At 64.6% G+C, this 57671-nt stretch carries 45 protein-coding genes and 4 tRNA genes (2 of these 49 only partly in view); 13 read left to right on the forward strand and 36 right to left on the reverse strand.

Translation table 11 applies throughout. From position 1 onward, the window contains the following. On the forward strand, positions 1-219 hold the 3' end of the coding sequence (locus J3474_RS12485; protein WP_207094424.1) for a nitronate monooxygenase family protein. The gene continues 732 nt to the left of window position 1, outside the view; 219 of the gene's 951 nt are visible here — the last part of the coding sequence; its start codon lies off the left edge, out of view; it ends in the stop codon at positions 217-219. Between the two features lie 9 nt (positions 220-228). Here the strand turns inward: J3474_RS12485 and J3474_RS12490 are convergent, their stop codons facing one another. Together J3474_RS12490 and J3474_RS12495 are read right to left on the reverse strand one after the other, a co-directional pair. Then, positions 229-870: a hypothetical protein gene (locus J3474_RS12490; protein ID WP_242528386.1), complete on the reverse strand. Its 642-nt coding sequence runs from the start codon at positions 868-870 to the stop codon at positions 229-231. Positions 871-1060: 190 nt separating this feature from the next. Beyond that, complete coding sequence (locus J3474_RS12495; RefSeq protein WP_013833537.1) at positions 1061-1546, reverse strand: flavodoxin family protein; 486 nt, start codon at positions 1544-1546, stop codon at positions 1061-1063. 170 nt (positions 1547-1716) lie between these two features. Here J3474_RS12495 and recJ point away from each other — a divergent pair, with 170 nt between their 5' ends. The 6 genes from recJ (at position 1717) to J3474_RS12525 (ending at position 5748) form a co-directional block, all read left to right on the forward strand. After that, the gene (recJ, locus tag J3474_RS12500; RefSeq protein ID WP_207094425.1) at positions 1717-3504 is read left to right on the forward strand and encodes a single-stranded-DNA-specific exonuclease RecJ; all 1788 of its coding nucleotides are present in this window, start codon (positions 1717-1719) and stop codon (positions 3502-3504) included. 116 nt (positions 3505-3620) lie between these two features. Further along, positions 3621-3696, forward strand: a tRNA-Glu gene (locus J3474_RS12505). A 38-nt stretch (positions 3697-3734) separates the two neighbouring features. Next, positions 3735-3810: transfer RNA gene (locus J3474_RS12510), tRNA-Glu, on the forward strand. A gap of 41 nt (positions 3811-3851) precedes the next feature. Further along, positions 3852-3927, forward strand: a tRNA-Glu gene (locus tag J3474_RS12515). A gap of 125 nt (positions 3928-4052) precedes the next feature. Then, entirely contained in the window at positions 4053-4745 is a 693-nt protein-coding gene (locus J3474_RS12520; protein ID WP_207094426.1) for a TetR/AcrR family transcriptional regulator, read from the forward strand. Positions 4746-5010: 265 nt separating this feature from the next. After that, a complete protein-coding gene (locus tag J3474_RS12525; protein WP_207094781.1) occupies positions 5011-5748 on the forward strand; it encodes an SDR family NAD(P)-dependent oxidoreductase in 738 nt (245 codons plus the stop codon). A gap of 59 nt (positions 5749-5807) precedes the next feature. Here the strand turns inward: J3474_RS12525 and J3474_RS12530 are convergent, their stop codons facing one another. The 5 genes from J3474_RS12530 to J3474_RS12550 form a co-directional block, all read right to left on the reverse strand. Next, positions 5808-6005, reverse strand: coding sequence for a hypothetical protein (locus J3474_RS12530; RefSeq protein ID WP_007011081.1), 198 nt, complete (start codon positions 6003-6005; stop codon positions 5808-5810). A gap of 80 nt (positions 6006-6085) precedes the next feature. Beyond that, positions 6086-9724 (reverse strand): error-prone DNA polymerase, encoded by a 3639-nt coding sequence (locus J3474_RS12535; protein WP_207094427.1) that lies wholly within the window; start codon positions 9722-9724, stop codon positions 6086-6088. Between the two features lie 10 nt (positions 9725-9734). Then, complete coding sequence (locus tag J3474_RS12540) at positions 9735-11321, reverse strand: DUF6504 family protein (protein WP_207094428.1); 1587 nt, start codon at positions 11319-11321, stop codon at positions 9735-9737. After that, on the reverse strand, positions 11293-12045 hold the full coding sequence (locus J3474_RS12545; protein WP_242528387.1) for a hypothetical protein: 753 nt from the start codon (positions 12043-12045) through the stop codon (positions 11293-11295). Before J3474_RS12545 ends, J3474_RS12540 begins: the two co-directional genes overlap by 29 nt. A gap of 254 nt (positions 12046-12299) precedes the next feature. Beyond that, the gene (locus tag J3474_RS12550) at positions 12300-13847 is read right to left on the reverse strand and encodes an amino acid permease (protein ID WP_041558947.1); all 1548 of its coding nucleotides are present in this window, start codon (positions 13845-13847) and stop codon (positions 12300-12302) included. A 187-nt stretch (positions 13848-14034) separates the two neighbouring features. Between J3474_RS12550 and panB the strand changes: the two genes are divergently transcribed. Next, on the forward strand, positions 14035-14913 hold the full coding sequence (gene panB, locus J3474_RS12555) for a 3-methyl-2-oxobutanoate hydroxymethyltransferase (RefSeq protein ID WP_207094429.1): 879 nt from the start codon (positions 14035-14037) through the stop codon (positions 14911-14913). A 28-nt stretch (positions 14914-14941) separates the two neighbouring features. Here panB and J3474_RS12560 read toward each other — a convergent pair whose 3' ends face one another. From J3474_RS12560 to efp, 8 genes are all read right to left on the reverse strand, one after another. Continuing rightward, positions 14942-16798, reverse strand: a complete 1857-nt coding sequence (locus tag J3474_RS12560; RefSeq protein ID WP_242528388.1) for a tetratricopeptide repeat protein — start codon at positions 16796-16798, stop codon at positions 14942-14944. Continuing rightward, positions 16764-18140, reverse strand: a complete 1377-nt coding sequence (prsR, locus tag J3474_RS12565) for a PEP-CTERM-box response regulator transcription factor (RefSeq protein WP_038576613.1) — start codon at positions 18138-18140, stop codon at positions 16764-16766. Before prsR ends, J3474_RS12560 begins: the two co-directional genes overlap by 35 nt. After that, the gene (prsK, locus tag J3474_RS12570; RefSeq protein WP_207094430.1) at positions 18140-20263 is read right to left on the reverse strand and encodes an XrtA/PEP-CTERM system histidine kinase PrsK; all 2124 of its coding nucleotides are present in this window, start codon (positions 20261-20263) and stop codon (positions 18140-18142) included. The genes prsR and prsK overlap by 1 nt, the downstream gene beginning before the upstream one ends. Next, positions 20263-21648, reverse strand: a complete 1386-nt coding sequence (locus J3474_RS12575; RefSeq protein ID WP_007011090.1) for a TIGR03013 family XrtA/PEP-CTERM system glycosyltransferase — start codon at positions 21646-21648, stop codon at positions 20263-20265. The genes prsK and J3474_RS12575 overlap by 1 nt, the downstream gene beginning before the upstream one ends. Before the next feature lie 293 nt (positions 21649-21941). Next, positions 21942-23279: an amidohydrolase gene (locus tag J3474_RS12580; protein WP_207094431.1), complete on the reverse strand. Its 1338-nt coding sequence runs from the start codon at positions 23277-23279 to the stop codon at positions 21942-21944. Positions 23280-23379: 100 nt separating this feature from the next. Next, a tRNA-Leu gene (locus tag J3474_RS12585) sits at positions 23380-23463 on the reverse strand. 157 nt (positions 23464-23620) lie between these two features. Next, a complete protein-coding gene (locus tag J3474_RS12590; RefSeq protein ID WP_007011092.1) occupies positions 23621-24442 on the reverse strand; it encodes an inositol monophosphatase family protein in 822 nt (273 codons plus the stop codon). Between the two features lie 33 nt (positions 24443-24475). Next, positions 24476-25039 (reverse strand): elongation factor P, encoded by a 564-nt coding sequence (efp, locus tag J3474_RS12595; protein WP_013833341.1) that lies wholly within the window; start codon positions 25037-25039, stop codon positions 24476-24478. Positions 25040-25160: 121 nt separating this feature from the next. Here efp and J3474_RS12600 point away from each other — a divergent pair, with 121 nt between their 5' ends. Beyond that, the gene (locus J3474_RS12600) at positions 25161-25550 is read left to right on the forward strand and encodes a hypothetical protein (protein ID WP_041558946.1); all 390 of its coding nucleotides are present in this window, start codon (positions 25161-25163) and stop codon (positions 25548-25550) included. An 18-nt stretch (positions 25551-25568) separates the two neighbouring features. Here J3474_RS12600 and J3474_RS12605 read toward each other — a convergent pair whose 3' ends face one another. From J3474_RS12605 to J3474_RS12645, 9 genes are all read right to left on the reverse strand, one after another. Then, positions 25569-25883: a hypothetical protein gene (locus J3474_RS12605; protein ID WP_207094432.1), complete on the reverse strand. Its 315-nt coding sequence runs from the start codon at positions 25881-25883 to the stop codon at positions 25569-25571. Between the two features lie 4 nt (positions 25884-25887). Beyond that, positions 25888-26142, reverse strand: a complete 255-nt coding sequence (locus J3474_RS12610) for a MoaD/ThiS family protein (RefSeq protein ID WP_207094433.1) — start codon at positions 26140-26142, stop codon at positions 25888-25890. A 6-nt stretch (positions 26143-26148) separates the two neighbouring features. After that, positions 26149-28401 carry a xanthine dehydrogenase family protein molybdopterin-binding subunit gene (locus tag J3474_RS12615; protein WP_207094434.1) on the reverse strand — a complete coding sequence of 751 codons (2253 nt, stop codon included), beginning with the start codon at positions 28399-28401 and terminating at the stop codon, positions 26149-26151. Continuing rightward, positions 28398-28886, reverse strand: a complete 489-nt coding sequence (locus J3474_RS12620; protein ID WP_207094435.1) for a (2Fe-2S)-binding protein — start codon at positions 28884-28886, stop codon at positions 28398-28400. Before J3474_RS12620 ends, J3474_RS12615 begins: the two co-directional genes overlap by 4 nt. Further along, the gene (locus tag J3474_RS12625; protein ID WP_207094436.1) at positions 28883-29752 is read right to left on the reverse strand and encodes a xanthine dehydrogenase family protein subunit M; all 870 of its coding nucleotides are present in this window, start codon (positions 29750-29752) and stop codon (positions 28883-28885) included. Before J3474_RS12625 ends, J3474_RS12620 begins: the two co-directional genes overlap by 4 nt. Before the next feature lie 139 nt (positions 29753-29891). Next, the gene (locus J3474_RS12630) at positions 29892-30854 is read right to left on the reverse strand and encodes a sterol desaturase family protein (protein WP_207094437.1); all 963 of its coding nucleotides are present in this window, start codon (positions 30852-30854) and stop codon (positions 29892-29894) included. A gap of 236 nt (positions 30855-31090) precedes the next feature. Next, positions 31091-31570 (reverse strand): hypothetical protein, encoded by a 480-nt coding sequence (locus J3474_RS23030; RefSeq protein WP_242528389.1) that lies wholly within the window; start codon positions 31568-31570, stop codon positions 31091-31093. A 9-nt stretch (positions 31571-31579) separates the two neighbouring features. Next, on the reverse strand, positions 31580-34111 hold the full coding sequence (locus J3474_RS12640; protein WP_207094438.1) for a penicillin-binding protein 1A: 2532 nt from the start codon (positions 34109-34111) through the stop codon (positions 31580-31582). Positions 34112-34162: 51 nt separating this feature from the next. Beyond that, positions 34163-35032: an N-acetylmuramoyl-L-alanine amidase gene (locus tag J3474_RS12645; RefSeq protein WP_207094439.1), complete on the reverse strand. Its 870-nt coding sequence runs from the start codon at positions 35030-35032 to the stop codon at positions 34163-34165. A 597-nt stretch (positions 35033-35629) separates the two neighbouring features. Here J3474_RS12645 and J3474_RS12650 point away from each other — a divergent pair. Beyond that, positions 35630-38491 carry a ribonuclease E/G gene (locus tag J3474_RS12650; RefSeq protein ID WP_207094440.1) on the forward strand — a complete coding sequence of 954 codons (2862 nt, stop codon included), beginning with the start codon at positions 35630-35632 and terminating at the stop codon, positions 38489-38491. Between the two features lie 90 nt (positions 38492-38581). Here the strand turns inward: J3474_RS12650 and J3474_RS12655 are convergent, their stop codons facing one another. Further along, positions 38582-39298, reverse strand: a complete 717-nt coding sequence (locus tag J3474_RS12655) for an SDR family NAD(P)-dependent oxidoreductase (protein ID WP_207094441.1) — start codon at positions 39296-39298, stop codon at positions 38582-38584. Between the two features lie 435 nt (positions 39299-39733). On the opposite strand from J3474_RS12655, the gene J3474_RS12660 reads away from it, so the two are divergent. Genes J3474_RS12660 through zapE form a run of 3 tightly spaced genes read left to right on the forward strand, consistent with a single transcriptional unit; the run spans position 39734 to position 42107 of the window. Beyond that, complete coding sequence (locus J3474_RS12660; RefSeq protein WP_007011108.1) at positions 39734-40516, forward strand: succinate dehydrogenase iron-sulfur subunit; 783 nt, start codon at positions 39734-39736, stop codon at positions 40514-40516. 20 nt (positions 40517-40536) lie between these two features. Continuing rightward, positions 40537-40995, forward strand: a complete 459-nt coding sequence (locus J3474_RS12665) for a PaaI family thioesterase (protein WP_013833329.1) — start codon at positions 40537-40539, stop codon at positions 40993-40995. Further along, positions 40992-42107: a cell division protein ZapE gene (zapE, locus tag J3474_RS12670; RefSeq protein ID WP_007011110.1), complete on the forward strand. Its 1116-nt coding sequence runs from the start codon at positions 40992-40994 to the stop codon at positions 42105-42107. The genes J3474_RS12665 and zapE overlap by 4 nt, the downstream gene beginning before the upstream one ends. 419 nt (positions 42108-42526) lie before the next feature. On the opposite strand, the gene J3474_RS12675 is transcribed toward zapE, so the two are convergent. From J3474_RS12675 to J3474_RS12725, 11 genes are all read right to left on the reverse strand, one after another. Next, positions 42527-44827 carry an EAL domain-containing protein gene (locus J3474_RS12675; RefSeq protein WP_207094442.1) on the reverse strand — a complete coding sequence of 767 codons (2301 nt, stop codon included), beginning with the start codon at positions 44825-44827 and terminating at the stop codon, positions 42527-42529. A 229-nt stretch (positions 44828-45056) separates the two neighbouring features. Then, on the reverse strand, positions 45057-46952 hold the full coding sequence (locus tag J3474_RS12680) for an XrtA/PEP-CTERM system amidotransferase (RefSeq protein WP_207094443.1): 1896 nt from the start codon (positions 46950-46952) through the stop codon (positions 45057-45059). Between the two features lie 12 nt (positions 46953-46964). Continuing rightward, a complete protein-coding gene (gene xrtA, locus J3474_RS12685; protein WP_207094444.1) occupies positions 46965-48515 on the reverse strand; it encodes an exosortase A in 1551 nt (516 codons plus the stop codon). A 1-nt stretch (position 48516) separates the two neighbouring features. After that, positions 48517-49752: a TIGR03087 family PEP-CTERM/XrtA system glycosyltransferase gene (locus J3474_RS12690; RefSeq protein WP_207094445.1), complete on the reverse strand. Its 1236-nt coding sequence runs from the start codon at positions 49750-49752 to the stop codon at positions 48517-48519. Further along, complete coding sequence (locus J3474_RS12695) at positions 49752-50828, reverse strand: FemAB family XrtA/PEP-CTERM system-associated protein (RefSeq protein WP_207094446.1); 1077 nt, start codon at positions 50826-50828, stop codon at positions 49752-49754. The genes J3474_RS12690 and J3474_RS12695 overlap by 1 nt, the downstream gene beginning before the upstream one ends. Beyond that, entirely contained in the window at positions 50825-51697 is an 873-nt protein-coding gene (locus tag J3474_RS12700) for an XrtA system polysaccharide deacetylase (RefSeq protein ID WP_207094447.1), read from the reverse strand. Before J3474_RS12700 ends, J3474_RS12695 begins: the two co-directional genes overlap by 4 nt. 40 nt (positions 51698-51737) lie before the next feature. Further along, on the reverse strand, positions 51738-52979 hold the full coding sequence (locus J3474_RS12705; protein WP_207094448.1) for an XrtA/PEP-CTERM system-associated ATPase: 1242 nt from the start codon (positions 52977-52979) through the stop codon (positions 51738-51740). A 20-nt stretch (positions 52980-52999) separates the two neighbouring features. Beyond that, on the reverse strand, positions 53000-54754 hold the full coding sequence (locus J3474_RS12710; RefSeq protein ID WP_207094449.1) for a preprotein translocase subunit YajC: 1755 nt from the start codon (positions 54752-54754) through the stop codon (positions 53000-53002). Next, the gene (locus tag J3474_RS12715) at positions 54751-55800 is read right to left on the reverse strand and encodes an AAA family ATPase (RefSeq protein ID WP_207094450.1); all 1050 of its coding nucleotides are present in this window, start codon (positions 55798-55800) and stop codon (positions 54751-54753) included. The genes J3474_RS12710 and J3474_RS12715 overlap by 4 nt, the downstream gene beginning before the upstream one ends. Before the next feature lie 12 nt (positions 55801-55812). Further along, positions 55813-57333 (reverse strand): XrtA system polysaccharide chain length determinant, encoded by a 1521-nt coding sequence (locus tag J3474_RS12720; RefSeq protein WP_207094451.1) that lies wholly within the window; start codon positions 57331-57333, stop codon positions 55813-55815. An 18-nt stretch (positions 57334-57351) separates the two neighbouring features. Continuing rightward, positions 57352-57671, reverse strand: partial view of an XrtA/PEP-CTERM system exopolysaccharide export protein gene (locus J3474_RS12725; RefSeq protein WP_007011121.1) — the final stretch only. The gene runs 325 nt beyond the window's last position; 320 of the gene's 645 nt are visible here — the last part of the coding sequence; its start codon lies off the right edge, out of view; its stop codon occupies positions 57352-57354.

A 57671-nucleotide genomic window follows, 5' to 3' on the forward strand; every position in this document is an offset into this window, starting at 1 on the left:
GGCATGGATCCGGACAATCTTCCCGAGGGCGACAAGAGCCAGATGGATTTCGGATCGGGCGGAAAGATGGAAGCCAAGGCCTGGAAGGACATCTGGGGCGCAGGGCAAGGCATCGGCGCGATCAAGGCAATCGAACCGGTTGCCGACCGTGTCGCCAAGCTTCACGCCGGGTATGAGGCAGCAAAGGCCGATCTGCTGGCCCGCACCGGGCAGACCTGACGCGCGCGCCTAGCGCTTGCGCCAGACCCAGACCCGATCCTCGAATTGCGAGGGTTCGGCCAGCAGTGCGGCACCGGCAACGGTAAGTTCCATGGGAAGCAGCAGCCGCCCCTGTCGCACCAGCTGATCGACCACGCCGACAGCGAGGCGCATGGTGCTTGCCTCGTCTTCACCTTCCGCGCCGACGAGATGCATTTCCTGACCGGTAAAGTGGATCAGCCCTTCGCTGACGATGCTGCCGTCCGATTTGAACGACAGCGAGGTGAGACACTGCGCCGGAAAAGGCCCGCCGGCCAGCCAGTTGAGCGCCGAGCGCGAGAACGCGTGCGGTTCCGCCACGGTGCCCGCCATATCCCAGGAGATCGCCGCAACGGGCAAGTGAAGCGCCAGATTGGCGACGAGCCCCGCCAGTGCCCTGACGACCGGGAGCAAGGTCGCGCCCGCTGAAACATGCTCACCGGGCGCGATCCGAATGACCTGCCCATTGGGCGAATGGCGGCCATCGCCGTCCTGAAGCGCTTGACCTTCTGCAAAGCGCAGATCGAATGCCAGCCCTCCGGAAAGCACCTCTATCGCATTGCCGGGAACACGGGATCGATTGGCGACAACCGCGCCGATCCCCAGCATCGCCGGCGAATCAAAAAGGGACACCAGAGCGCAAGCAGTTGGTCGTGCGCCTTCGGCAAAGAGGAGCGACGCACCGGGATTGGAATTTTCGTGAGGGCTGTCCGGGGGTGACATGTGGTACTTTCAGAGACTTAGGCGTAAAATCGTCGATTTGCCTGCTTGCCCCCGACGCCGTCGAGCCGGTTGCCGAAACTTAATCCGGCAGGCCGCCACTTCAGAAAATGCCTATCGAAAGCCCTTCGCCCATCAACACGCCCAGTTCTCGGCATTCCTCCAGACGCCTGCTCGGGACCGTCTTTTGGGCGAGAATTTCCTGCGGCGTCTGCGCCTGCAGATTGACGATCATCGGTTCGGCCACCCGCTTGAGCCGCCAGCCCCTGGCTATGCGATCGATCTGCGCCTGTGCGCCCGCCCCATCCGATCCCGCCGCAATGACAGTGGCATAGGCCCTGCCCTCGATACGGCCGAGCACCGGATAATAACAGCGGTCGAACATCTCCTTCATCATGCCGGACATCGTCGCGAGATTTTCCGGACAGACGAAGACATAGGCACCTGCGACCAGCAGATCCTCTGGCACGACATCCGCCGCTGCAATCAGCCGCGCGCGGCTTCCGGCCCCCTCGGCCACTTGCGCCGCCATCGCCCGCGAGGCACCCGTCCGCGAATGCCAGATGACGGCGAGAACTGCCTCGCTCACGGCAACAAGTCCGGGCCCATGGGGCGGATTGCCAGATCGGGGGGAAGCGCTGCCATCCAGCGAATTTAGGCCCGCTCGGGGCCCGCTGTCACGCCCTGCCCTGTTGAAAGGGCATGAACCTGTGGGCTGAAGCCTTCCCGCTGGTGACGCGCTCGTATAATCGGGATGGCATGACTTCTCGATCTGCTTCACTCTTCGGCATCGACAAATCCCTCACCGGCAAGGCCTGGCGCTGGCGCGGCGGCAACATGGACCTCTCGGACGGCCCGGGCGGGCTGGAAAACGACATCGTCACCCAGCTCCTGCTTTCGCGCGGCGTCCCGCGTGAGGAGCTGGACCGCCATCGCACCCCCTCGCTGCGGGCTTTCCTGCCCGATCCGTCCGAATTCCGCGACATGGACGCCGCCGCCGAAAGGCTGGCACAGGCGATCATGACCGGCGAGGCCGTGACGGTCTATGGCGACTACGACGTCGACGGAGCGACGAGCGCAGCCCTGCTGATCCTGCTGATGCGCTCACTGGGGCACGATGCCCGCTACTACATTCCCGACCGCCTGCTTGAAGGCTACGGCCCATCGGGAGAGGCGCTCGTACGCATTGCCGGAGAAGGCTCCAGTCTGATCGTCACCGTCGACTGCGGCGCGATGGCGCATGAAGCGCTGGAAATGGCCCACGGCGCGGGTGTCGACGTGATCGTCGTCGACCATCACAAGTGCTCTCCGGAACTGCCGCGCGCCGCTGCGCTGGTCAATCCGAACCGTCTCGACGAAAGCGCCATCGGCGCCGATCACGGCCATCTTGCCGCCGTCGGTGTCGCCTTCCTGCTTGCCGTCGCCACTGTGCGCACCTTGCGCCGTCAGGGCTTCTTCGCCGAGCGCCGCGAACCAGACCTTTTCGCACTTCTCGACCTCGTGGCACTGGGCACCGTGGCCGATGTCGCCGCGCTCCACGGCCTCAACCGCGCCCTCGTCGCCCAAGGCCTGAAGGTCATGGCCCGGCGCGACAATATCGGCATGTCGGCGCTTATCGACGCAAGCCGTCTCAACCGCGCGCCAACGTGCAGCGACCTGGGCTTTGCCCTCGGCCCGCGCATCAATGCCGGGGGCCGCGTGGGCGAATCGACGCTGGGCGTTCGCCTGCTGACCACCACCGATCCCGACGAAGCGCGCGACATCGCTGCCCAGCTCTCACGCCTCAACGACGAGAGGCGCGCGATCGAGCAGGTGGTTCAGGAAGCGGCCGAAGCGCAGATCGATCGCCAGCACAACCGCGCGGTGCTCGTACTCGCCGGAGCCGGGTGGCACCCGGGGGTCATCGGCATCGTGGCCGGGCGGATCAAGGAAAAGACCGGCAAGCCCACCCTCGTCATCGCGCTCGACGCGGACGAGGCAGGCAACGGCAAGGGATCGGGGCGTTCAATCACCGGGGTCGACCTTGGCGCCGCGATCATTGCCGCGCGCGAGGCAGGCCTGCTCGTGGCGGGCGGCGGACATGCCATGGCGGCGGGGCTGACTATCGCGCCCGACAAGCTCGAAGCCTTGTCCGAATGGCTCGATTCGCGTCTTGCCACCGATGTGTCGCATGCCAGCGCGAACCAGGCGATGTTGCTCGACCTCGCACTCGCACCGGGCGGATTGACGCCTACGCTGGTCGAAACGCTGGAAAGCGCCGGTCCCTACGGCATGGGCTGGCCGGGGCCGCGCGTCGCAGTCGGCCCGGTGCGGATCGTCAAGGCCGACATCGTGGGCGCAGACCACGTCCGGCTGATCGTCGGCGGAACGGATGGGGGCCGTTTCAAGGCCATGGCCTTCCGTTCGGCCGAAACCGAGATGGGCCAGGCCCTCCTCCATGCCTCGCAGGGGCGCCGCCTCTGGCTTGCCGGACGGGCGAAGATCGACGACTGGGGCAGCCGCCCCCAAGCCGAATTGCATATCGACGATGCCGCATTTGCGGACTGAAACCAGCCTGCCTCAATAGCGTGCCACAAAGAGTGCAATTTATCTGCGATCAGGGGGTTGACCCCCCCGCAACCCACCGCTAGAGGGCCGGTCCTGCCTCCGGCGCAGCTCGGAATGGCCCCTTCGTCTAGCGGTCTAGGACGCGGCCCTTTCACGGCTGAAACACGGGTTCGAGTCCCGTAGGGGTCACCATCCGGTGCTGCGCCAGGCAGGCTTTCAAATGGCTATATGGCCCCTTCGTCTAGCGGTCTAGGACGCGGCCCTCTCACGGCTGAAACACGGGTTCGAGTCCCGTAGGGGTCACCAGCCGTAAGAGATGCCATACAGGCCATTCGAATGGCTTTCATGGCCCCTTCGTCTAGCGGTCTAGGACGCGGCCCTTTCACGGCTGAAACACGGGTTCGAGTCCCGTAGGGGTCACCATCTCTTCTGGCGTGCCCGGCGCCGTGACGGCCTTCCCCCCGCAAAAACCTCCATCTCGGCCAATGCAGCCCGCGATTTCGTTCGCGCGATTGATCTCACATGCGACATCCCTCTAAGGATGGCCGATGTCTGATCTGGCAGACGCAGCCCAAGCTGCGACTCAATTCCGCAGCCTGACGCCGCGACAGCGCGAACGACGCGCGCGTATCCTCGATGCGGCCTATGCCCTGCTCGCTCGCCACGGCTATGACGCGATGTCGACGAAGATGATCGCCAGCCATGCGGGGGTTGCCGAACGTACCCTGTTCAACATCTACAAGACCAAGGACGCCCTGATCGCCGCCGCCGCGCGCGAACGCAGCGAGGGTTTCATCGAGGAAGCCTGGAGCAAGGCGAGCGATCAGGGCATCGGCTTTTTCCTTTCCTTATGTGAAACGCTCTCGCGCCGGACGCTCGAAGCGCCCGAAGTGGCACGGGCATTGGCCCCGGTGCTCGTCCAACAGGCCGATCTCGTCGCCCTGCACGAAGTCTATCGCCGCTATGTCGGAAGAGCGCTGGAGGACCTCGTCGATCAGGATGCCCTGAACCTGGCGGTCATCGATGTTGTCAACGCACTCGTCATGATGCGCATGGTGAGCGCGGTCACGCTTTGGGCTGCGCAGGCCATCGCTGACGAAACACTCGAAGTCCACATGCGCCTCGGCGTCTGCGAGGTCCTGCTTCCCCATGTCCGTGGCCCGTTGCACGACTGGTCGCTGGAGGAAGCCAGACGATGCGTTGACGTTCTGGCGCAAAGGCCCGGCAGAACCGCACCCTAGCATTAATTGCAGTACGCTGCATTTTTATGCAGTGGCACTTTCCTGCGGTCCGCAAAGGACACCGAGGGGCGAACCAATCGAATAACAGGCCCCCTCCGGTAACCCACGGGAATGGAGCCTGTATGCCTGCATCGGCCAGATACTTCGTGCGCGCGGCACTTCCAGCCAGCGCGTTCACCACCGCATCCACCATCTCGCCGGCCCTGCATGGTTCAAGAGCGCCTGACAGGAGCTTTCCCGCGTGACCGATACCCAATCCAGGACAATGATCGTGACCGGCGCCGCCTCTGCCGCTGGCCTCGGCTTCGCGACGGCGCGCCTATTGGCTCGCGAGGGCCACATCGTCTATCTCGGCGATCTCGACGGAGACGCTGCGGCAGCGCGCAGCGAGCAACTGCGCGGCCAGGGCCTGAAGGCCACCGGACTGGCGCACGACGTGACGGACGAGAAGGCCTGGGCCGCCCTGATCGAGAGGGTCACGGCCGAAACCGGTCGCATCGACGGGCTGGTCAACAATGCCGGCATCGCCGTGCTGCGCTGGACAGCTGAACTGGACCCGGCGAGCTGGGATCGCCAGATCGACGTCAATCTCAAGAGCGTCTACCTCGGCTGCCGCGCCGTTCTGCCGGTCATGGAGGCGCAACACTCGGGCGCGATCGTCAATCTCTCCTCGGTGGCCGGACTTGTCGGCATTCCGGGGGCTTCGGCCTATGCCGCGAGCAAGGGCGGCGTGCGGCTCTATTCCAAGTCGATCGCGATGGAATTCGCCGACAAGGGCATCCGCGTGAACTCCGTTCACCCCGGCGTGATCTGGACCGACATGCAGAAGGTCGCGATCGAGGACAATCCCGAGCAGTACGACGCGATCAACGCCACGATCCCGATGAAGCGAATGGGCGAACCCGACGATATCGGCCACATGATCAGCTTCCTTCTTTCCGAGCGCGCCAAGTACATCACCGGCGGCGAATTCGTCGTCGATGGCGGCCTGACCGCTCAATGATCCGGCGGCGATGCAGCGCGCAAACGTACCTCGCCTGTACCATGCCGATCGGGCAGCGTTCAGTCCATCATCGCGAACAGTGCCCAGGACAACGCCGTAGCCGCGATGAACAGCGGCCAGGACCAGTAGAAGCTGTGGCCCTCGATGTAGGTGTGCTGGATCGACAGCATGCCGCCCTGCGACCCGTTCGAGCCGATGATCAAAGACACGACCCAGGTCAGCAGAAAGCCGGGAATAAGGCCCTTGAGGAATGTCATGGTGACTACCTGATTGATGTTCGACTGCAGCGGCAGTCTGACAGCGAATGGTTAAGATCACGCTTCGCCGCCGTTTTCCCTCAGTGGAAGTCCCGTGACTTCGGGATCACGCGTACATCGCGGGGATGCCCCCGGGGATAGCCGCAGTCGCGGTTCCCGGGCCCCGGCGGCTGCCACGGTTCTGCCGGCTCGAACGGCGCATCCTGCTCCTTCACCCCCAGTTGCTGCGCGCGGCCGGGCAGCGGATTGTTCACGTGATCGGCGCGGGCGATGGTGGCGGGCAGCAGGTCTTCGGAAAGGCGGTGGAGGTCGTGCGTCGCATCGGCAAGGTGCGCGGCGATCACGTGGATCACCTCGTCGTCGTATTCGACGCGCCCGCGCACTTCCATCAGCCGCGAGCCCATGATGACCTTGCGCTGGCGCTCCATGAGATCCGGCCAAACGACGACATTGGCGACGCCGGTCTCGTCCTCCAGCGTGATGAAGCACACCCCCTTGGCGCTGCCCGGCCGCTGGCGGATGAGCACGACGCCCGCGACCTGCACCATCGCGCGATACTTGCGCGCCCGCAGGTCCGCCGCCCGCACGAAGCCGCGTTCGGCCAGCGAGGCGCGCAGGAATGCCACGGGATGGGCCTTGAGCGACAGGCGCTGGGTCTGGTAGTCGGCCACCACTTCCTCGCTCAGCGGCATCTGCGGCAAGCGCGTGGCGGCTTTCTCGGCCCCCTCGTCGCGCGCGGCGGCGGCGGCGAAAAGCGGCAGGTCGGGCGCGGCGATCAGGCTGCGCGCATCCCACAGGGCCTGACGCCGCGACAGCGCCAGCGAGCCGAAGGCATCGGCCGAGGCAAGCCGTTCGACCAGCGCCGGGGATAGCCCCGCCCGCTCCCGCAAGGCTCCGACATCGGCGAAAGCCCCCTGCTCCTCCCGTGCCGCGACAAGGCGGGCAGCGGCGTGTTCGGGAAAGCCGTCGATCTGGCGCAAACCAAGGCGAAGCGCGATGTGCCGGTCCAACCGGCCCCGATCGTCGGCCCACCCCGCTGCGGCCAAATTCGCCTGCTGCTCACCAGGCCTCGCCCCCCTCTCCCCAGCGGGGTGGGCATCGCCCCCCACCACTTCCAGCGTGCAGTCCCAGTCCGAATGATTGACGTCGGCGGGCAGCACCCTGACGCCGTGCTCGCGCGCATCCCGCACGATCTGTGCCGGGGCATAGAAGCCCATCGGCTGCGAATTGAGCAAGGCGCAGGCGAAGGCCCCCGGGAAGTGGCACTTGAGCCAGCTCGACACGTAGACGAGGTGGGCGAAGCTCGCCGCGTGGCTTTCGGGGAAGCCATATTCGCCGAAGCCCTTGATCTGGTTGAAGCAACGCTCGGAGAAATCGGGATCGTAGCCGCGCGCGATCATCCGGCCGACCATCATGTCCTGCAGTTCCGAAACCATCCCGCGCGAACGGAACGTCGCCATCGCCTTCCTCAGCCGGTTCGCCTCGGCGCTGGTAAACTGCGCGGCATCGAGCGCGATCTTCATCGCCTGCTCCTGGAAGATCGGCACGCCCAGCGTACGCGCGAGGATCGAGGACAACTCGTCGGGCGGACCGTGCTCGGGCCCCGGCGCCGGGATCGCCACGGCCTCCTCGCCGCGGCGGCGCTTGAGGTAGGGATGGACCATGTCGCCCTGGATCGGTCCGGGCCGCACGATCGCCACCTGGATGACCAGATCGTAGAACTCGCGCGGCTTGAGGCGCGGCAGCATGTTCATCTGCGCCCGGCTTTCGACCTGGAACACGCCGAGCGAATCCCCCCGGCGCAGCATCGCGTAAGTCTCCGGATCCTCGCGCGGGACAGTGGCCAGGGTCAGCGGTCTTTCATGATGCTTTTCAAGAAGATCGAGGCACTTCCTGATACAGGTCAGCATCCCCAGAGCCAGGACGTCTACCTTGAGGATGCCCAATGCCTCGATGTCGTCCTTGTCCCATTCGATGAAACTGCGCTCGGGCATGGCGCCATTGCCGATCGGCACGGTTTCGGTCAGCGGTCCCTGCGTGAGGATGAAACCGCCGACGTGCTGCGAGAGATGCCGGGGCATGCCGATCATCTGCTCGGTCAACTTCAGAACGCGTCTGAGGTGCGGATCGGTCAGGTCCATGCCCGTCTCGCGGACATGCTTCTCGCCGATCTCCTTGCCGTAGCCGCCCCACACGGTGCGGGCGAGCGCGCTGGTCACGTCCTCGGACAGGCCCATGGCCTTGCCTACCTCGCGGATCGCCATGCGCGGGCGGTAGTGGATCACCGTCGCGCACAGCCCTGCCCGGTGGCGGCCATAGCGGCGGTAGATGTACTGGATCACTTCCTCGCGCCGCTCGTGCTCGAAATCGACGTCGATGTCGGGCGGCTCCTTGCGCTCCTCGGAAATGAAGCGGTCGAACAGGAGGGCATGCCTGGCCGGATCAACGGCAGTGATCTCCAAGCAGTAGCACACTGCCGAATTGGCTGCCGAGCCGCGTCCCTGACACAGGATTGGCGGGTTCTGATTTCGTGCGAAATCAACGATATCCTTGATAGTCAGGAAGTACCTTGCGAGGTTGAGCTTGCCGATCAGTGCCAGTTCGCGCGCCAGGGTCTCGCGCACGCCTTCGGGCACGCCCGAGGGATAGCGCCGCACCGCGCCCTCCCATGTCAGCCTGTCGAGATGCGCCTGCGGATCGAGGCCGCCGGGGCAGATCTCCTCGGGATATTCGTACTGCAGTTCCTCGAGGCTGAAAGTGCAGGCATCGGCCAGTTCGCGCGCCGCCGTGACGGCATGCGGCCAGCGATCGAACAGGCGCACCATCTCTTCGGGCGATTTCAGGTGGCGTTCGGCATTGGCTTCGAGCGCCCATCCCGCCCGGGCCACGGTCGTCCTGTGGCGAATGGCGGTCATGACGTCCTGCAACGGCCGCCGCTCGGGCATGTGATAGAGCACGTCGTTGGTGGCAAGGATAGACAGGCCATGGGCCTGCGCCATGACGTCAAGCGCCTCGATCCGGGCAATGTCGTCCCCTTTGTGAAAGCGGCAGGCCGCCAGGTGCCGCAGGCCCGGCAGGCGCGCGACCAGATGCGGCAGGAGAACGCAAAGCGGGCCGGTCATCTGCCGCCCGCCATCCCGGTCCGGGCCGAAACCGCACTTCTCCCGATCCTCATCTTCCTCCTCTGCGGGACGGGGAAAAGCGACCACATTGCTTTCCACCGCGATCGTGAGCTGCATGTCCAGATCGCGCGGCGGCACCAGCACGAGATGCACGCCCTGCGCATGGGCGGCGAGCATCTCCAGCGAGATCTCGCACACGCCCTTCTCCTGCCACTGGCCCGAGAGCGTGCCCATGCGCCCTGCGGAAATCAGCTGGCAGAGACGTCCATAACCGGCGCGGTCGGCGGGGTAGGCAAGGAACACCAGCCCTTCGACCGTCTCGATACGGCAACCGATGACGGGCCGCAGCCTGAGCGTATGCGCCTCGGTGTGCAGGCGCACGACGCCCGCCATCGAATTGACGTCGGCAATCCCGAGCGCATCGTAGCCCAGCCTGTAGGCCTCGCTGACCAGATCCGCCGCATCAGAAGCCCCGCGCAGGAACGAAAAGCAGCTTGCCACCCCCAGCTCGACGAAAGGCGCACGCCGGGGCGGCACGACGCTGCCCGGGTCGATCTCGATGCGATGGCGCTCTGGCGTCAGCGGGGCTTCGGGCATGGCGGCGGTCCTAGGCGCAGATGCCCTGGAGGAACCATGCCGGCGTGCCGCCGCGCCCGTCGCCGACCACGCCGCTGCGGTAGATCCAGTAGCGTCGTCCCTGTCCGTCCTCGATGCGGTAATAGTCGCGCAGGCGTGCCGTCCCGCGTTCACGCCACCATTCGGGCGCAATGCGTTCAGGACCTTCGGCGCGAGCGATCTCGTGGACCTGCCCCCGCCAGCGGAACCGCTTGGGCAAGCCGTCCGGGGTCTCGTAAATCACCGCGATCTGTTCGGGCCGATCCAGCATTTTCAATGGCCTGAAGTAGAAATCGAAAGCTCCCTGCGAAGAGGTTTCGCGCTCCAGCGGCCCCTGCCAGCGCTGTGCCCGTTCGGGCAAGTGACTGGCGCGCGGCACCGGGCGGCGCACGGCCTCCTCGCCGAGCCGCACCGAGAGCCGGTCGATACAGGCGGCAAGGCTGGTGCCATGGGCTTCTGCCGCCGCCTCGAAATCCTGCTGGGACAAGGCCAGCGGCTCGCACCAGGGCGCGCGCATGCGGACCAGTTCGATGCCGAAGCCTGCGTCGAGCCCTTCCAGCTTGCGCCCGTAGAGACCGGCGAGATGCTCGGCGTCGCGGCTTGGCGCGGCCAGTTCGAGACGGCGCACCAGGACTTCGCCGTCGACTTTCCACAGCCCGAGCTCAAGCCGGCGCGCGCCCAGCGCTTCCCCCTCAAGCTGGCGGGCCATGTCCTGCGCCAGGTCGGCAACGACACGGTCGAGCAGTTCGCGGTGGCGGATCGGCTCCATCAACCGTCGCTGCACCAGCGGCGCATGGACGACGGTGACCGGCAGCAGCGGTTCGGGCACACGGCCCAGCAACTGATCCATGCGCAGCAGCGGATTGGCGGCAGCCGAGCGGCGATTGCGGAACCGGCGCGAAAGTGCATCGCGCGCCACCCCGCCCAGGTCGCCAAGGCGCTTGAGGCCAAGACGGCGCAGCACCGTGAGCACGTCGTCGTCAAGCCGCAGCGCCGCGACCGGCAAGCCGGACAGGCGCGCGGCGGGATCGTCGTCGGGATGCAGGATCGCCCCGTCCGGACCATGATGCGCCAGCGCCCAGGCCGCCCCGGCGGTCGGCGCGAGAGCCAGGCGCACCGACAGCCGGCGCCGGGCGAAAGCGGCCCGGGCATCGGCCAGCAGTGCCGCCTCGCCGCCGAACAGATGGGCGACGCCGGTAACGTCGACGAGGAGCCCGTCGGGCGGATCGAGCGCGCTCCACGGCCCCCAGCGCATGGCCCAGGCGGCCAGGTTTTCAAGAAAGGCGAGATCGCCCGCCGGGTCCGAAGGCGCGACGGCGAGTTGCGGGCAGAGCGTGCGGGCATCGGCCAGCATCGCGCCCGGCTGGGCCCCGCCGTTCAATCCCGCATCGTTGACCGCGGCAAGGCGCGGCCCATGCGCGGTCTCCGCGATCAACGCCAGCGGCTGTGCATCGGCGCCCTCGCCCGCCGCCAGCCCCTCGGCCAGCCGCCAGCGGTCGAGCGCAAGCTGCCTCAGCCAGATGGCGAGGATCCGGCGGGGCGGGGCGGCATTACCCGCGAGCTTGGACCGGCTGGGCATGGTGGGACGAAAAGCGGGATGGAGCGATGGTCGCGATGCCCCCTGCCCGTTCGGCCACCAACCGGCCGTCATCCCGCAGCACCCAGGTTCCCGGGGGATGGCGACGGGCGCGGAACAGTTCGGCCTGCCAGCTCGGCACGCCGGGCGCCTGCGGGTTCCAGCGCGGTGACGGCGAGGCGCAGGACTGCGCGCGCCAGCGCATGCGGGCGGAGGACAGGTCGGCCCTTGCATCGAGACGGACCAGCCAGAGCGGCACGCCATGACGCTCGGCAGCAAGGCTGAGACGGCGCGAGGCGGTGAAGTCGAGCGCGCGGGGATTGCCGGTCACTTCGCCGAGAACGAAAGCGAAGTCGCGGCAGCGCAGCCCTTCCTCCAGCGCGAAGAGCGCATCTTCTGCGCTGCGGGCGGCGACATGGACGAGGCGATGGCGCAAGGCGCGCGGCAGGCCGGGAAGATAGGGCCGGCCACTGCGCCGGAGCGCCTCGCGGTCCTGCACCCAGAGCCACATGCGATCCTCCTGCGCCTGGGCAGACGCCCCATCGGCGGACCGGGCGGCCATGCGGTCGAGCGCAAGGGCCAGGGCCAGGGCGGCACCGGCGCCTTCATTGCCCGCGGCGAACAGCTCGCCATGGGGGACTTCCCCGGAGACCAGGCCGGGACGCCATGCATCGACCTGCCTTGCAGTGAGGCTGGCGGCAGTGGGAATGGAACTGATTTCGACCATCGAATCGCACCGGGAGCAAATAATGTTCTTATTATGTTCTCATTTGCCGGAGCTGGCAATGGTGCGGGTGTGGACAGCACTGGGGACAAGCCGGGGGATGACTGGGGTAAAACCGGGGCAAAAGCCCAGCACAACCCGGGATAACTTCCCGGCACAGCGAGCGGCAAGCGCGAGGACGGAACGCATTCGCCTCCTCGCGCGAAAAGAAAAGGGGAGCCAAAGCCCCCCTTTCCCTCAATCCGCGATCAGACGCATTACACCGGCGGAACCGGCTGCGGCGGCGCGTCGGGATCTTCCTCGTGCACCTCGATCCTGCCGAGGCCCACGTGGCTCTTGCGATAGCCGTAGGAGAAATAGACCACGAGGCCGATGCCGCCCCAGACCGGCAGCACCATCTTCGCCTCGAACGGCAGGTTGAAGAACAGGCCAAGGCAGCCCAGCACCGCGATCGGCGCGACCACCCACACCAGCGGGGTGCGGAACGGACGATGCCGGTCAGGCTGGGTCTTGCGCAGGATCATCACCGCCAGAGCGACCATGAAGAACGCGAAGAGCGTGCCGGAGTTCGAAATGTCGGCCAGCTGACCGACCGGCAGAAAGGCCGCGAAGAAGGCCACCGCAACACCGGTGATCATCGTCACGATATGCGGGGTCTTCCAGCGCGGATGGATCGACGCGAGCTTCTCGGGCAGCAGGCCGTCGCGGGCCATGACGAAGAAGATGCGGGTCTGGCCGAAGAGCATGATCAGGATGACCGAGGGCAGCGCCAGGAAGGCGGCCACGCCGATAAGGTCACCGATGCGTTCCCAGCCGATCGAGCGCAGGACATGCGCCAGCGCCTCGCGCGAGCAGACCAGCGGCTCGATCGTGCTGGCGGCAATCGCCTGGCACTGCGAGGCCAGCTCGGGCGTGCCGGGTGCAAGGATCTCGCCATTGGGACCGTTGACCGGCTGCGCGCCCAGCGCACCGATCGCACCGGCGGCCACCAGCAGGTAGAACACCGTACAGATGCCCAGGCTGCCGATCAGGCCGATCGGCACGTTGCGCTGCGGGTTCTTGGTTTCCTCGGCCGCGGTCGAGACCGCATCGAAACCGACGTAGGCGAAGAAAATCGAGGCAGCTGCACCGACCGCGCCCAGACCTGCGCCGTGGCCGTTGCCGAACCAGCCGTTGGGCATGAACGGTTCGAAATTGGCGCCCTTCATCACCGGGATCGTCAGGACGATGAAAACCGTCAGCGCCGTCACCTTGATGCCGACGAGGATCGCATTGACCCGCGCGCTTTCGGTCGTGCCGATCATCAGCAGCAGCGTCACCAGCAGCGCAATGACAAGCGCCGGCAGGTTGACGATGCCGCCGGCATAGGGACCGACGATCAGCGCATTGGGCAGCTCGATTCCCCAACTGTGCAGCAGGCCCACGAAATAGCCCGACCAGCCGACCGAGACAGCGCTGGCGGCGACGGCATATTCGAGAATGAGCGCCCAGCCCACCATCCAGGCCAGCAGTTCGCCCATCACCGCATAAGTATACGTATAAGCCGAGCCCGAAACCGGCACCATAGAGGCGATCTCGGAATAGCAGAGCGCCGCCACGCCGCACACGACGGCAGCGATGACGAAAGCCCACATCATCCCGGGCCCCGCTTTCTGCGCGGCCTCCGACGTAAGCACGAAGATACCGGTGCCGATGATGGCGCCGACACCCAGAAGTGTAAGCTGGATGGCACCCAGCGAACGATGTAATGATTTTTTCTCAGCCGTCGCCAGAATGGCGTCTAACGGCTTTACGCGACCGAACATTGCGGTGAACCCCCGGAATTTCCATGGATGGCGCGAAGCTAGCGACATGCTATCGCTTGGCAAGAGCGAAGCGTCTTGGACCTGTTGATTTGTCACGTTACAGTCAAGTCACGGGTCCACGTTGACCGGTCCTTCGCTCATGCAAGTCTCTTTGCCAGACTCGCGTCCGGAGGCTAGAAGCCCTTGCATGTCCACGACCTTCCAGATCGACACCGCGACCAGTCGCGCCACGCCAACCCCCGCGCCGATGAAACGGCTGACGATCCCGGCGATCCGCCGCCGCAAGAAAGACGGCGTGACCGAAGAGCCGATCGTGATGTTGACCGCCTATACCGCACGCCAGGCGCAATTGCTTGACGCTCACTGCGACCTGCTGTTGGTCGGCGACAGCCTCGGCCAGGTCATTTACGGATTGCCCTCCAGCGTGCCGGTGACACTCGACATGATGGCCGCCCACGGTGCCGCGGTCGTGCGCGGCAGCTATCATGCCGCCGTGATCGTCGACATGCCTTTCGGCACTTACGAACAGTCGCCCCAGCAGGCCTTCGAAAGCGCATCGCGCCTGCTCAAGGAAACCGGCTGTGCAGGCGTGAAGCTCGAAGGCGGCGAAGCCATGGCCGAGACGGTCGAATTCCTCTCCAATCGCGGCATCCCGGTGATGGGCCACATCGGGCTGACCCCGCAGGCGGTGAACGTGCTGGGCGGCTACAACGCCCGCGGACGCAGCGACGCGGAAGCTGCGAAGATCGTGAACGACGCCAAGGCGCTCGACAATGCGGGCGCGTTCGCCATCGTCATCGAAGGCGTGGTCGAACCCATTGCCATCGAGGCTACCAAGGCGATCAGCTGTCCCAGCATCGGCATCGGCGGTTCGGCCGAGTGCGACGGGCAGGTCCTCGTCACCGAGGACATGTGCGGCATGTTCGAACGCGTCCCCCGCTTCGTGAAGCGTTATGCCGACATCGCGGGTCTGATCTCGGGCGCTGCCGAGCAATACGCGCAGGAAGTGCGCGCCCGCACGTTCCCCGGAATCGAGCAGACCTACCAGCCCAAGAAGCCCGCCTGACGCGGATTCCTTACCGGCCAGCTCTCCCCTAACCCTCGTCCGGCGTCGACAGCTTGCGCCGCGCGGCGGCTATGAGCGGCGTGTTGCCAAGCATTGCCTGCGCCTTGTCAAGCAGGGCCGTTGCCGTCCCTGCATTGCGCCCGCTCACCGCATAGCTGTAGGCAAGAGCCTGCGTGGCGACGGGGCTGGAGCGCTGCAGGCGATAGGCCGTGCGGGCATCGGCCTGGGCAGCCTCGACATCCCCGGTGTCCGCCTCGATCAAAGCAAGATCGCACAACAGCTGGACGTCGCGCGCGCCGCCATTGTCTCGCAGCCACCTGAGGATGGCGAGCGCCCTTCCGGTATCGCCCTGCGACACGGCCAATCGCGCGGCGGCGCGCAGGGCTTCGCGGTTGGTTGGACTTTCCCGCAGGTAACCTTCCACAAGCTGCTGCGCGCCGCGCATGTCGTGCGCCATCACATAGGCCTCGAAGCGCCGGGCGAAGAGATTAGGGAACATGCGAATCTGCGCCGCTGCCGTATAGCGCGCCTGTGCTGCCTGCGGCCTGCCGAGCGCAAGCTGGACGTCGCCGGCAAGCGAGAGGTTGTCGAAAAAGCCCGGATCGCGGCGCTGCGCCGCTTCGGCCTGCGCTTCGGCCGCCGGCGCTTCCCCGCGGGCCAGCATCGCGCCAATGCCATTGCCCCCTGGAAGCACACGCAGCGCCGCTGTCTGCGGCCTTGCCGCAAGGTCCAGCAGTTCTCCGGCGCGCTGGCGATCCCCCAGAGCCTCGTAAGCGCGCGCGACTACGGTCAGAAGGTAAGGCGAGGCATCGGCGCGGCCGATCTGGTCACGAAAGCGCAAGGTCACGTAGCGGTATTCGCCGCTCAGGTAGATCGACCGGGCGAGCAGTTCCTGTGCCTGCCGATCGTCGGGCCGCATTCGCAGGACCTGTTCGAAAAGTTCCGAGGCCGCCGCCGGATTGCCCACGCCAAGCTCGCTCACCCCGCGCAGCAACAATACGCCCGGCTGCCAGTCCAGCTGATTACCGGTATGCGCAAGCAGACTGCGCGCCAGCTCGTATTTTCCGGCACGCGCTGCCAGGACTGCCTGAAGGTAATACGCGCGCGGGTGCCCCGGGCTGAGCTTGAGCACATGCCGGGTCAGGACGAGGCAATCGCTCGCCCGTCCAAGATCTCCCAGCGTAGCTGCATTTTCGAGCAGCACCGGCACATCGTCCGGCGCCTGCTGGAGCGCCTTCTCGAACCAAGGGAGCGCTGCAAGCAGGCCATGACGGTCGCGGGCAAGCTGGCCGCGAAACTCAAGCGCCCGGACATTGGCGGGATCGAGCTGCAGGGCATGTTCTGCCGCACTTATGGCCAGCCGGTGTTGACCGCTGGCATATCGCAGGCGACCGATCTCGACCCACAGCCCGGCATCGTCGGGCAAGATGGCAAGGGCCCTTTCGAAGGCCTTGCCTGCAGCCGCGTAATCGCCATCCCCCCATTCCAGCCGGGCGAGCGCACGCCACCCCTCGGCAGCGCTTTGCGGCGTGAACGTGCCCGGGGCGAGCCATTCGCGTGCCTTCTGCCGGTTTCCCTGCGCAAGGTAGGCTTCGCCCATGTAGGCCGCGACTTCCATGCGACTCGCGCCGCGATCCAGCGCAGCGCGCAGCTTCGCCTCGCCGTCGATCCCGTCGCCGCGGGCAAGAGCGCCACGCGCCTCCTCGATCAGCGCAGCAGCCGGACTGTCCTCCCCCCATCCCGGCGTCGCCGTGAGGGCAAGCGGCAAGGCGAGCAGGAGCGGCAGCAGCAGCGCAAGCACCGCCCGCTGCCAGCCTCCTGTCCCGCGCCGCTTCGCCGCGAGGAACGGTTCAGGCCTGGAGATCGTACTGCTTGAGCAGGTCATAGAGCGTCGGGCGGCTGATCCCGAGCATCTTGGCGGTGCTGGAGATATTCCCTTCGCTGCGGGCAAGCGCATGGCGGATCACCTTGCGATCGGCCTGCTCGCGCGCGGACTTGAGGTTAAGCGCGTTTATCACTTCCTCGTCCGGTTCGTTGAGGTCGAGATCAGCTGCCGAAACGAGTTTCTCATCGGCCATGATGACAGCGCGCTTCACGCGGTTTTCCAGCTCGCGCACATTGCCCGGCCAGCTCCATGAATCGATCGCGGCCAGCGCGTCGGAGGCAAAGCCGCGCACGCGCGGGTTCATCTCCTTGGCATAGCGATTGAGGAAGGCCTTCCCAAGCAGCGTCGCATCGCCGGGCCGCTCCGCAAGGCTCGGGATCTTCACGACGATCTCCGCAAGGCGGTAATAGAGATCCTCGCGGAAACGCCCATCGGTGATCATCGTCTCCAGGTCCTGGTGCGTAGCGCAGACGATGCGGGTGTCGACCGGGATCGACTCGCGCGAGCCGACCCGCTCGACCACGCGCTCCTGCAGGAAGCGCAGCAGCTTGACCTGCAGCTGGAGCGGAATGTCGCCGACCTCGTCAAGAAACAGCGTGCCCCCGCCGGCCTGCTCGATCTTGCCCGGCGTGGTCTTGACCGCCCCGGTGAAGGCCCCCTTCTCGTGCCCGAACAGCTCGCTCTCGAGCAGGTTTTCGGGAATCGCCGCACAGTTGATCGCCACGAACTCACCCTTGGCGCGATCGCTGGCATCGTGCAGCCCGCGCGCGAGCAGTTCCTTGCCGGTGCCGCTCGCCCCCAGCAGCATGACCGAGACATTGGTATTGGCCACGCGCTCGATCGTGCGGGCGACGCGGATCATTTCCGGTGCGCCGGTGATCATCCGGCCCAATACTTTCTCGTCCTTCTCGACTTTCGCCGCGAGACGGCGGTTTTCCTCCTCCAGCCGGTGAAGCTGCAGGGCGCGGCGCACGATCAGGCCCAGCGCATCGATGTCCACCGGCTTCTGGTAGAAGTCGTAGGCTCCGCGCGCGATCGCCTGCAGCGCGGATTCGCGGGCATTGTGGCCGCTGGCGACAATCACCTTGGTATCGGGCTTGAGCGCCATGATCTCATCGAGGACGGCAAAACCCTCGCTCACCCCGTCAGGGTCCGGCGGCAGGCCGAGGTCGAGCGTGACGACATCGGGCATTTCCGAGCGCAGCAGCGCCAGGGCCGACTGGCGGTCTCCGGCGATCAGCACGTCGAAGTCCTCATAGGCCCATTTCAGCTGGGCCTGGAGGCCTGCATCGTCCTCCACGATCAGGAGCTTGGGAAGCACCTTGCTACGGGCGTCGGTCATCAGGCTACCCTTTGGTCCTTTTTGGCGATGTTGTCATAGATGTCCTGGGCTGCGGCGAGCGGCACGCGCACCACGAAGCGCGAGCCGAGGCCTTCGCGCGATTCCACTTCGAGACGGCCGCGCATCGCGCGCACCAGTTCGCGGGCTTCGAAGGCGCCAATGCCGAAGCCGCCGTTCTTGGTCGATACGAAGGGCTTGAACAGCCGGTTGCGGACGAACTCCGCGCTCATGCCGCAGCCGGCATCGAGCACTTCGAAACGGGCATTGAGGCCGTCCGCACTTACCGCGAGGAAAACCGGGCTGTCGGGGCCACTGGCATCGAGACCGTTCTGGATGAGGTGGACGAGAACCTGCTCGAGAGAATGACGATTGCCGTTCACGATCAGGTCGTGCCTTTCCGCGACGACCACCTGCGGATCGTCTTTGAAGCGCTGGGCGACGGCATCGATCACGTCGAGTACCGGAACCTGTTCCAGCTTCTCCACCGCACCGTTGCCGTAGCGCGAAAGGCGGGCGATCAGGGCGTTCAGCTTCTCGGAGGAATTGCGCAGGGTGACGAGCATGTCGTCGCGGAATTCCTTCTTGTGGGCATGAAGCTCGGCATTGCGCGCCAGAAGGCTGAACTGGCTGGCAAGGTTCTTGATGTCGTGCATCACGAAGGCGATGCGGCGGTGGAAGTCCTCGAAGCGGCTGGATTCCGCGAGCGCTTCCTGGCTCGAATTCTCGGCAAGATAACTGGCAACCTGCTGGCCGATAACACGCAGGAGGTCGAAGTCTTCCCAGTCGAACTTGCGCACGATCTGCGGCCGCGCCAGCACGACCATGCCGACGAGGCGCTCGTAGTGGACCAGCGGCACCAGCGCCCAGGCACGGCGATCCTCGAGCAGCCACTGCGGCACGATGATGCCCGGGCTGGTGGAATCGTCATCGGCACGAATGTCGTCGAGATCGGTGATGTAGCCCGTGCGTTCGAAGACCTCGAGCGCGCGCAACGGCATTGCCTCTGCGGGCACTTCGATCTCCGCCCAGTTCCATCGCGAGGCCAGCGTCAATTCGCCTTGCTCGCCCGGCGCAAGCAGGAGACCGGCAGGACTGTCGGTTACATCGGCAATCGACTGGACGACGCGCTCACCCAGCGGCTTGGCTTCAAGACCGCTGCTGCCGATGGTGCGGGTAAAGCGCAGCCATTCCTCGCGATAATCGTAGCGGTGCTGGAAGAAATGCTTGGTCAGGGTAACCTTGAACCAGCCGCGCACGCGGCGCGACGGCAGGACGACCAGCGCAAAGGCACTCGCCAGTGTCAGGAAGGTCAGTTCGATCAGGCGTGCAAAATCGCCTCCGGCATAGGACAGCCACTGCGCCACCGACACCATCGCCACGAGATAGACGCCGATGACGAGCAATGAGAAAGTCTGGAAAGTGACCGCACGCGAAGGCTTGAGGCGCAGTTCGTCACGGTTGCGCGCGATGGCCAGCAAAAAGGCCCCGGCAATCGCCAGCGCGGCCACTCCGCGGAAGGCCGCAATCTCAAGCGGCCAATCCCCGCCGAGGTAGGCGATCGTGTAGAGGTTGAGGTCGAAGGCCCAGAGAAAGGCGAGGCCGGATGCCGGCCAGCGCAGTCCCGGCCGGGTCTCCCGCGAAGCACCGGCGTAGAGATTGTGCACGAGCACCAGTCCGCCGACCGTCACCAGAAGGCGGAACAGGACATTGGATTCGAACGCGACGCGAAGGAAAGCACCCTCGAACGAGGCCCGCGTCAGCGCCGCATCCACACCAAGGTGCAGAAGTTCGACGAAGGCCAGCGCCAGGATCACCGGACGGATCGGTGCAAGACTGGCGTGACGCCCGTCACTGGCGAAGAAACGGTAGATGACGAAAAGCCAGCCCAGGTTACGGGCACTTTCAGCCAGCGAAGGCAGGAGGACAAGGCGTCCGGTCATCGCCGAGGCGATTGCGAGGCACCACGCCGCCGTCAGGAACAGGGCGACGACGACCGGGCCGCCGACATTGCCGAAGCGCTCACGCCTCGGCCACAGCCAGATCGCCAGGCTCGCCACCGCGATGGCGCCCGAAAGGTCGAGCCCGATGCCCAGAAGCGGCCAGAACCAGTCGCCACCCGTCATCAGCGCGCTCCTTCATGCCAGAGGACGACGCGCAGGGTCTGGAGAATGATCAGCAGGTCGAGGAACGGCGTGTAGTTCTTCGCGTAGTAGAGATCGTATTCCAGTTTGTTGCGCGAATCCTCGATCGAGGCGCCATAGGGATAATTTATCTGAGCCCAGCCGGTGATGCCGGGCTTCACCATGTGGCGCTCGGCATAGAAGGGGAGCTGCTCCTCGAGATCGGCGACGAATTCGGGCCGTTCGGGGCGCGGGCCCACGAAGCTCATCTCGCCCTTGAGGACGGTCCAGGCCTGCGGCAGTTCGTCGATGCGGGTCAGGCGGATGAACTTGCCCACGCGGGTGACGCGCGGATCGTCCTTGGAGGCCCACTGGGCGCCCGCCGCCTCGGCATCCGTGCGCATCGAGCGCAGTTTGATGACGTTGAACGACTGGCCGAACAGGCCGACGCGCGACTGGCGGTAAAAGGCAGGTCCCTTGCTGTCGATCTTCACGATTATCGCGAAGAGCACGATCACCGGCGCTGTCAGCGTCAGCAGCAGGGCGCTTGCGCCGATGTCGAACAGGCGCTTGGCCGCACTGGAGATCATCCGGCCCGAAGAGAAGCCGTCCGAAAAGATCAGCCAGCTCGGATTGACCGTATCGAGATCGACGCGCCCGGTCTCGCGCTCGAGGAAACTGGAGAACTCGTTGACGTGAACGCCCGCCGTCTTGATCCGCAGCAGGTCCTTGAGCGGCAGGGCATTACGCCTTTCCTCCAGCGCCAGCACGACTTCGCTCACCCCCAGGTTCTCGACGTAGCGGGTGAGATTGTGGATGGCGCCGCGGGCGATGGCTTCCTCGACGACGGGATGCGCCTCGCTCATGGCAATGTAGCCGACGATGACAAAGCCGCTCTCCGGACGCTCGCCCAGTTGGCGCAGGCGCTGGGCGCGGGCCCCTGCCCCGAGGACGAGAACGCGGCGTCGAAAGGCCGAAGTACCGAGGATACCGCTCAGAAGCAGGCGGTTGAGAATCAGCAGCAGGATCGCAATGCCCATCGAATAGGCCAATGTCGAACGCCAGAAATGCTGTCCGGCCGCCAGAAAATCGACGAAGGACAGCGCGATCACGCCCAGCGAGATCGCCACCAGCAGGCGCGCGGCAGCAAAGCGCATCGAGCGCAGGGCATCGGTGCCGTAGACTCCCACCGAGATCATCGAAAGCACGAGGACTGCAGCGAATGCGCCGTGCGGCAGCAGGCGATCGCCGAAGTCTCCGGCGTCCATACCGATCTGTCCTGCGCGCACACGCCACGAAATTTCATTCGCGCTGACGAGCAGCGCGACATCGACGAGCCAAAGCAGCACGACGGAATGCGGGATGTAATGTTTAAAAAGACGAATCATCGTCGCATCGAACCACTCTCAAAGGCCGAACGGGGGGCTTCGAGAGCCTTGACTAAGGCAAAGGCGTAAAATGTCGGTAAAACTGACAGTGGCCGACAATCGAATGCACGTCGGCGGCGCCGAGTTTCTTGCAATTTCTCGATTTAGCGCCGCGCAGTGTCGGCGACGATTACAGTGGCCCTTCCTCGCAGCCCCTCGCCCTGACTTGCCAGCGCCTGCTCCTGCGTCCGGAAACATCGGGCCGCGGCGGCGAAACCTTGGTTAACCGGCGCGGGCCCCGTGCCCGGCGCGCCCTACCTGGCCATCAACCGCAAGGCCGTGAGTGTCAGGGCCTGCGAACCTGCACCCACCACCTTGTCCGCCTCCGGCGCCCAGAACGGGCTGTGCAGCGAGGGAAGCGGCGCTCCGCCGGACTTGGCGGCAGCGATCTTTTCCGGCGATGAACCTCCGACCCAGAAGATGACCGACTTGATATGGTCTTCATCGGCCCGGCGGAACTCACCGAAGTCTTCCCCGCCCATCACAGGCGGGGTGAGCAGCGCCCGGTCCTTGCCCATCTTGTCCTGCAGGTAGGAGATCGCCTGCTCGGTGAACTCGGGCGAATTGTAGGTGGATCGGGTGTAGTTCCGCTTTACCGAAACCACCGGCATCAGGTCTTCGGGGATGCCGGAAGCAATCGCTTCGCCCTCGACGATGCGCTTGATGCCGGAAAGCAGCTTCTGGCGGGTCTCGTCCGAGAAACTGCGCACGGTGAGTTCCAGCTTGGCCTGGTCGGAAATGATGTTGTGCTTGGTGCCGGCATGGAACGAACCGACCGTGACAACCACCGGGTCGAGCGGGTCGCTTTCCCGGCTCGCCAATGTCTGAAGCTTCATCACGATGGCACTGGCCAGCACGATGGGATCCCTGGTGGTATGCGGATAGGCACCGTGACCGCCCACGCCCTTTACCAGGATGTCGACCGAATCGACATTGGCAAGCGCCCAGCCCTTGGCTGCACCGACCACGCCCGAAGGCAGTTCGGGCGTATCGTGGAACGCCAGTGTGTAGTCGGGCTTCGCAAAGCGCGTGTAGAGCCCGTCTTCCAGCATCGCCGTGGCGCCGGTGCCGACTTCCTCGGCCGGTTGCCCGATCATGACCAGCGTGCCCGACCACTCGCCCTTGCGCGCTGCCATGAGCCGTGCGGTTTCGATCCAGGCGGTCATGTGCGTATCGTGGCCGCAGGCATGCATGATGCCGCTCTCCACCCCTGCGGTAGAGACACCGCGCTCCTTCGAGGCGAAAGGCAGTCCGGTCTGCTCGGTCACCGGAAGGCCGTCCATGTCGGCGCGAATCAGGACCGTCGGCCCCTCGCCGTTCTTCAGGACGGCGACGATACCCGTCTTGCCAACTTTCTCCGTCACCTCGAAACCGGCCTTGCGCGCCGCATCGGCCATGACCTTGGCGCTGCGCACTTCCTGGTAGCTGAGTTCGGGATGGGCATGGAGATCGCGGTAGATCGCCATGAGGCCGGGCATGTCCCGCGCGATCGAATCGGAAACAGGCTCCGCGGCGGCCGGCGTTACGCAAGTAGCCAGGGCGACGGAAACGAGGGGGCCGAGCGTTGCGGCCGTAAGCAGCGATTTCCTCATGAAGACAAGGCTATGGCTTGCCTGCCAAAGTCGCAAGGGTCTTGGTTGGAAGAGCCATCCGGCCGCAGTTGCGCGGTCGCCGCGCTGCATACGGCAGCGGTGGTGCCCCTGGCCCGACTCGAACGGGCACGTCTTGCGACAAACGATTTTGAGTCGTTCGCGTCTACCATTCCGCCACAGGGGCACGGGATGAGCCGGCGACGCTTAGCCGCAGGTCTTGCAGCATTCAAGTACGCAGGTGCCTTGCGCCTTAACTAATTGCGAAAAAGGGCAAGCAGCATGGCGGCCGTCACTTGCACGGCCTGCCCGCTGCTTGCCCCTTGATCGATGTCCGGGACGGATCAGGCCTTGAGCGAGGTCACCAGGATCTTGTGCAGGCGCGTGTGCAACGCATCGTTGCCGGCCAGGACCTCACTGTCGCAGATCGGCAGCGAACGGCCCTTGTAGTCGGAAACGAAGCCGCCCGCCTCGCGTACGAGCAGGCAGCCGGCCGCCGTGTCCCACGGGCTGAGATCGGATTCCCAGAACCCCTCGTAGCGGCCCGCGGCTACCCACGCGAGGTCGAGCGCGGCCGAACCGAAGCGGCGGATGCCCGCAACCTGCGGGGCAAGGCCGTGGTAGATCTTGGTCCACTCTCCGGCATCGCCCTTGTTGGCGAAGGGAATGCCCGTGGCGATCAGGCTCTCGTCGAGGTGACGACGCGAGGATACCCGCAAGCGGCGGTCGTGCAGCCAGGCGCCGCGCGACTTTTCCGCCCAGAAGCTCTCGTCGGTGATCGGCTGGTAGACGATACCGGCGGTCACTTCGCCCCAGCCCCGGCCGTCAAGGCGCGGTTCCTGCACCGCGATCGAAACCGCGAAGTGCGGCATGCCGTGCAGGAAGTTCGTGGTGCCGTCGAGCGGGTCGACGATGAAGCGCGGCTTGGTCGGGTCGCCCTCGATCTCGCCGGCTTCCTCGAACAGGAAACCCCAGTCCGGGCGCGCGGCCTTGAGCTCGTCCCAGATGGTGCGCTCGGCGGCCTGGTCGGCCTTGGACACGAAGTCCGAAGGCCCCTTGCGGCTCACCTGCAGGTGCTCGATTTCGCCGAAGTCACGGCGCAGGCGGGCGCCCGCCTTGCGGGCCGCCTTTTCCATGACGCGGATGAGACCGGAAATTGCGGCCATGTTTCTAACTACCTTGTACTTGCCGGGAAGGAATCAGTCCGCCTTGCGGACGTAGGCCTTCTCGTAGACGTCGACGACGATGCGGGTGCCGCTTTCGATGTGCGGCGGAACCATGACGCGCACGCCATTGTCGAGAACCGCCGGCTTGTAGCTCGACGAAGCGGTCTGGCCCTTCACCACGGCGTCGGCCTCGACGATGGTGGCCTCGACCTGCTCGGGAAGCTGCACGGAGATCGGGCGCTCTTCCCAAAGCTCGAGAAGAACCTGCATGCCGTCCTGCAGGAACGCCGCGGCATCGCCGAGCAGGTCTGCGGGGAGCTGGATCTGCTCGTAGCTCTCGATGTCCATGAACACCAGCTGGTCGCCTTCGGCGTAGAGGAACTGGAAGTCCTTGGTGTCGAGGCGAACCTTCTCGACCGTGTCGGCGCTGCGGAAACGCACGTTGGTCTTGCGGCCATCGATGAGGTTCTTCATCTCGACCTGCATGAAGGCACCGCCCTTGCCCGGCTGGGTGTGCTGCGTCTTCGCAACTTTCCAGATGCCGTTTTCGTATTCGAGAATGTTGCCGGGACGAATGTCGACGCCGCTGATCTTCATGGGTTGATGCCTTCGATGGGAAAGAGCCTGGTTCCGGCCCACGCGTGGCCGGGAAAGGATGCGCCCTTAGCGAAGCTCGGTCCTTGTGGCAATTGCTTCGCGCCGATGCTAGCCGGTTGCCATGAAACACGCACCCGGAATCGTCGCCGGCCTGATGGCCGCCTGCACCCTTGCTGCATGTGCGAGCGCCGAGACCCCTCCGCCCCCGGTGCCGGGCGGCCCGGTGGGCACGCTCACGCTTGGCAACTACACCTGCGAACTGCCCGGCGATGCCAGCGGCCCCAGGGGCAAGGAACTGCCCGACTATGCCTTCCGGGTGGTCAACGCCTCCAATTACAAGGCAGGCGGCGTGCGCGGCAGCTACCTCTATACCGGCGACCGGGTGGTAATGACCGGCGGCAAGTTCAAGGGGCTGAAGTTTCGCCGGGTCTCGACCGGATTCCTGCGCCAGGTCGACGATGCCGGCAAGGAAATGGAAATGCGCTGCGTCCTGACCTCGCGCGCATTCTGATCCGGCAGCGAACGGAAGTCACGAAGCCGTCAGCGTCGCCTCGTCCCAGACGAGGAAATCGACCGCCTGCGACACCAGTTCCAGGACGACACCGTCCGCGTTGGTGAACTGCGCGGGCCCGGCGGGAGACAGGCGAGCCTTGTCGCCCAGCAGGCCGAGCAGTTCGTCGCGGCGCTCCTGCGAAAGGGCGGCGCTGCGCGCCAGGATCACGCCGTGGTTGCCGAACAGATCCCTCAAGTGAAACGCCTCGGACGGGCCGAAGGCCCGGGACAAATCGCTCAGGATCTCGACGCCGAAGGGCTCCATCCGGGTAAACTGCAAGGTCACGCCCATGATCCTACCCTCCCCCGACGCGCGGCAACACGATCACTTCGCGCACATCGGCAAGTAGGCGGGTCCAGTCGGTTTCGAGCACACCATCGACTGCAAGATGCGCCCGCACCCGGGCGATCTTCGCAAATCCGGGCCCTTGCGCGTCAAGCTTCTCGATAAGCTCGAAAAGGTTCCCCGCATCGATCGACAGCCGCTCGACGCCGAAGAACTCCTTGTCGAAGGGCGGCATGATCACGATACGCAAGGGCGAGGCGCTCACTCGCGCTCAACTCTCGGCATGAAGTGCGGCATGGACCTTGTCCGGCGACATCGGCAGCGAACGCATCCGCTTGCCGGTGGCGGCGTGCACCGCATTGGCGACGGCGGCCAGGGGCGGAACGATCGGCACTTCGCCCACACCCTTAACACCGTAGGGGTGCACGGGATTGGGCACTTCGACCATAACCGTATCGATCATCGGCATGTCCGACGCGACCGGCATGCGATAGTCGAGGAATCCCGGATTCTCGAGCTTGCCTTCCCCGTTGTAGATGTAAGTCTCGTTCAGTGCCCAACCGATGCCCTGGGCAACGCCGCCCTGGATCTGGCCTTCGACATAATCGGCATGGATCGCGCGGCCGACATCCTGCACGGCGGTGTAGCGAACGATGGAGACGTGGCCCGTCTCCTGATCGACTTCGACGTCGCAGATGTGGAAGCCGAACCCCGGCAACCAGCCTTGCGCGCTCAGCGCCGAGGTCGCCGTGATCGGGCCACCCGAATGTATCGAACTGCCCGCGATTTCCCCCGCGCTCATTTTCGAACCGAGCTTTTCACCCGAGGTGCACACGGCATTGCCCTCACGCCATTCGACATCTTCGGCGGGGACCTGCCATGTGCGCGCGGCGCGTTCGCACAGGAGGCGCTTCACTTCCCTGGCGGCTTCGACCGTGGCCATGCCGGTCGCGAACGTCGTTCGGCTGCCACCGGTGACGAATGACAGGCCGATCGACGCGGTATCGGCCACGACGCAGCGAACCTGCTCGTATGGCACCTCAAGCACTTCGGCGGCCATGATAGCCATTGAGGCGCGGCTGCCGCCGATATCCGGGCTGCCGGTCGCGACAGTAAAGGTCCCATCCTCGGCAACGCTGAGATTGACAGTGGAGGGACCGCCGTAATTGCCCCAATAACCGCCGGCGATACCGCGCCCCTGGTTGGGGCCGAGCGGTGCGGACAAATGCGGATGTGCCTTTGCCGCTTCAAGGCATTGAACCCAGCCGATCTCGCCCCAGGGCAGTCCCGATGTCTGCAGGTCGCCGGGCATGGCCGCGTTCTTCATGCGCAGTTCGAGCGGATCCATGCCGAGCTTGATCGCCAGTTCGTCAATCGCGCTTTCGACCGCGAAGTTGACCTGTGGCGCACCCGGCGCGCGATAGGCCTTTGCCGCCGGGCGGTTGCACAACACCTCGATCCCCGAGACACGGGTATTGGCGATACGGTAATGTCCGATGGCGCTGGAAACGCCGGCCCCGGCATCGTTCGCAGCGAAGGCTCCGGAATGATACTTGAACGTCACCTCGGCGGCGACAAGCGTGCCGTCCGCATCTGCACCGAGGCGCACGTCGATGATGGCGCCCGGCGCGGGACCGGTGGCGCGAAAGACGTCTTCGCGGCTCATGCCAAGGCGCACCGGCCGACCCGACTTGCGTGATAGGATCATCGCCACCGGTTCAAGGTATACCGTGGTCTTGCCACCGAAACCGCCGCCGATCTCAAGCGGCGTAACGCGAATGTCCGACTGCGGGATCGCCAGCACCGATGCCGTAAGCGAACGGACCATGAAGTGGCCCTGGCTCGAACACCAGATCTGGGCTTGCCCGTCCCCGTTCCACGAAGCGACGCAGGCGTGCGGTTCGATGTAGCCCTGATGGACCGGCTCCATCGTGTAGCGCCCCTCGACGACGGCTGCAGCGCCTGACAGCGCGGCTTCGACGTCGCCCCGGCCCATGGTCACGTCCATCGCAATGTTCGATGGCTCCGATCGTCCGCTGGCCGGTTCCCGGATCAGCGGGGCATCGTCGGCCAGCGCCTCATCCAGCCCGAGGACATGCGGCAGGACCTCGTAGTCAACCGCGATCAGCGCCGCTGCCTCACGCGCGATTTCCGGTGTGATCGCCGCCACCGCCGCGACGGCATGGCCTTCGTAGAGGACTTTGTCGAAGGCGAGGCAGTTGTGCGAGATATCGACGATGTCGGACGCCCCCTCGCCCACGTGCATGACAAGCGATTCCAGCGTCGGCAGGTCCTTGCCCGTTGCCACGGCCTTGACGCCGCTCAACTTTTCGGCGGCGCGCGTATCGATCGACACGATGCGCGCATGGGGATGCGGGCTGCGCAGGATCGCGCCCCAGAGCATGCCCGGCGCCTTGAAGTCGGTCCCGTAAAGCGCCTTTCCGGTGACCTTGTCGACCCCGTCCGGGCGAACCGGGCGAGTGCCGATATGGCGGAAAGTCTCGATCTTATCGGGCGCGTTCATGCGGGCGTCCTTTCCTGGCGCAGTTCGGCCGCAGCATCCATCACCGCGCGCACGATCTTGTCGTAGCCGGTGCAGCGGCACAGGTTGCCCGCCAGCCAGTAGCGCACTTCGGTTTCGGTCGGATTCGGATTGCGATCGAGCAGCGACTTGGCCGCCACGATGAATCCGGGCGTGCAGAAACCGCACTGGAGTGCGGCATGCTCGAGGAATTTCTGCTGCACGGGATGCAGCACCGAACCTTCGGCCACGCCCTCGATCGTGGCGACGGTGCGCCCTTCGACCTCGGCTGCGAGGACAAGGCAGGAGCAGACCATTTCGCCGTCGAGCTGGACCGTGCAGGCCCCGCAGTCACCCGAACCGCACCCTTCCTTGGAGCCGGTCAGGTGAAGCGTATCGCGAAGGACGTCGAGCAGCGAGGCGCCCGGATCACAGAGAAATTGCGTGGCATCGCCGTTGATCGTGGTATTGACGTGAGTTCTGTTCATGCCTTCGCTCCTGCGCGCTGGGCGGCAATCCGCACGGTGCGTTTGGCGAGAACACCGGCCATCGCCTTGCGATAGGCCACGGTCCCGCGCTTGTCGTCGATCGGGGCACAGGCCGCCTTTACGGCCTCGACCATCGCCGACAGCGCCTCCTCGTCGAGCTTCGTGCCGACCAGCGCCGCACCGGCAGCCTCGACCAGCACTACGGTCGGCGCGACCGCGCCCAGCGCAATGCGCGCTGCAGTACAGGTGCCCTCGTCATCGATTCGAAGGTTTGCGCCGACCCCGACGACGGCAATGTCCATCTCCGTGCGCGGGATCGAGCGCAGATAGGCGTCGCCCTCAAGCGCGCCGCGAACGGGGAGGCGAAACTCGACCACGAATTCGCCGGAAGCCAGCGAAGTCCTGCCCGGAGACACGGGAATGTCCTGCACGGCGACTTCGCGCATGCCCGCAGGTCCGGCGACCACGCAGATCGCTTCGGCTGCGACAAGGGCCGGGACGCTGTCTGCAGCAGGAGAGGCATTGCACAGATTGCCCGCCATCGTCGCGCGGTTGCGGACCTGGACCGAGCCGATCAGGTTCGCTGCCTCGACGACGCCCGGCCAGGCGGCGCACAGGTCGGCATTATCCTTGAGCGCAGTGCATGGCGTTGCCGCACCGATCACGAATACCTCGCCCTCGCGCCGTACGCCGGAGAGGCTCGCAATCCGCTTGATGTCGACAACCGCGCTTGGAGCGATCCGGCCCGAGCGCATCTGGACGATGAGATCCGTTCCGCCGCCAAGCGGCCGTGCAGTAGGATCGCCGGACAGGAGTGCGACGACGCCCTCCACGGTATCGGGCGCGTGAAAGGCTGGTGACGGCATCGAACTCCCCTGCCGGTGGATCAATTCGCGCACAAAGTCGTGACCGCAAAGGCATTAGTCAACCGAGGGGCAAGAATATTGGCCTCGTCAGGACTTGGGGACGTGCTCTCTCGTCATAAAGCGAGGAGGAGATGCACGCTCAGTGTGAAACCAGTCGGCCCGTGCGCAACCCGGCGAGGATCGACCGCACCATGCTCACGACAGGATCGAACAGTATCCCCTTCAGCGAGGTGAACTGCCTGTCATCGGCATCGGCGCCGATCCCGTAGACCAGCACCTCTCCCTTGCCCGGCCGGTAAGCGGTGCCGAATATCCAGTCGAGCAAGGCCAGGTTCGTGGCGAAGTTGCGGTCCCAGTGGTGGGCCAGCTTGCTGTGATGGACCTGATGCATGTGCGGGCTGATGAAGATCCGGTCGAACGGGCCGAGGCCGATCGGCAAGTGCGAATGGCGCAAGGGATCAAGCGTCACCATGGTGATGACCTTGTTGAACAATCCCGAGTAGGCAAAGATCAGGACGACGTCCTCATCGGTCAGAAAGCAGATGACGGCCAGCGGGATCGCGATGAGGATCGCGCGCATGTTCTCCGTGAAGAGGACTTCCACCGGGCTCCCGCGCTGCGAAGTGATCGGGATCAGCGACGATGCCGAGTGATGAACCTTGTGCAGCTCCCAGAGGAAGGGCACCTTGTGGTGCAGATAGTGCAGCACGTAATCGACCAGTTCCTTCCACACGAACAGAAATACCAGAAGGAGCCCGGTGAGCGCGACTCCGGCATGAATGCGCATGTGCGCGCTCCTTTCCGGTCCCGCCATGTAATCGAGGAACTGCGTGATGATGATGGCCGAAACGACGAGCGGAATGTACCGCTGCGACACGGCCAGCAGTTTGGAAATCGTCCAGAGCACGCAGTCGTGGGCCGTGCTGCGCGACAGATAGAACTCGGGAGGGAAGCAGGTTCGCAGAAGTCCGCGGAGCGAGAAGCGATCCTGCCCGTGCAAGACGGCCGATGCGCAAATGGCCGTGCCGAAGACAAGTACAGTTACATAGGAGATCAGCAGAAAGGGCGTCTGGTCAACGATAAGCAAAGCCTGTTCGATCATGATACCGGCACCCTCGGGATCTGCGATTCTTGCTTTGACATCGCGCGCCAGACCGCCACAGCCGTGCCCGCGACTTGGCCAAATCTAATGAAGTCGACAGCAGGGCTCCATTCGCGCGATTGGTGGAGCCTGCAAGACTTATGGATTACCCCGAAGGGTGACAGGGGCCCTCCAGCGCGCCCTGTCGGTCATCGATAAATGAGGCCAAGCGAGATTCCCCGCCCGGCATGCTTGCTTCAAGCGCGACGATCAGGCCAGAACCCTTGTCGCTGCGCGGTCCGTTGCCGACCGTGGCATTGACGCTGGCGTCGGCAGGAATGTCCGGGAGGTCCTTGTTCTGCGAGGCAGACAAGTTTCATCGCGCTTAGAAAGCACGCGGCCAAACCCGATGCGAAGAGCTGTTCAGGATTTTTGCCGTCGCCGTCACCGCCCAATTCCCTGGGCGTTCCCAATTTCACCGAGAAGCTGCCGTCGTCGGTTTCAGCCTTGCCGTCGTGCGCGACGAGCGCGTCATGCGCGTGTCGCTGACCGATCAGAGCATGACGATCCTCCAAGAGGCGCGCTGCGTGCCTTTGGAAGTGAGGGAAGCCACAGGCACCCCGCCCGAACAGCTTCAACAGCTCAACGAACAGCTCAAGGCCCTGCGCAGCAAACTCGTTGCGAAACCGGGCTGATCCACGCCCGGGCGGCAGCGCGCCGAACGGGCGCGCGGCCATTACCGCAGCCTAATACACCCCGCCCTGCTCTTCGGCGAAGTCGCGAGCCTCGCTGGTGGCCGCGGCAGCATCAGCACGGGCCTGACGGGCCTCGCGGATTTCCGATACCAGCGCATCGCGGCGGCGGGTGAATTCGTCCTCGGCGGTGTACTGCCGCGGTTCGGTGTCGGGCTTGAAGGCTTCCCAGATCACCGAAGCCTTGGGCTCGTTGGTCGGCTCTACGCCCATGACCTTCTTGCCGGTCACACGATCGATGCGAACCATGCGGATGCCAGCGGGCGCGACAAAGGGCTGGTCGCTCCAGCGCGAGCGCGTGTCGAGCACAACGTCCTTGAAGATCGGCGCTGCAATCCGGCCACCCTGGGCGTAACCGCCCAGCGAACGGGGATTGTCGTAACCGACATAGACGCCGCCCACGTAGTCCTGATTGCCGCCCATGAACCACACGTCGGTCGGGCCGTTGGTGGTGCCGGTCTTGCCGAAGAGCGGCAGGTTGAGGTCGCGCAGGCGCACGGCGGTGCCACGGATGACGACGCCCTCGAGCATGTGGATCACCTGGTATGCGGTGTCCGCGTCGAGCACCTGCTTGCCCTTGCGCTTGATGCGCGGCATCGGCTTGCCGTCCCATTCGGCCATGTTGCACGTATCGCAGCGGCGCTTGTCCGCGTTCCAGATCACCTTGCCATTGCGGTCCTGCACGTAGTCGATGACAGTCGAAGGGAACTGCACGCCATTGTTGGCTAGCGCCGAATAGGCATTGGCCATGCGCGCCACCGTCGTCTCGCCCGCGCCAAGCGCGAAGGAAAGATACGGCTTGTAGTCGCCGATCCCGACATTGTGGAATGTGCGGATGACGCGCGGCATGCCGGTATCGTTCGCGATGCGCACGGTCATGAGGTTGCGCGACTGCTCAAGGCCCCAACGCATCGTGTGGCTGCCCGAACCGCCCTCGTTGCCGAAGTTGCGGAAGCACTTGTCGCCCAGCCCCGCGCCCTGGAAGACGCAGAACGTACCGTCGAGCACCTGGGTTGCCGGGGTCATCCCGTATTGCAGCGCGGTCGCATAGACGAAGGGCTTGATCGTCGAGCCCGGCTGGCGCTCGGCCTGGGTGGCGCGGTTGAACGAACCAAGCCCGGAATCGAAGCCGCCCTGCATGGCAAGAACGCGCCCGGACCAGGGCTGCTCCATGACCATGCCGCCTGAAACCTCGGGGATGGTACGTACGGCGTAAGCACCTGAAGATACGGGTTCAGCCGCGACGAAATCGCCGACCTTGGCCTTGTCAGGAATATTGGTCAGGGCGAAGGTGTTGCCATCGGAAAAACCGATCTGGCCATTGCCGTCGTCCAAGCCGAGAATGACGCCGACTTTCCAGTTCTTGTAGTCGATCGTCTTGTTCGACACGATGAGCTGGGTCTGCCAGCTGTCCATGTCCTTGATGTGGGCGATCGGGCCGGTCCAGCCGCGGTTGCCGTGATAGCTCAGCAGACCCTTGCGCAGCGCGGCGCGCACCGAATCCTGCAGCTGGGTGTCGAGCGAGGTGCGCACCCACAGGCCGCCGGCGTAGACGCTGTTGGGGCCGTCCTCGGCCTTCTCGCCATAGCGATCGATCAGGCGGCGGCGAACTTCCTCGATGAAGTAGCCATTGCCCGGGTCGTAATTGGTTCCGCGCTGGGTAACCAGGCCAAGCGGCTCGGCCTTGGCCTTCTCTGCGTCTTCCTTGCTTGCCCAGCCATTGCGGACCATCTGGTCCAGCACCCAGTTGCGCCGCTCAAGCGCGCGCTCGGCATGCTTCTTGCGGCCGTAGACTTCCGGCGCGCGCGGCAGGATCGCAAGGAAAGCCGACTGGCTGAGCGTCAGTTCATCGACGTCCTTGTCGAAATAAGCGCGCGAGGCGGCCTGCACGCCGAACGAACGACGGCCCAGCGGGATCTCGTTGAGATAGAGCTCGAGGATCTGCTGCTTGGTCAGCACGCCTTCGATGCGGCGGGCCAGCACCATTTCCTTCAGCTTGCGGGTGACCGAGTACTCGTCGCCAATCAGAATGTTCTTGGCGACCTGCTGGGTGATGGTCGAGCCGCCCTTGGCGCGCTCACCGCTGCCGTACTTGGCGATGTAGTCGACCACCGCGCCCGCAAAGCCGCCGAAATCGACGCCGCCATGGGTCCAGAACGTGCGGTCCTCCGCCGAGAGGAAGGCGTTCACCAACGGACGCGGAAAATCGACGAAGCGCAGCTGTACGCGCCGTTCGCGCGCGTAACTGTAGACGATCTCGCCATCGAGGCCGCGCACCATGGTCGGCAGCGGCGGCTGGTACTCGAGCAGCTTGTTCGCGTCCGGCAGGTCGCGCGTCAGGAAAATCCAGAAACCGATCAGACCGATCAGGCCGACGACGCACAAATAGGCGAAGCGGCGCACCCAGTTGCTGGTGCGCCATAGCTGGCGGACTACGGAGAGCCCTCCCGACGCTTCCCTGCGGATCCGGAAAGTGAAGTCTTCAGGCGGCTGCTGGCTGCCCTGCTCGTTCGTCTCGTCGGTCATTGCGCCAGCCCTCTAGCATGAGCCTTCGGCGATATGCCAGATATCACGCGCCTAGAGCGCCGCTTTCCTGGCGAAAAAGGCACGGATCGCCCGTGACGTGGCGCCGGCGATCGTGCGCTGCCCCTGTTTCGAGCCGAGGAACTGCGCATCGTCCACATTGTTGATGTATCCGGTTTCGAGCAGGATCGAGGGAATGTCGGGCGCCTTGAGCACGGCCAGCGCAGCGGTTTCGACATGGTCGCGATGCAGGCCGACATGAGCCTCCTGCAATTCGCGCAGCAGGAGTCCGGCAATTTCGCTCGAACTGGCCTGGGTATCGCGCTGCGACAGGTCGAGGAGGATCTTGCCGACATCGGAATCGATCCCGGATAGCGGCACGCCGTTCACCTTTATCGAGGTACTGTCGGTCGCGGCAAAGCGGCGGGCTGCCTCGCCGGAGCCCTTTTCAGACAAGACGTAGACGCTCGCCCCGCGCGCGGTGTCGTTTTCGGCGCTGTCGGCATGGATCGAAACGAACAGGTCAGCACCCAGGCGCCGGGCAATATCGGGCCGGTCGGCAAGGGCGATAAAACGGTCGTTGTCTCGCGTAAGCGCCACGCGCACGCCGCCGCCTTCCAGAAGACGGTCCCGCACGGCCAGCGCGATCTGCAGGGCGACACTCTTTTCCTTGAGCGCCCCCTGCCCCGCGCCCGGATCGAAGCCGCCATGTCCGGCATCGATCACCACCAGCGGACGGCTGGCATCGGGCGGTCCTTCGACCCTGGGCAGGTCGACCGGGGTATCGATGGCGGGCATGTCGAAGCGGATTACATGGTGCCGGGCGCCGAAGGGGCGCTCCAGTTCGCGGTGGATCACATAAGCCGCCAGCGCCAGCGAGAGCGGCACGGACAGGAACACAATCAGGCGAACGACCCGCGACATGGCCGAGTGACTAAGTGCCGGGCCGCGCCTCGACAATCCTTTGCCTGCGCACTTCCCACGGAATTCGGAAAGAAATCCGTAACCATGCCAGTGTCAGATATCTGTCAGGCAAGTAACTTGCCGTGCAAGGCCATGAATGCTAGGCCAAACCGACCCGGGGCGAGAATGCTTCGGTCCTTGCAATCCGGACAAGCGCCACGAAATGGTGCCGGACAGGACCGACAGCGACGAAGCTCCGGCCGTCAAAGCCGGAAATTGTTCCGGATCCTAACAGGTTGACGCGAGACATGAGAAGCCAATTGCCGCCTTGCCAGCCGACGCCCCCGAGGGCGTGGGCGGTCTGGTCGCAATTCAACGCGTGTACGATTTCGCCACGCGGCCTTCCTCTCGCAGACACGCTCACCGCTTTCGAAGCGGATGTAACGATAGCCGCAAACGGGGCGCTGGATTGCCCCGACTTCATTCTTACCCACGCCCGGAAACCGAAGAGCCACGCCGAGATCGGCCACGCCTTCGGCAACGCATCGGGCTATTTCGAACAGAATCGCGCCACCTCGGCTGATCCGGCCGGGACGAGGCGCGCTTGGAGATCACATAATGGCAACGCGCATGCTCATCGATGCGCGCCACCCGGAAGAAACGCGGGTGGCCGTACTCAAGGGAAATCGCATTGAAGAGTTCGATTTCGAATCGACCGAACGCAAGCAGATAAAAGGCAACATCTACCTCGCGAAGGTGACCCGTGTGGAACCTTCGCTGCAGGCTGCCTTCGTCGACTTCGGAGGAAACCGTCACGGCTTCCTCGCCTTCAGCGAAATTCATCCCGACTACTACCAGATTCCGAAGGAAGACCGCGAAGCGCTTCTGGCCGAAGAAGCGGCCCATGCCGAAGAAGAAGCCGCCCTGCGCGCCCGTGACGGCGACGATGAGGACGACGATGAAAACGGCAACGACGGCGAAGACTTCGACGACGGCGGCCTGACCGAAGTCGACACATCCGAAAAGGACGAAGTCGCCACCATCGAGGATGGCAACGTCGAGAACGGCTTCGACCACGGCAGCGAGGAAGAAGGCGAAACGTCGGAAGACGAGCACGGCGGTTCGCGCCGTCGCGGTCGCCGCCGCCAGGGCAAGGGCCGTTCGAAGGAAGCCGACGAACTGCGCGCCAAGCGCATCGCCCTGCGCCGCCGCTACAAGATCCAGGACGTCATCCACCGGCGCCAGGTCCTGCTGGTGCAGGTCGTCAAGGAAGAGCGCGGCAACAAGGGCGCGGCGCTGACCACGTACCTCAGCCTTGCTGGCCGTTACTGCGTGCTCATGCCGAACTCGAGCCACGGCGGCGGCATCAGCCGCAAGATCAGCTCGGCCTCGGACCGCAAGCGCCTCAAGTCGATCATTGCAGAGCTTGAGCTGCCGCGTTCGATGGGCTGCATCGTGCGCACCGCCGGCCTCCAGCGCACCAAGACCGAGATCAAGCGCGACTTCGACTATCTCGCCCGTCTCTGGGACGAACTGCGCGAAAAGACGCTCGGCTCGGCCGCTCCCTCGCTGATCCATTCGGACAGCGACCTCGTGAAGCGCGCGATCCGCGACATCTACAATCGCGAGATCGAGGAAGTCGTGGTCGAGGGCGAGGAAGGCTACCGCGCCGCCAAGGACTTCATGAAACTGCTCATGCCCAGCCATGCGCGGCGGGTGAAGCCCTATTCCGACCCGGTTCCGCTGTTCCAGCGCTATGGCGCCGAAGACCAGCTTACCGCGATGTACGACCCTGTCGTGCAGCTTCGCTCGGGCGGCTACATCGTCATCAACCCGACCGAAGCGCTCGTTTCGATCGACATCAACTCGGGCCGCGCCACCAAGGAGCACGGTATCGAGCAGACGGCGGTCGCCACCAATCTCGAAGCGGCCCAGGAAATCGCCCGTCAGCTGCGCCTGCGCGACATGGCCGGACTTGTCGTGATCGACTTCATCGACATGGAGTACGGCTCCAACGTCCGCAAGGTCGAGAAGGCGATGAAAGACGCGCTCAAGAACGACCGGGCACGCATCCAGGTCGGTCGCATCTCCAGCTTCGGCCTGATGGAAATGAGCCGCCAGCGCCTGCGCACCGGCGTTCTGGAAGCGACCACCCGCTCCTGCCCGCATTGCGACGGTACCGGCCTCGTGCGTACCGCCAGCTCGGCAGGTCTCTCGGCGCTGCGCCTGATCGAGGACGAAGCGGCCAAGGGCAAGGGCGTGGTCGTCTCGCTCTTCGCGTCGACCGAAGCGGCAGTCTACCTGCTCAATGCCAAGCGCACCGACCTGGCCGACATCGAGGCTCGCTACGGCGTGGCAGTCGAAGTCATTCCGGAAGGTGAGAACGAAGGCGCCAAGATGCGCGTCATCTCGTCGGGTCCGCGCAACGAATTCGTGCCCCGCTTCGAGCCGATTGCCGTCGAGGTCGAGGATGACGACATCCCTGAGGATGACGAGGACGAGATCGAGCGCGAGGACGCCGAAGCCCGCTCCGAGGGCGAAGGCCGCCGCAAGCGTCGCCGTCGCCGTCGCGGTCGCAATCGCGACCGTCGTGACGAGCAGTCAGGCGACGAAAGCGCCGAAACCGAAGCCTCCGAGAGCGCCGAAAACGACAACGAGGGCGAAGAAACCTTCGCCGGCGGTGACGATGAGGAAGGCGATGCGCCCCGCAAGCGCCGCCGCCGTGGCGGTCGCCGCAGGCGCGGACGGCGCGGCGACGAGGCAGGCGAGCAGACCGAGGGTGAAGCCGGCGACGACAGCCAGGGTTCGCACGAGGACGCAGACGTTGCCGAAGCTCCTGCCGAAGCCGAAGCTCCGATCGAGGCCACTCCGGTAGCCGAGGCCGAGCCTGAGGTTGAGGAGGCTCCCAAGCCGAAGAAGCGCACGCGCCGCAAGAAGGCCGAGCCCAAGCCCGAAGCAGCCGAAGCCGCAGTTGAGGAAGCGCCTGAAGCAGTCGCTGCCGAAGCTCCGGCCGAGGAAACTCCGGTTGCCGAGGAAGCGCCGGCCAAGCCCAAGCGCACCCGCCGCAAGAAGGCCGAGCCCAAGCTCGAAGCCGAAGCCGAAGCGGCCGAGGCTCCCGCTGAGGATGCCCCTGCTGCTGAGGAAGCGCCGGCCAAGCCCAAGCGCACCCGCCGCAAGAAGGCCGAGCCCAAGCTCGAAGCCGAAGCCGAAGCGGCCGAGGCTCCCGCAGAGGACGCCCCTGCCGCCGAGGAAGCGCCGGCAAAGCCCAAGCGCACGCGCCGCAAGAAGGCCGAGCCCAAGCCCGCCGAGGAAGCAGAGCCGGTCGCAGTTGAGGCCGCTGCGCCTGAAGCGGCGCCCGTCGAAGCCGCCCCTGTTGGCGAGGAAGTGACTGCGGACGCATCGTCAGGTGACGAAGCAGCCAATGACGAGAGCGCCGAGCGCCCGCGTCGAGGCTGGTGGCAGCGCACGTTCGGCGAATAAGCCCAACCGACAGAAAAAGCCCCGCAGCGCCATTGCGTGCTGCGGGGCTTTTTCTTTTTTGCGGGTCCGTGGACCGACCCAGCTATGCCATCAGAACGGGATCGACTGACCGTCCCACGCAAAAAACCCGCCGCTATCGGCAGGTCCGAGTCCATCGATGACGGTCAGCAGACTTTGCGCAGCCTGCGCGGCATCGGTTACCTGGCCATCGGGCAGATTACGCTGATAGGGACGTGAAAGCGGCGTATCCACGGTGCCGGGATGGAGCGAAACGATCACGCTTTGGCGGTGGGTGCGCCCCAGTTCGATAGCGAAATTGCGGATCAGCATGTTCAGTGCCGCCTTCGAGGCCCGATAGCTGTGCCATCCGCCCAGGCGATTGTCCGCAATCGAACCCACTCTCGCTGAAATGGCCGCAAAGACACTGCGCTTGTCCCTTGGGAGCAGCGGCAGCACATGGCGCGCAACCATGGCCGGGGCAATCGTATTGAGCGCGAAGAGCTGCGCCATCCTTGCCTGGTCCAGTTTTCGATAAGACCGTTCGGGCCCTGCCCCGTCGGCAAAGTCGAGCGCCCCGCTGGCAACGATCACGAGGTCAGGCGGCCCTTCCCGCTCCATCCGGTGTGCAGCCTCGGCAATTGCGCCTTCGTCGGTCACATCACAGGCAAGAGGGACGTTCTTGCCGCCAAGCGCCAGGGACTTTCGACTGGCGGCATAGACCCGCTCGACATCGCTACGCGCGGCGAGCGCTTCGACGAGCGCCGAACCGATTCCGCCGCCGGCACCGAAGATACAGGCGCATGTCATCTGAATCGCTCCTTGCTCATTCCTGCGCAAACCGCCTGATCATGCCATCGTCTACGCCGCGGGTTCGCTGCGGTTCCCGGCATGGAAGCGGACCGGCCAAGGTTCGGCATCCCGTCCTCAAAGCATGGCGAAAGGCCCTCATCAGCAGGGAAACTGCCGCGATTCGCGTAAATAAGCCATCATCCTGATGACAAATAGGATGGGCGACCTCACGCTCCGGGATGCCCCAAACCCGCCCATGCACGCGAGATCATGAACATTTAATATTTTATTTCAATAGTTTAGTGAAAAATAAGTACCGGCCATTACCGCCTTCAGGCCACCTACCCAAACAGCAGGACCTGTCATTCTGGCCCCTTGCCCCGGGCTGCTGAATCGCTAGAGGGGTCTGCAGAAGCGGTTCATGCCGCAATGCGAGATCACGGGGATTCTTTCATGGCGACCTTCACCCTCCCGGCCAACAGCAAGATCAAGAAGCAGGGCAACGTCCACAAGGCGGAAGGCGCCACGCGCGTGAAGAAATTCACCGTCTATCGCTACGATCCGGATTCGGGCGAAAACCCGCGTTACGACACGTTCGAAATCGATCTCGACAACTGCGGCCCGATGGTCCTCGACGCGCTCATCAAGATGAAGAGCGAACAGGATCCTTCGCTGACCTTCCGCCGCTCTTGCCGCGAAGGCATCTGCGGTTCGTGCGCGATGAACATGAACGGCTCGAACGGTCTTGCCTGCACCACGGCAATCGAGGACCTCAAGGGCGACATCCGCATCACTCCGTTGCCGCACATGGAAGTGATCAAGGACCTCGTTCCCGACTTCACCCACTTCTACGCACAGTACGCCTCGATCCGGCCCTGGCTGCAGACCGTCTCGACCACGCCTTCGGGCAAGGAGCGCCTGCAGAGCCCCGAGCAGCGTGAAAAGCTGGACGGCCTCTACGAGTGCATCCTGTGCGCCTGCTGCTCGACGTCGTGCCCGAGCTACTGGTGGAACTCCGACAAGTTTCTCGGCCCGGCAATCCTGCTCCAGGCCTATCGCTGGCTCGCCGACAGCCGCGACGAGATGACCGGCGAGCGTCTGGACGAACTGGAAGATCCCTTCCGCCTCTACCGCTGCCACACGATCATGAACTGCGCCAACGTGTGCCCCAAGGGCCTCTCGCCGGCGCGCGCCATCGCCGAAATCAAAAAGATGCAGGCGGAGCGCCAGGTCTGATCCTCGCGGTCTGAGCCGAGGTGGAACCTACCAGCGCATTCATCCACGAGCCCGATCCGGAAAATCCGGGCTGGCATACGTGGGACATGGCCGACCAGGATCGCTTCAACCCTGTCGTGATGGGCAAGATGCTTTTGCGACAGGAAGGCGACCGGGCGGCGCGGCTGCGCATGCTCAACACCACGACCAGGCATGCAAACCTGCACGGCGCGCTCCACGGCGCCGTGATCCTCGGGCTGATCGATATTTCCCTGTTCGCAACCGTTCACCAGGTGGTCGGCGGCAATGCCGCTGCCTCCGTAACGCTGGACCTGTCCACGCAGTTCGTGGGCAGCGGACGCCTCGGTGCCCCGCTGGATGCGATCTGCGAAGTCATGAAGGAAACCGGCCGCCTGTTCTTCCTTCGCGGAAATCTTGAACAGGAAGGCGAACTGATCGCTTCCTACATGGGCACCTTACGGAAACCGTCTGCGCGATGACCGGCATGCTGAACCGTTACGAGGCGCTCGTCGCCACGGGCGAACTCCGTGTCGACCCGGAGCAGGCAGCGGCTGCCGAACGCCTCGATCGCCTCCAGCGAGAGATGTACAAGGCACGCTCGTCCACGGGCCTGATCGGACGCCTGCTCGGCAAGAAGCCCCTGCCCCCGCGCGGTGTGTATATGTGGGGCGGCGTCGGCCGCGGAAAGTCGATGCTGATGGACCTGTTCCACCAGACGCTCGACATTACCGAGAAAAAGCGCGTCCACTTCCATGCCTTCATGCTCGATGTGCACGCCCTGCTGCGCGACGAACGAAAGAATGAAACCGGCGATCCGATCCCGCCGGTCGCAGCCCAGATCGCACGCAACGTCCAGTGCCTCGCCTTCGACGAGATGGTCGTCAACAATTCCGCCGACGCCATGATCATGAGCCGCCTGTTTACGCATCTGATCGTGAACGAAGGCGTGACGATCGTCACCACGTCCAACCGGGCCCCATCTCAGCTCTACAAGGACGGCCTGAACCGCGAACACTTCCTGCCCTTCATCGATCTGATCGAGCAGGAACTGGACGTGATGACGTTGAATGGCCCCACCGACTATCGGCTGGCCCGTCTGGGCGGCATGCCGACCTGGCACATGCCGCTCGGTGAACCGACTACGCAGCAGGCACGCGAGGCCTTCTATCGCCTGACGGACTATCCGCCCGAAGATGCCGAGCACGTGCCTTCGACCGAGATCGACGTCGGCGGCGGTCGCACTCTTTTCGTGCCCAAGAGCCTGAAGGGTGTCGGCGTGTTCAGTTTCAAGCGGCTGTGCAGCGAAGCACGCGGCGCGTCCGACTATCTTGCCATTGCCCGCGCCTATCACACGGTGATCGTCGTCGGCATCCCGAAAATGGGGCCGGACCGTCGCAACGAAGCCGCACGGTTCGTGACGCTGATCGATGCGCTGTATGAAAACAAGGTCAAGCTGATCGTCGCTGCCGACGCCGCTCCCGAGGAGCTTTACGAAGCCGGCTCCGGCCGCTTCGAATTCGAGCGCACGGTCAGCCGTCTTAACGAAATGCAGAGCGCAGATTATCTTGCGCTCGGCCATGGCGAAAGCTGAATTCGTTAACGAATTCGACCGTTCGACCTCTTCAATTCGTTAATGATTCCCGAATCGGGACGCAAGTGAGTCGCAAGGATCGGGTCATCAGCCAGGTCCTGCGAGCATCGCGCGAGACGCGCCCAACCAGAGCCCAAATATCAAAAGCGCCCTGAGCCAACGCGGCCAGAGCGCTTCATCACGGATTTAAATATATCCGTTAAATACCTGATTCAGAGCGATAAATGCTTAGAAAGCGGTATTGAAAGACGCCGCGACCTGCCGAGACATTTACTCCCGAAGAGGTCGCTGACTGTCCGATTTTTAGCGACCGAGGCCGCCCCAAAGCCAGCTGTACATTGTATTTCCCCATGTGAACCGCCGCGTTTTTGCGGCTGCCCATATGGATAACAATGAGTTAAGATGTCAGCAAGACTTTTTTAACCATTCATTCGGGCCTGCTTCCTTTCGATATTATCGATCAGATCAGGAAATGGCACCGGACGACTGACGTAGTAGCCCTGGATGGTGTCGCATCCCATGCCCTTGAGAATCTCGAGCGCGGTCCCGGTTTCCACCCCTTCAGCAACGACAATGCGATCGAGTGAATGCGCCATTTCGATAATGGACTGGACGAGCAGGTAGTCCTCCTTGTTCGCTTCCATGGCCTGGATGAAGACCTTGTCGATCTTAACCTCTACGGCCGGGAGGTAGCGCAAGTAGTCGATCGTCGCATTGCCCGTGCCGAAATCATCGATCGACAAGCGCAGCCCGGACTGGACCAGGCGCTGGAGCATCTGGAACGTTCGCGAACTGCGATCGAGACGATCGGTCTCGGTGATTTCCAGGACCAGCTTCTCCGGCGGCAGACCGTGCGCGGCGAGAATCTCGGAGATCATTCCCGGAAGGCCCGGATTGCGCAGCAATTGCGCCGAAATGTTGACCGACATAGAGAAGTCGTAGCCCAGCCGCGCGAGGTTGACGGCAGAACGCACCGCTTCGTTGACGACGAAGCGGGTTATGCGTTCGATCCGGTGGAATTCCTCGGCAATGCGGATGAATTTGTCCGGGCTGATCGGACCTCGTTCCGGGTGCGTCCAGCGCACGAGAGCCTCGGCACCCGCAATGCGATTGGACTTCACGTCAAGCTTGGGCTGATAGGCGACCCAGACTTCGCCATTGTCGATAGCACGATCGAGCTGGGTCAGAAGCGACAGCTCCCACTGCGCCTCATGACGGCGGCTATCGTGCTGATAGACGAGTTCGTCATTGCGAACCGCCTCCTCTGCCGACTGCATCGCGCTTGCCACGCGGCTGGAGACCGTCCGGTCGAACTCGGAATCTATGCCGCAGTTGAAGGAGAGGTCGATATCCATGCCGCTGACCTGGATGCCGTTCTGAACGATGCGATGCAGGCCTTCTAGGTTTTCGAAAAGATCGAAAGTGCTGCGGATGTTCGACAGCCACAGGAACATGCCGCTTTCATGATAGACGGTCACGTCGTGATCGCTGATGCGGATACGCCGCACGATTTCATGCGCGACTTGCGCCTCCACGTGCTCGGCAAAGCTGCCGATGATGGCTCCGTAATTGCGGATCTTCAGAGCAACCAGGATCTTGGTCGACATCGCGTCGAAATTGCGCAGTGCCTGCACACTCGGGAGCCCCGAGCCCGCATTGGTCTCTCCCGCGACCTCCACGCGATCGAGGTTACGCATACGAAAGACCGCCACGGCGGCAGTGGCCAGGGCGGGGAAAATCGCGACCTGCACACTGATGTAGTTGAGAACGAAAGGAGCTGCGATAAGAACCGCGGTCAGCCCGCTGAAGCGGTAAACGTCGAAAACCCGGCCTCTTCCCAAACCGGAAATAATGATCACGCCCACAAGCAGAAATGGCGGAATCCAGCCCAGCTGCACCGGCAATCCGCGCTTCAAAGTCTCTGCAGCGATTGCATGCGCATATCCGCCAGGGGCATAGCCCTGCCCCGGTAACGGATGAATATCATTATAACTTATCGCACCGGGGGCAATGATTACATCTTTGCCGCTGACCAAACTGACGTCTAGTTTCCCACGCATCACATCAATGTAGCTTGCCGTCGGTATCGTTTTATAATTAATAGAATAATCTGGTTGGAACACACCCTCAGGATAGTCCTTCAATCCTGCAATCGCTACCGACATGCTTGGAATCTGCCCCATCGGACTATCCGATGAGAACGGTATGCTCATATTCAAATTGAATGGATGAAAAAGGGCCAGCAAAGAGACAACCTGTGCCTCCTTCCGAAACTGGGGTACCGGCAGCGATGCAGCGTAATTCCCGCCAACGCCATTACTACTTGGCATGGCTCCCAGAAAAACCCTGTTCGGATATCTCTTGAGAACTTCGACAAATTCATCGTTGCCCTTGTTCTCAGAAAAGTAGCTCAAAGCTCGGTCGAAGAATATGCGTTTTGCGCCAGCCTTGAACAATGCTTCGACAACAACCGCATCATTCGAACGCGACACGTCCATCACGCCAAGTTCATCAAGCGTATTAGTATCCTGCAGAACCATCGCTATTTCACCCTTGGACGGGTGAATCCTGAGGTAGTTCCTAAGGTTCGACAAAACATCCTCGACCGGCAGGCCGACACCCGAAACGCCGCACAGAACGCCGGTCAGCGTCGCCCAGAAGACGATGCGGAAGCGGGCATTGCTCCAGAACTTGCGGAAACGGGCCTTGAGATCGGTCATTTCGGCCTCACCCTTGGTGCCGACGCATCAACGGACGGCAGATACGCGTCAGCGCTGCGGGAATCGTCCGCTTTTTCCGCCCGAGAATCGTAGACCTTGACCTTCATACACGTCCTTCGATGACGCTTCTCAGGGATGGCCTAGAGTAAATGTCCTAAGATTGGGTGTAGTTAATTCCCGGCTTTTACACAGGCAGGAATACACCGTTTCGTCCGGCACGCAGGCGGGTTCAGGCAATACCCAACTTGGTAAATGCCTTCTCAAGCATCAGCAACTGCCAGAGCAGCCGGGAATTGTCCGAAGTTCCCGCCAGATGCGCATCGACCAGGCCCGACAGGCGACGGCTGTCGAACCAGCCGGTTCGCGCCAGCTGGGCACTGGAACAGGCATCCCGGGCAACCTGGGCGAGCGGACCGCGAAACCACTGGGCAATCGGCGTCACGAAGCCCTGCTTGGGGCGATAAAGGATGTCGTCCGGCAGGAAGCGCCGCATCGTGCGCTTCATCAGCCACTTGCCCTGCCCGCTGCGCACGCGCATCGATTCGGGCAGGCTGGCGGCGAATTCGATCAATCGGTGATCGAGCAAGGGCTCGCGCGCTTCAAGGCTGACCGCCATGCTCGTACGGTCGACCTTGGTCAGGATATCCCCCGGAAGCCACGCCTTGAGGTCCGCATATTGCGCGCGGTCCAGCCCCGAGCGCGCGGGCGCGCCGCGCATCAGTTCCAGCAGCGGTGTCTCGGCCCGGTAGTCCCCGCGAAGTCGCAGGTATTCCGGGGAATAGAGGCTTTCGCGCAGTTCCGGCGAAGTGAAGCCGATCGCACGCGCATAGCCCTCGGCGGAATCACCCGCGAGCGAAAGCAGCGTCGTCTTTGCCCGCAGGGGCCGCGGCGCCCAGTCAGCCTTGGGATAGATCGCACCCAGCGCTCCGAACACCGGACCGCGCACCGATTGCGGCAGAAGCGCGCGAACGCGATCCTCGCCGTGCTGGAAAAGGTGCCGGCGATAACCGGCAAGCGCTTCGTCCGCGCCGTCACCGGACAGAGCGACTGTCACGCTTTCGCGTGCAAGCTGGCACACCCGCCAAGTCGGCAGCGCCGAGGCATCGGCGAATGGCTCGTCGAACATGCCCGCCAGCGTATCGATCATCCCGAAGTCGTCCGGGGAGACCTGCCGAGCCTGGTGATCGGTGCCGTAACGCTCCGCGACCTGGCTGGCATATGCTGTCTCGTCGAGCGCGGCGACGTCGAAACCGATGGAACAGGTGCGCACGGCCTGCGAAGATGCCTCCGCCATCAGAGCCACCACGCTCGAGCTGTCGACGCCGCCTGAAAGGAATGCCCCGAGCGGGACGTCGGCCACCATGCGCGAAGTCACCGCCTGCCGCATCAGGTGCAGCAATTCGGCCTCGAGGTCCTCAACCTTCCCCTTGCTCCGCTCGGCGAAGGAGACGTCCCAGTACTGCCGGGGCGCAGGCAACGGCTTGCCGTGCTGCAGAAGCAGCGAATGGCCCGCGGGAAGCTTCATGACCCCTTTGAGCATCGAGCGACTGTCCGGCACGTAGCCCCAGGCCAGGTAATCCTCCACGGCCAAGGGATCGACATCCCGCCGCAGCAGGGGATGCGCCAGCAGCGCCTTGAGTTCCGAACCGAAGACGAGGCTGCCGTCGCTCAATGGCGCCATGAACAGGGGCTTCACGCCCAGTCGGTCCCGGGCCAGGAAAAGCGTGCGAGCCTCGCAGTCGTAGATCGCGAAAGCGAACATGCCGTGCAGGCGGCTGACGCATTCGGGGCCCCAGCGCTGCCATGCAGCAAGAATGACCTCGCTGTCGCCGTCGGTATGGAACATCGCGCCGGTCTTGCGCAGTTCCTGGCGCAGCTCGCGGTAGTTGTAGATCTCGCCGTTGAAGACCAGCATCGCGCGGCCATCGCTGGAAGCCATTGGCTGTGGAGAGCCGGCAAGATCGATGATCGACAGGCGTCGATGCCCCAGCCCTACGCCCGGCGCCGTCCAAACCCCGTGCCCGTCAGGCCCGCGATGGACCATCGCATCGCACATCGCCTCGACCCTGGCGGGGTCGACGGGCTTTGGCGTTTCAAGGTGATAGATTCCGGCAATGCCGCACATGCACTCGCGTACCTACCGGAGTTGTTCGACGCGGTCCATCCACGCGCCTGGCGGCCCGGTGGATGACAGGAAATGCGATATGGCCTCGGCAGCAGGCTTGGCGGGCGCATCCTCGGCCGAGACGATCAGCATGGTCGTCGGGCGTCTCCGCAGGAGAAGATGATTGCCGATCACGGCCAGCTTGAGGCGCGCATTGCTGCCTGTGACCAGATCTCCGTTGCGATACCAGGTGACGGCCAGCCGCTCGACCTTGCCGGCGCCGAGCAGTCGCTCGCTCCTGCCCTCCGGGAAGGCCCTGCCCGGGCTCTGCCAAGCCCAGGCACTGTCCGGCATCAGCGCGCCCTGCCCGAATCCTCCGGCTTCGCGCCCTTCCCCCTGCGACGCATAGAGCGCCAGGAACACATCGACCTTGTGCCCCTCGCCGTCGACATAGCTTCCGAGCAGGCGATGATCGGCGCCGGACGCCTGCGGTTCCCACCAGATCGACGGCGAATAGTCCGCGCGCGTCCAGCCGGAGACCGCAGGAAGCTCTATTTGCGGCGGCAGGGGCGCGGCAATCCGGTCGGCTCCATAGGCCCAGCCACGTGCGAGGAGCATCAGCGCGACAAGGCCCAGCAGAGCGAACGCAGGCCGCACCTGCATTGCGGAAAGGCGACCTACCAGCCTGCTGCGGCCTATCGCTTCGGCATCGATCATCGGATCTGCCAGCGGTCGGTCGAAAAACCGCCAGGCGCCAAGGATCACGAGCCCCAGCACGATGGCGAAAAAGAACCAGCCATAGACAATGTGATCGAAACCTGCCGCCACGTCCGCGCCGAACCACTGTGCGGCGTAGATCGTGCCCCATGCCCTTACGCCATTGGCAAGGATCGGCACGAGCACACAGGCCCCGACCATGACGATCCGGCGCGGCCAGCTGATGAAGCAGACATTGGCAGTGAGCACGCCGAACGCGACCATAGCGATCAGGAACTTCACGCCCGAACAGGCTTCCGCCACTTCGAACAGGCCTGCAGGGGTATCGATGAAGACGCCGTCGATGACCGCCGGGATGCCGCTCAGATGGGTGAGCGCAACGGTGATATCGGCAGTGATCATCTGCAAAATGGTCACCAGTTCCTCGCCCAGCGGGACGAGGAAGGCGAGGTAACAAAGCGGGAAGAGCAACCCGGCGCTGACCTGCGGCCCCAGCAGCAGCGGGACGCTTGCGCCGAGCATGGCGATAGCCCCGGCCTGGCGCGCAAGGTCCAGTCCCGACATCGCGCCCAGCAACCAGATGAAGGCGGCGCCTCCGAACAGGAACAGACCCGGCCACCAGCATTGCGGCGCAAGCTTGCGCAATTCGCCCCAGCGCTGCCAGACCAGCCAGCCCAGGATCGGCGGGATCAAAAGAACATGATTGTATGTGGAAATGTCCCACCACTGACGCGCCATCGCCGCCCAGTCCGCAGCGAACGTGAAGACCAGAACGAGCCAGACTCCCGCCAGTCGCAGCAGCGGCCCGCGCCAGCTTTCAGGGATCGGACTTTCGCCGAAATTGAGATCGGCGGCCAAGGAACGCATGTCAGGCAACCGCGTTCATTCGGGCATCGGAGCGCCCGATGAATTCGGGCAGGCGCGCAAGCGCGGCCGGCCAGCTTGCGTTCTCGACGATCCAACGGCGTGCCGCCGATCCCTTGGCCTGCCTGCGCGCGGCGCTCTGGGAAATGGCAAGGATCGCCCCTGCCATCGCGGCATCGCCATCGGCAATGTGAAAGTCGCGCCCATTGACGGCATCGATACCGTTGGCCGCTCCGGGCGTGAGAATCACCGGCAATTCCATCGCCATCGCTTCAAGCACCTTGTTCTGCACGCCGCGCGCGATCTCCAGCGGCACCAGCGCGAGATCCGCACCTGCAAGCCACGGGCGGATATCGTCGACGCGTCCCCAGATCCGCGTGCCGTTCACGCCATCGCGCGCTAGCAATGCGTCGACCGGATTGCGCCCCACGACATGCAGGGTCGCATGTCCGCAAGCCGAGCGGACGGCGGGCATGATGCGGTCGATGGCCCGCAGCACCGCAGCCACATTGGGCGCATAATCCATCTGCCCGGTAAAGATGATGCGGGGACCGCCCGACTGCACGATGCGCGGCTCAGGCTTAACCACGGCCGGGTCGAAATACGTGCTGTCGAGACCATTGCCCATCGCGTGGACCTTTGCACTTACCGCAAGGTCCGGCGGCAGTCGCGAAAGCAGCAATTCGGCTTCGAGGGGACTAATCAGCAGGCTTGCATCGGCGCGGCGGACGATGCGCGCTTCTTCCGCGCCGAGGACGCGGCCTTCGCGCCGATCGATCCAGCTGCGCAGGCCCTTTGCGTTGGCTCCATAGGCGTCGAACTTGGCCGAATCGACGTCGACCAGATCCGCCACGACGCGGCCGGTGAAGGTGCCGGGCACATATTGCGCCATCTGCCCCGAAAAAACGTAGATGACGTCGATGTCCCGGTCGCGCAGCGTGTCGCGCACCCAGGCCTTCAGGCGACGGTCGTGAAAGGCGGTGAGGCTGACCGGCTTGCCGCCAGAAAGGGCCTCGAACGCGGCAAGCGGCAGGGGCTTCGTCCGGCGCAGCAGCCGATGGCTGGCCGCAATCGCCGCGAGATCCGCTTCGCTGGCAAAGTCCTGCTCTTCGTCGGCGAAAGTGGCGACATGGACGGGAGCCATGCCGGCCAATGCCTTGAGAACATGGTGCGAGCGGATCTTGTCGCCCCGGTCGGGAGGGAACGGAATGCGGTGGGACAGGAACAGGATCTCGCCCATCAGCCGATCCCCCGGGCAATCAGCGGCCCAAGGCGATTGGCAATGCCCAGCGGCAGCTTCTGCCAAAGCGCGATCTGCAGCGACAGCTTGGCGCTGGCCGGGTCGGCCTCGCGCGCTCGGGCTCCGGGAGCGGTCCAGCTGGCATAAGTCAGCGCTTCGGGCTCGAAGCCCCAGTTGCGCTTGAAATGATAGGCTCCGCTTCCGGTCTTGGACCGGCCGAAGTCGAACGCAGTGCACCCGCGGCGGCGGGCGTGGAGCATGAGCTCGAAGTACATCCGGTCGTTCGCGCGCAGGCGCCGCGCCTCCCGGGTGCCTCCGCCCCAATAGGGCATCGCCGCGCCCCGGTGATAGACCGTGATCACGCTGGCGAGAGGACGTTCTTCGTGCCGGACGGTCAGGATGTCCGCATCCTCGCCGAAAGCATCGACGACGGCGTCGAGCAACCCGCGCGGGAATACCGGCGTGCCCAGATTGCGATAGCTCTCGGCAAAGACCGCATAGTGCGCAGCCCGGTCGCGCTCGGAGGTGCCGATCTCGACAGTCAGGTCGTTCGCGAGCGACTTGCGGACTTCGGCGCGCTGCTTGCGCGGGACCGTGAGCAATTCCGCCTCGTCGTCCGCCGCCAGGGGCCGGGCGAAGTTGCAGTGCGATTCGCTCTTGAATGCCCAGCCCTGACCCGCATCGGGAAGTGCGCCGCCGCGCAGCTCGATTGTCGGGCAGGAGAGACGCAGCGCCAGTTCCTCGGCAGCGCGCAGCACCTCTGCAGGCTCGGCGCCGTCGTCCGCCAGCAAGCCGCCGCCGACGGCAAAGCCGCTGGAGGCCAGCATGTTTCCGAAGATGGGCGAATGGATCGCACTGAGCGGAAGGAACGCAACGATCTCGCCATGCCGCTCCTGCACCAGTGCGAAAGCGCGGTTTCCGGTGGCGCGGGCGGTGGCCACGAACCAGGCCGGACGATGGAAGGGCGTAGCTTGCGGATGCGCCACGACATAGCCTTCGAGCCGAGCGATCTCGCCCGGATCGGCCAGGTCGGCCAGCCGCACCTGTGCGCGGGTCGGGGCGAAAGGTGCGTTCACGCCGCCAGCGCCATGGCCCTGTCCGATTCGCGCGCGGCGAGATCGTCCATGCGGCCCCAGCTGAACTCGTCGATAAGCTGGCGCAGCTTACCCGCCATGACATCGAGATTGGTGTAGTGCCGCAGACGCGAGCGCAGCGGCGCATTCTCGACGCGCGGCTGGTCGGGATCGATTTCCCAGGGGTGGAAGTAGAACACCGCCGGTCGCCCCTCCTCGCGATTCACTTGCCGGATCGCCCAGCGCGAAAAGCCATAGGGCAGGACGCGGAAGAAGCCGCCTCCACCTGCGGCAAGGCGGCGTCCGGCGAAAGTCGCGGTGGTGACCGGGATCTCGACGAGATCGCTGCCTGCCAGCGGATGAAAGGCGAAGCGCGGCGCCTCGCGCCAGCCGTAGTGATCGTGGGCGATAGGCGCGACACTGGAGCTGTAGGCATAGCCCTGGCCAGCCAGCACCTCGAAAGCCCATGGCGTGCGCGCATCGATGGAGAAGCTCGGCGCCCGGTAGCCGGTTACAGCGACCCCGGCGGCGTCCTCAATGGCCTTGCGGCTGCGTTCGAGATCGCGCGCGAAGCCGTCTGCGCCAAGGCGGAAGACGCGCTCATGGTCCCAGCCATGGCTTGCCACTTCATGCCCTTCGGCCGCGATGCGGCGCATCAGCGGACCGTGACGCTCGGCCACCCAGCCCAGCGTGAAGAAAGTCCCCCTAACGCCCGCATCGCAGAACATTTCAAGGATGGTATCGCAATTGCGCTCGACCCGGTCCGCCAGCCTGGACCAGTCATCACGCGCGATGACGGTTTCGAAGGCGCCGACCTGGAACCAGTCCTCGACATCGACCGAGAGACCGTTGATCTGGGGACTGGCGGGCATCGGGCTCACTCCGGTCATGCGCGGACGAAGGCTGGGGCTCTCAGGCAGCGCGGCGCTGGCCCTCGCCGCCTTCGATCCACTCGATCAGCATCGTCAGGGTATGGCGCAGCATGCGGTCATGCTCGGCAAGGCGCGCCTCGAGATCCGAGACATGGCCGGACATCGCCTGAAGCTGCGCTTCGAGCGACGCCACTTGCGCCTGCCCGGCATCGGCAGCTTCATGCTCGCGCGCTTCGGCCGCCATCGCGAGTTCGAGCACGGCCTGTTGCAGTTCAGTGATCTGGGCGTCGCGGTCGGCCATTGCAGTTTCGATGATCGCGGCGACTTCATCGCTGTCGATGCCGCCCGGGACAGATTCCGTGCGTGCTTCTTCCCCGCGCGGCGAAACCGCGGGTTCGGCCGCCTCGCCCTGCATTGCAGCGGCCTCGGGCTCGGCCTCGGGAGCCTTGCGGCTCACAAGCGAGATCGAACCGTCCGCGTCCAGTTCGGCAAGGACCTGAGCCAGAACCTCGCCGTCGATGACGCAACGCTGCTCGACCGCACCCAGCAGCAGCAGGCGATTGACGAGCTGGTTGATGCGCCGGGGCACGCCGCCGGTCGCCTCGAAGATCCCGGCGAAAACTTGCGCATCGAACTGCGGATTGCCCTGCCAGCCCACGCAGCCAAGGCGGTGTTCGATATAGGCCTGCACTTCGTCGGCCTGCATCGCCTCGAGGTGGTGGGTGGCAATGACGCGCTGGCGCAGCTGCTCCAGTTCCCCGCTCTCCAGCAAGGTCGAGCGGAATTCGGGCTGGCCAAGCAGAAGCGTCTGCAGCAGCGGATGCGATCCGAGCTGGAAGTTGGAAAGCATGCGCAGCTCTTCGAGCGCAGAGACAGTGAGATTCTGCGCCTCGTCGACGATCAGCAGGCAGCGGCGGCCCTGGCGCGCTTCCTCATGCAGGAAGCCTTCGATCGCGCCCAGCGCCGAGGCCTTGTCGTGCCCGGCGACCGCAAGTCCGAAAGCCTGCGCGACGACATGGACGATCTCCTCGCCATCGAGCGCGCTGGTGACGACTTGCGCCGCAGTCAGGCGGCTGGGATCGATCGTTGCCATGAGGTGCGCGACAAGCGTCGACTTGCCCGCGCCCACTTCGCCGGTGATGACGACGAAGCCTTCGCCCTGGGCGAGGCCATAGCCGAGGTAGGACAGCGCCTTGCGGTGCGTCCGGCTCTCGAAATAGAACGCCGGATCGGGCGTCAATTGGAACGGGCGGCTCTCGAACCCGTAGAAATCGTCGAACATCTCTCGTCCTCCTTGGGACTTCAGAACGCGTACCGCAGGCCGACCAGGGCCGATGCGGTCCAGATATCGTCAATGGAAGGATCGTCGCGGGTCGCCCCGTTGATCCCGAGCGCCGCAGTTGCCCGCAGGCGCTGTGTAAGCAGGCGGTAATAGGCCGCCGTGGCACCATAGCCGGTCACGTCGCCGACCAGCGGATCGGAACTGGCGATCCAGTTGGCATAGACATTGGTGCTCCAGCCGGCGTCGCGCCCCAGATTACCGCTCAGGTAGGCAGCCAGCCAGTAGCTTTCGTCGATAATGCCATTGGCCGATGCGAGGATCGTGCCTTCGGATGCAAGGAACTTGCGCCGGTCGTAACCTGCGCCGATGCCGGCATTGAGGCGGCCGAGCTTCATCGAATAGCTGGCCGTCACCCCGCGCGAACGGAACGTGGCCGAACGCACCGAACCGAGCGCACCGGCAAGGCAATTGCTGCCTTCCAGCGAATCCACGCAGCCGCGCAGCTGGCCGGTGATCGGATCGCGCACAGCCTCGAAATCGTCAGGCAATTCATCGAGGAAACGATTGAGCTGTCCGCCGAAGCCCGCAACGTTGTCATAGACCGCAACGCTGAGCTGGCTGCGATCGTTGGGCGCATAGGCCAGCGTGCCGCCGAAGCTGGTCGCCCCGTAACGGCGCCCGACATGGGCCGAAAGCGACGTGCGGCGGCTTGGCCGCCACATCACCGCGACATCCCAGATCAAGCCTTCGACGTCATAGGCGATCTCACGCGGCGCGCTCTTGTCGGTCCTGTAGCGTCCGTTCCGGCCGATGACCGGGTTCCCGTCGGCATCGCGCACGGCATCGCGGCTGGAGACCTCGACGTCCTCGTATCCGACCGCACCGACAACCTGAACGGTGCGGCTGACCGGCACCGTAACCATGGCGCGCGCCTGCATGTCACGCACGCGCTGGTCGAGGTTGGAGATGTCTTCCTGATAGAAGCTGCCGGCAACGCCCAGCCCGACGGGCAGGATCTCGTATGGCGCAACTCCCGCCTCGATGTCGGCCACCTGCGAAACGCTTTCGTCGAAGACGTCGGCCGCTGCGCTGCCCGGGCTGGCGACATAGGCATTGGGTTGTTCGACCTTGGTGTAGCCGGCACGGTAATTGGCATTGATTGCCACATCGCCGGCGCGCGTCGCCACCGAGGGGCCAGCATAGACCGAGTAGATATTCGAGGACGAGTTGTCGCCAAAGGTGGAGCTTGCAAGCGCCGATCCGCCGTTCTCGACATTGACCTGGGTAGCCAGTGCCCCGGCCTCCAGCGTCACGCCCGGAGCCACGGTGGCATAGCCGCGCACGATGCCGCTGATCGCATCGCCATCGCGGGCATTGTCGCTCCAGCCGATCTGGCGCTGGTAGCGGATCGAGGCCGAAACCGCATTGCGCTGCCCGGAGATGCTGGCATCCACGCCGACCGCGACTTGCGTGTAGGTCAGCACGTCGTCACCCGGCGAAAGCTGGGCGTCGACGATCTGGTCAAGCTCGATATAGGGCTGGATCACCAGGCGGCGTCCGCCCTGCCCCTTGCCGCCGCGCTTGGCAGCCTTGCCGGGCGCGTAAGTCTCGGAAGCCGGACCCTCGGGCGCATCGCCGCCGTCCATGCCGCCGCCACCGGCGCCTTCGTATCCAAGCGTCTGTGCGTGTGAGGCGACGGGCAGCGACAAGGCCACCAGCGCAGCCGTCGTCGCCAGGCCGATCAAGCCGGTCCGGAGGCGTTGCTTCGCCATCATCCCTTGTACCCGTAGTAATTGCCGAAACGGCGGCCGCTCGGGCTGAATTGCGCCGCATTCAGGAGCAGCTGCACATTGGGGCAGCCGTTGAGCAGAGAGATCGCATCCTCCAGCGCGCCCTGCCCGGTGCTGTCCGCGCGCACGATCACCACCGCCTGACCGACATACTTGGCAAGTTCGGCAGCGGGCGAGGCCGCCAGAGCGGGCGGCGAATCGAAGATCACCACGCGATTGGGAGCGCCTTGCGTCAGGCGGTCGAGCACGCGGCGGGTGCGAGAACTGGAAAGGTATTCGCTGTCGGTGTTCGAAGTATCGCCGGCCGGCAGCACCCACAGACCGGGAATGTCGGTTCCCAGCACGCAATCGCTGACATCGACGCTCTCATCCATGAGCGCGTCCATCAGCCCCGGACCGCCGGGCAGCCCGAGCGCTGAGAGGATCGACGGCTTGGCAAAGTCGGCATCGACGAGAAGAACTTCGCTTTCCTTCTCGGCCGCGATCGAAAGCGCAAGGTTAAGCGCGCAGTAGGTCTTGCCCTCGCCCGGGTGCGGCGAGCTGATGAGCAGGCGCTGCGCGGAAGGACCGACGTTCTGGCGGCGCAGGTCTGCGCACTGGAGCAGGAGCTGCCGCTTGACGATGCGGAACTCCTCAAGGCTCGCGGTCACTGTCCCTTCGGGCACGATCAGGCCCTGATCGCGCAGGCGATCGCGGTCGACAGGATGATGCGTGCCGTGAAATTCGGTGCGTTCCAACGGCTCGGGTATCGGTTGCGGCGCGGGAGCCGCTTCAGCAACTTGTTCAGATGCCTCGACGGCGGCATGCGCTTGCGGAGCCTGCGCAACTGGCGGCTGCACTGCGCCTTGCTGGACGGCCGACTGATCGACAACCGGCGGCGCCGGCTTGCGGATCCTGCTCACCACATCGGCGGGGATCGGCGCGGGCCTTGCGATCAGGCTGTTGAGATCGAGGCCGCCAGTGGCACGCTCGATCAGCGATCCACCGGAAGCGGCTTTGCCGGGAAGCGGGATGCGGGTGTGCTCGGTCATCGCTCGTTCCCCTCAGGCCACCATGCCGCGCTGGATGAATTCGACCGCGAGCAGCACGACGAAGAGCCCGCACAGCGCAGCGCTGGCGCCATAGAAGTACTTGAGGCGGCGCTTGCGCAGCGCGCGGGCCGCATCGGTCAGGTTCTGCGAGATCGCGCCGAGCACCGGCAGGCCGATCGAACGCTCCAGTCCGGCTGCCGTCGCGTAGACGGAGCGCACCTTGCCGAGCGCGAAGGCACCCGCGCAGCCACCGCCGATGCCGACGATCAGCACGCCCAGCAGCAGGATCGGGCGATTGGGCGCCACGGGCTTGCGCGGCGTCGTCGGCGGATCGACGACTTCGAACTTCACTGCCTCGCGCTCGGTCTTCACTTCCCCGCGCAGGCGCAGTTCCTCACGGTCCTGCAGGAGCTTGTCGTACTGCGAGCGCAGCACGTCATAGTCGCGGTTGATACGCTGGGCCTGGCTGGCGAGTTCCGGATTCTGGATCGCCTGCGCGGTCAGCCCGGCAAGGTCGGACTGCAGCGCGGCCTTGCGCGAAATGAGCGCCTGGACATTGGCCTGCCGCTCGGCCCGAATCGACTGCAGGGACGTATAAGCGGGGTTCGGGGCGCCGACGCCGCTGGCCGCTTCCTGCGCGGCCGGGCCTTTGAGCGCGGCAATCTGATTGCGCGCAGCGATCACGTCGGGATGCTCTTCAGTGAGCCCGCGTGCGCGCAGCGAGGCAAGGTTGGACTGAGCCTGCGCCAGGGCCGCCGATGCACCGCCGGCGCTGCCGCCGGGGATGGTCCTGGGCGTACCGGCAAGCTGACCGTCGATGGCCGCAAGCGCAGCCTGCGCGGCAGCCAGATCGGCCTCCACGCCGCGCAGTTCGGCGCGTGAGGATTCAAGCCGCTGCGCGCTGGCTGCCCCGCCCAGTGCGAATTCCGGATGCTCGGCCTCGAAAGCGGTGCGCTTCTGCTCGGCCGATTCCAGTTCCTTCTCGCGCTGGGCAAGCTGCTGGTTCACGAACTCCAGCGTCTCGACCATCTCGCCGCGATTGCCCGAGAGGTTCTCCTCGCGGAAGATGTCGATCAGCTTCTGGGAGATATTCTGGGCAAGCCTCGCGTTTTCCGCATCGGAGAACGAGGAATAGCTGGCGTTCGCCGTGATCTCGAAGAGGTTGTCCTGCTGGCTGATCACCTTGACGTTGTCCGCCAGGGCCAGGACCGCGGCTTCCATCTGCTTGGGCGATTCGATGGTGTCGCCGATGCGCGTCGAGCGCACGACCTTTTCGAGGTTCACCGCGCTCGTCAGGGTCTGGCGGATGCGTTCGATGTCACGCTTCTTGTCGGCCACGCCGATGCCGACCTGCTCCGCCAACGCGTCGTCGAGCTGGATGAAAATGCGCGCACGCGATTCGTAGCTGTTGGGGATCAGCGCCACGACCAGCCAGCCCAACAGGCAGATGCCCCAGGCAATGCCCAGGGCAATCCAGCGACGGTGCCAGACGCTGTGGATCGCGGCCAGCAGCTCTTCGTAGAGAGAGTTCATCGCTTGCGCCGGCCCCTCTTAGAACATGCTTTCGGGGATGATGATGACGTCACCGGGGCTGAGCATGACGTTGGCCTTGCTGTCGCCCTTCTTCAGCAGGTCGCCCAGCCGCAGGGCATATTCCTTCTGCTTGCCGGTCGTCTTGTCGAAGCGGATCAGATGCGCCTTGTTGCCCGCCGCGTATTCGGAGAGGCCGCCCACCGCGATCATCGCGTCCAGCACGGTCATATTGGCGCGGTAGGGAATGGAAGCGGGCTTCTCGGTCGCGCCGACGATGCGGATCTGCTGGCTGAAGGTCCCCGCGAACTTGTTGACGATTACCGAGACCAGCGGGTCCT

Source organism: Novosphingobium sp. PY1 (assembly GCF_017312445.1).
In the GTDB taxonomy this organism is placed as follows: Bacteria; Pseudomonadota; Alphaproteobacteria; order Sphingomonadales; family Sphingomonadaceae; genus Novosphingobium.

What these genes read in the sequence shown, in the direction of transcription:
- recJ (WP_207094425.1), top strand. Translation starts at nt 1,717, where the DNA reads ATGACTTCTCGATCTGCTTCACTCTTCGGCATCGACAAATCCCTCACC.
- J3474_RS12520 (WP_207094426.1), top strand. Translation starts at nt 4,053, where the DNA reads ATGTCTGATCTGGCAGACGCAGCCCAAGCTGCGACTCAATTCCGCAGC.
- J3474_RS12525 (WP_207094781.1), top strand. Translation starts at nt 5,011, where the DNA reads ATGATCGTGACCGGCGCCGCCTCTGCCGCTGGCCTCGGCTTCGCGACG.
- J3474_RS12530 (WP_007011081.1), bottom strand. Translation starts at nt 6,005, where the DNA reads ATGACATTCCTCAAGGGCCTTATTCCCGGCTTTCTGCTGACCTGGGTC.
- J3474_RS12535 (WP_207094427.1), bottom strand. Translation starts at nt 9,724, where the DNA reads ATGCCCGAAGCCCCGCTGACGCCAGAGCGCCATCGCATCGAGATCGAC.
- J3474_RS12540 (WP_207094428.1), bottom strand. Translation starts at nt 11,321, where the DNA reads ATGCCCAGCCGGTCCAAGCTCGCGGGTAATGCCGCCCCGCCCCGCCGG.
- J3474_RS12545 (WP_242528387.1), bottom strand. Translation starts at nt 12,045, where the DNA reads ATGGTCGAAATCAGTTCCATTCCCACTGCCGCCAGCCTCACTGCAAGG.
- J3474_RS12550 (WP_041558947.1), bottom strand. Translation starts at nt 13,847, where the DNA reads ATGTTCGGTCGCGTAAAGCCGTTAGACGCCATTCTGGCGACGGCTGAG.
- panB (WP_207094429.1), top strand. Translation starts at nt 14,035, where the DNA reads ATGTCCACGACCTTCCAGATCGACACCGCGACCAGTCGCGCCACGCCA.
- J3474_RS12560 (WP_242528388.1), bottom strand. Translation starts at nt 16,798, where the DNA reads ATGACCTGCTCAAGCAGTACGATCTCCAGGCCTGAACCGTTCCTCGCG.
- prsR (WP_038576613.1), bottom strand. Translation starts at nt 18,140, where the DNA reads ATGACCGACGCCCGTAGCAAGGTGCTTCCCAAGCTCCTGATCGTGGAG.
- prsK (WP_207094430.1), bottom strand. Translation starts at nt 20,263, where the DNA reads ATGACGGGTGGCGACTGGTTCTGGCCGCTTCTGGGCATCGGGCTCGAC.
- J3474_RS12575 (WP_007011090.1), bottom strand. Translation starts at nt 21,648, where the DNA reads ATGATTCGTCTTTTTAAACATTACATCCCGCATTCCGTCGTGCTGCTT.
- J3474_RS12580 (WP_207094431.1), bottom strand. Translation starts at nt 23,279, where the DNA reads ATGAGGAAATCGCTGCTTACGGCCGCAACGCTCGGCCCCCTCGTTTCC.
- J3474_RS12590 (WP_007011092.1), bottom strand. Translation starts at nt 24,442, where the DNA reads ATGGCCGCAATTTCCGGTCTCATCCGCGTCATGGAAAAGGCGGCCCGC.
- efp (WP_013833341.1), bottom strand. Translation starts at nt 25,039, where the DNA reads ATGAAGATCAGCGGCGTCGACATTCGTCCCGGCAACATTCTCGAATAC.
- J3474_RS12600 (WP_041558946.1), top strand. Translation starts at nt 25,161, where the DNA reads ATGAAACACGCACCCGGAATCGTCGCCGGCCTGATGGCCGCCTGCACC.
- J3474_RS12605 (WP_207094432.1), bottom strand. Translation starts at nt 25,883, where the DNA reads ATGGGCGTGACCTTGCAGTTTACCCGGATGGAGCCCTTCGGCGTCGAG.
- J3474_RS12615 (WP_207094434.1), bottom strand. Translation starts at nt 28,401, where the DNA reads ATGAACGCGCCCGATAAGATCGAGACTTTCCGCCATATCGGCACTCGC.
- J3474_RS12620 (WP_207094435.1), bottom strand. Translation starts at nt 28,886, where the DNA reads ATGAACAGAACTCACGTCAATACCACGATCAACGGCGATGCCACGCAA.
- J3474_RS12625 (WP_207094436.1), bottom strand. Translation starts at nt 29,752, where the DNA reads ATGCCGTCACCAGCCTTTCACGCGCCCGATACCGTGGAGGGCGTCGTC.
- J3474_RS12630 (WP_207094437.1), bottom strand. Translation starts at nt 30,854, where the DNA reads ATGATCGAACAGGCTTTGCTTATCGTTGACCAGACGCCCTTTCTGCTG.
- J3474_RS23030 (WP_242528389.1), bottom strand. Translation starts at nt 31,570, where the DNA reads ATGGCCGCGCGCCCGTTCGGCGCGCTGCCGCCCGGGCGTGGATCAGCC.
- J3474_RS12640 (WP_207094438.1), bottom strand. Translation starts at nt 34,111, where the DNA reads ATGACCGACGAGACGAACGAGCAGGGCAGCCAGCAGCCGCCTGAAGAC.
- J3474_RS12645 (WP_207094439.1), bottom strand. Translation starts at nt 35,032, where the DNA reads ATGTCGCGGGTCGTTCGCCTGATTGTGTTCCTGTCCGTGCCGCTCTCG.
- J3474_RS12650 (WP_207094440.1), top strand. Translation starts at nt 35,630, where the DNA reads ATGGCAACGCGCATGCTCATCGATGCGCGCCACCCGGAAGAAACGCGG.
- J3474_RS12655 (WP_207094441.1), bottom strand. Translation starts at nt 39,298, where the DNA reads ATGACATGCGCCTGTATCTTCGGTGCCGGCGGCGGAATCGGTTCGGCG.
- J3474_RS12660 (WP_007011108.1), top strand. Translation starts at nt 39,734, where the DNA reads ATGGCGACCTTCACCCTCCCGGCCAACAGCAAGATCAAGAAGCAGGGC.
- zapE (WP_007011110.1), top strand. Translation starts at nt 40,992, where the DNA reads ATGACCGGCATGCTGAACCGTTACGAGGCGCTCGTCGCCACGGGCGAA.
- J3474_RS12675 (WP_207094442.1), bottom strand. Translation starts at nt 44,827, where the DNA reads ATGACCGATCTCAAGGCCCGTTTCCGCAAGTTCTGGAGCAATGCCCGC.
- J3474_RS12680 (WP_207094443.1), bottom strand. Translation starts at nt 46,952, where the DNA reads ATGTGCGGCATTGCCGGAATCTATCACCTTGAAACGCCAAAGCCCGTC.
- xrtA (WP_207094444.1), bottom strand. Translation starts at nt 48,515, where the DNA reads ATGCGTTCCTTGGCCGCCGATCTCAATTTCGGCGAAAGTCCGATCCCT.
- J3474_RS12690 (WP_207094445.1), bottom strand. Translation starts at nt 49,752, where the DNA reads ATGGGCGAGATCCTGTTCCTGTCCCACCGCATTCCGTTCCCTCCCGAC.
- J3474_RS12700 (WP_207094447.1), bottom strand. Translation starts at nt 51,697, where the DNA reads ATGCCCGCCAGTCCCCAGATCAACGGTCTCTCGGTCGATGTCGAGGAC.
- J3474_RS12705 (WP_207094448.1), bottom strand. Translation starts at nt 52,979, where the DNA reads ATGTTCGACGATTTCTACGGGTTCGAGAGCCGCCCGTTCCAATTGACG.
- J3474_RS12710 (WP_207094449.1), bottom strand. Translation starts at nt 54,754, where the DNA reads ATGATGGCGAAGCAACGCCTCCGGACCGGCTTGATCGGCCTGGCGACG.
- J3474_RS12715 (WP_207094450.1), bottom strand. Translation starts at nt 55,800, where the DNA reads ATGACCGAGCACACCCGCATCCCGCTTCCCGGCAAAGCCGCTTCCGGT.
- J3474_RS12720 (WP_207094451.1), bottom strand. Translation starts at nt 57,333, where the DNA reads ATGAACTCTCTCTACGAAGAGCTGCTGGCCGCGATCCACAGCGTCTGG.